We start from the raw sequence: 57,671 nt of genomic DNA on the forward strand, positions 1-57,671 counted from the left end.
GTAGACTCAGTGCCGGACCAGGGAAGCATCTTTTCCATTCAACTTCCTCTTACGTTGTCCATCATCTCTGTCATGCTTGTGGAAGTACAGAAAGAAAAGTATGCCATTCCTCTTTCCTCCATCATTGAAACTGCAATTGTGAAAAAAGAAGAGATTCTGCATGCTCATAATAAAAAAGTCATCGACTTTAGAGGAAAAGTCGTTCCTCTCATCTTTTTGAAAGACGTATTGAATGTCCCGGAAACGTTAGAGGAGGATGACTACTACTCTGTCGTTATGGTAAGGAAAGGCGAAAAAATGGCTGCCCTCGTCGTTAATTCTTTCATTGGCCAGCAGGAAGTTGTCTTGAAATCTCTGGGCGACTATTTATCCGGTGCATTCGCTCTTTCCGGAGCAACCATTCTGGGAGATGGCCAAGTCGCATTAATCCTAGATAGTAATGCATTAATCAAATAAAGGGGAGGCAGTAAAATGACGAAAGAAAACAGCCATTTGAAAGTGATCGTGTTTCAAATCAATGATGAAGAATATACCGTACCGGTGGAACTTGTCGGTTCTATTGAGCGGATGATGCCGATTACGCGCGTCCCGGGGACGAAACCATTTGTAAAAGGCGTGTTAAATCTAAGAGGTGTGGTTACTCCTGTCATCGACCTGAGAGAAAGGTTCGGGATCGAAGAAGTAGAGGAAACCGAAGCGACAAGAATTATAACTGTGAAAATCAATGAAATGAATGTCGGTCTCATTGTGGATGCGGCAAATGATGTGCTGGACCTGGCGGAAGAAAGCATCGAACCCCCACCTGAAGTCATCGGTACAGTGGAAGCCGACTATATACAAGGAGTAGCTAAAATGGACAGACGTTTGTTCATATTATTAGATTTAGAAAAAGTCCTTTCTAAAGAGGATGTACATGAATTGAATAATCTCTATGTCTGATTCCGAGGCGATCAATGAAGCATTTGGCCCCATCCAGTTGGATGTTTTGAAAGAGATCGGAAATATAGGTTCAGGTCATGCAGCCACCTCATTATCCAAACTGCTCGATAAGAAAATAGAAATGCATGTACCGGGTGTTGAAATCGTGGACTATAACCAAGTGATGGACCTTGCTGGAGGCGCTGATAAAGAAGTGATCGGCATTCTCCAACGAATGGAAGGGGAAGCTCCTGGAACGATGTTTTTTATTATGAGTCCTTCGCAAGCTCACCATTTTGTTGAGCTGATGACTCACTCCTCCGGGAAGATGGAAGAAGATCCTGCCTTTGCCTTTTCAGCTCTGCAGGAGCTTGGGAATATTTTAACAGGCGCTTATTTGACAGCCCTTTGTGATTTGACACACCTGGATCTGCAATCATCCGTTCCTTCGGTTTCGCAGGACATGGCTGGCGCGTTATTGAGTGTGGGGTTATTGGAACTATCACAGGTCAGTGATCAAGCGATTGTCATTCAGACATCATTAACAGATGGTGATGGAGGAGAAAATGAAGTGATGGAAGGGCATTTTTTCCTCTTTCCAGATCCACCTTCTTACAAAAAAATTTTTTCTTCCTTAGGAGTCCAGGAAGATGATTAAGGAAGGAATGATCATGAAAATAGGGATCGGAGATTTGGGGGTTGTCCACTCCCCTAATGTGATCAAGACCACCGGGCTCGGCTCATGCGTCGGAATAGTCCTTTATGATGAATGGAAGAAAATGGCGGGTATGGCTCATATTATGTTACCGGATGCTTCAATGGCGAAAAAACAGGGGCTGAAAAGAGCAAAGTATGCCGATACAGCGATAGAAGACCTGCTCGAAGGACTTAGAGAGGCTGGGGCTTCCCGTCATTGTCTGAAAGCGAAAATGGCAGGCGGCGCACAAATGTTTCAATTTGCATCAACCAACGACATGATGCGGATTGGACCAAGAAATGTAGAAGCGGTAAAGGAGAATCTGCAAACATACAAAATCCCGATTTTGGGGGAGGATGTAGGCGGAAGAAATGGTCGTACGATCGAATTCGATCCTGCCACGGGCGTTCTTAATGTCAGGACCGTGAATCAGGGGGAGCGTGTGATTTAATGAAAGGATCTCTTCTTTGGAATTTATCAGCGGCTGTTTTCGGTTTTTTTCTTGTATTTTTCATCAGTGTCCAAGTGACGACACTGGAAACAGCTGTACTCCGGGGAGCTGTAGTATTCTTCATTTTTTTCGGTCTATCCTATGCGTTTCGTGGAGTTGTCAGTTTTATAACAAGACCTGAAGGGAAGCTTCACGTAAAAGGAACCTCAAGCATGAGCCAAAATCAGAAGCAGTCAAACTCCTTTGAAGGTATCAGCGCTGAGGAAACATCGAAAATGGTTCGAGAACTATTGAATGAAAATGGATGAGCTTTTTAGAATTGGAAGGAAATCAAAAGAACGGGGAGGATTGTAATGGCCAGCTGTTTATCTCCTCAAGAACAACAGTGGTGGGATCTATGGGCAAACGAACAGGATAGTGAAGCCGCCAATCAACTGGTGCAGCAATATGATTACTTGGTCAGCTACCATGTGCAACGGATATCTGCTCATTTGCCTAAAAGTGTCAGTAAAGATGATGTGAGAAGTTTAGGGATGCTGGGCCTTTATGACGCCCTGAAAAAATTTGACCGCACAAGGGACTTGAAATTCGATACGTACGCTTCTTTCCGGATCAGGGGGTCGATCATGGATGGCTTGCGAAAGGAAGATTGGCTCCCCAGGTCTGTGAGGGACAGGTCTAAGAAAATTGAACAGATGACGGAAAGACTGGAACAGCAATTACAACGTCCGGTTACAGCCGGTGAAATTGCAGAAGCTCTTCATATAACACCAGAGGAAGTCGAAGAGACCGTGAAAGACTCTTTGTTTGCCAATGTATTATCAATGGAAGAAAAGCCGAACGACGGGAAAGAGGACCATAAGGAGGGGATCGGGTATTCCATTCCTGACGACCATACAACCACTCCATCCGAATCCGTCATTAAGAACGAGAATTATCAGGAGTTGGCCAGGGAGATTGAACGTTTGAATGAGAAAGAGCAACTGGTGATCAGCCTGTTTTATCACGAAGAGCTGACTCTGACTGAAATCGGACAGGTCCTGGAATTAACGACATCAAGAATCTCTCAAATCCACGCAAAAGCGATTTATAAGTTAAAAAGTGCCCTGCAGGAAATCGTCAGCCAATGAGAAGCCTGAACGGATTATTGAATAATAATGAGGGAAAGAAATGACTGTATACTTATTAATTTTAAGCTTTATCATAGATGGAATCATTATTTTTGGAATAACCATCATGATGAAGAAAATCCGCAGAACGGAAGAAATCGAATTAAGACAGGAGCAGGTGGCTGCTGAAATTGAAGACCTGTTCACTTCTTATCTCTATGAGCTTAAAGAAGAGAACAAGCGGTGGGAAAGAATGGTTATGGAAGGAAGTCCAGAAGAGCGGGGACAGTATAAGGAAAGGGGGAACCCTTTCGAGAGGAATTCAGCAGTTGAATCTCACTCGGAGCAGGATACCACCCCCGCCTATTCCCCGCCCATCATGGAGGATGAAGAAAGCTATGAACCCTCCTTTCAATCACATGTGCTGAAATGGAAAGAAAAAGGGTATAGCATAGAAGAAATCGCGAAAAAAACCGACAAAGGGAAGACAGAGATCGAATTACTACTTAAATTCCATCAAAAACATGAGAAAAAAACTTGAATGGACACGTGTGTTATGATATATTTACTGACGGTGTCAATACGCACGCCTTTGGATTTTCAAGTGAGGTTGCTCTTCTAAAAGAGTTCACTAGAGAAGATGAAAAGGGCGGAGGATACTAAAAAAACCAAACAGGAGGAACTATCATGTCTGTAATTTCTATGAAACAGCTACTTGAAGCTGGTGTTCACTTTGGACACCAAACCCGCCGCTGGAACCCGAAAATGAAGAAGTATATCTTCACGGAGCGTAACGGGATCTACATCATCGACCTGCAAAAAACTGTGAAGAAGGTTGATGAAGCATTTAACTACGTGAAAGAGGTCGCTGCTGACGGCGGTAACATCCTTTTCGTAGGTACAAAAAAACAAGCTCAGGATACAGTCCGTGACGAAGCAACTCGTTGTGGCATGTATTACATCAACCAACGTTGGTTGGGTGGTACCCTGACAAACTTTGAAACCATCCGCAAGCGTATCAACCGTCTTAAAGACATTGAGCGCATGGAAGAAGACGGTACATTCGATGTACTTCCTAAAAAAGAAGTCGTCGATATGCTGAAAGAAAAAGATCGTCTTGTTAAATTCCTAGGCGGTATTAAAGAAATGAAGAGCCTTCCGGACGCAATGTTCGTTATCGATCCTCGTAAAGAGCGTATCGCTATCGCTGAAGCTCACAAACTGAATATTCCAGTTGTAGGTATCGTTGATACAAACTGTGACCCAGACGAAATCGATTACGTCATCCCAGCGAACGATGACGCAATCCGTGCCGTTAAATTGTTGACTTCCAAGATGGCTGACGCTGTCCTTGAAGCTAAACAAGGGGAAGAAACAGAAACAACGGAAGAAACTGAAGCTGCAGTAGAAGCTGCTCAAGAGTAAAAAGGGTCAAAAGGTGATAAGGGGGTATACCTTTATCACCTTTTTTAAAGAAATCCGCAAACACTCTTGCTTCCAAGGGATGTAAGAGTGATACTTATATGCAATCAATAAGGAGGCTTTACAATGGCAGTAAACGCTAAAATGGTAAAAGAACTTCGTGAAAAAACAGGTGCTGGAATGATGGATTGTAAAAAAGCACTTACTGAAACAGATGGTGACATGGACAAAGCAATGGAATGGTTGCGCGAGAAAGGAATTTCCAAGGCAGCTAAAAAAGCTGATCGTATCGCTGCAGAAGGTTCTGCTGCAATCGAAGTATCCGGTAACACAGCTGTACTTTTCGAAGTGAACTGTGAAACGGACTTCGTTACAAAGAACGATCAATTTAAAGAACTGCTTAAAGATCTTGGACAGCACCTGCTATCTCAGAAGCCTGCAACCGTAGAGGAAGCACTCGAGCAGAAGCTTCACGGCGATGGTGAAGTTCTTAGCAGCTATATTACAGAGCGCGTAGCGAAAATCGGCGAGAAGATTTCTCTTCGTCGTTTCGTCATCAAAGAAAAGACAGATAACGATGCATTCGGTGCTTACCTTCACATGGGTGGGAACATTGGTGTATTGACTGTTCTTGAAGGTTCTACGGACGAAGCAGCTGCTAAAGATGTAGCGATGCACGTAGCGGCTGTAAACCCTCGTTATGTATCCCGTGATGAAATCCCTCAAGAGGAAGCTGAAAAAGAGCGTGAAATGCTTAAAACTCAAGCGATGAACGAAGGTAAGCCTGAAAACATCGTTGAGAAAATGGTAGAAGGACGCTTGAACAAGTTCTTCGAAGAAATCTGCCTGCTTGATCAAAGCTTCGTAAAAGATCCTGACCAGAAGGTGAAGCAGTTCGTTGCTTCAGCCGGCGGCCAGATTACTGGATTCGACCGCTTCGAAGTTGGAGAAGGTATGGAAAAACGCGAAGAAAACTTCGCTGATGAAGTTATGAATCAAGTTAAAAAATAATGACTATGAAACATAGGGGACACTGCCAGTGTTCCCTATTTTCAAACAGGCTACATATTTGCCGGTTTATGAGTCAGATCATGTAGAGGAATAAGCAAACACGGGAGGTTACTATGACTACTGCTCGCTATCGTCGTATCGTATTAAAACTAAGTGGAGAGGCTTTGAGTGGAGATGCCGGATTCGGATTGGAACCGAGCATCATCAAATCCGTCTCTCGTCAGGTCAAAGAAGTGGCCGAACTCGGTGTAGAAGTCGCTGTTGTCGTCGGAGGCGGGAACATTTGGCGCGGAAAAGTAGGCGCCGAGATGGGAATGGATCGTGCAAACGCTGATTACATGGGGATGCTTGCCACGGTCATGAATTCACTGGCCCTTCAGGATAGTCTGGAAAACTTAGGGATTCCGACCCGTGTCCAAACATCCATAGAAATGAGGCAAGTGGCAGAGCCTTACATCCGCAGAAAGGCGATTCGTCACCTGGAGAAGAAACGTGTGGTCATTTTTGCTGCAGGGACGGGTAACCCATATTTCTCCACGGATACTACTGCTGCATTGAGAGCTGCCGAAGTAGAGGCTGATGTCATCCTAATGGCTAAGAACAATGTAGATGGCGTATACACGGATGACCCTAAAGTAAATGAGGATGCTGTGAAATATGATCAGCTGTCTTACATGGACGTTCTGAATGAGGGTCTTGGTGTAATGGATTCTACTGCTTCTTCATTATGTATGGACAACGATATCGATTTACTGGTATTCTCGATAACAGAAGACGGAAACATTAAAAAAGCCGTAATGGGCGAAAATATTGGAACAATTGTGAGGGGGAAATAATCATGTCTGAAGCTGTGATTAATGAAACAAAACAACAAATGGAACAAGCGACTCAAGCATTCTCGCGTCAGCTGGCAACCGTTCGCGCCGGCCGCGCAAACCCAACGATCCTGGATAATGTGTATGTTGATTATTATGGTGCAGCTACTCCGCTTAACCAATTAGCACAAGTGTCTGCTCCTGAACCACGCCTTCTTGTCATCACGCCATATGATAAGAGTGCCATTGCAGAAATCGAAAAAGCGATCCAGAAAGCAGATCTTGGTTTGTCTCCGTCCAGTGACGGAAACGTTGTACGAATCAATATTCCAGCGTTGACGGAAGAGCGTCGTAAAGACCTTGCTAAAGTAGTGGGCAAATATTCTGAAGAAGCGAAAGTACAGGTTCGTAACATTCGTAGGGATTCCAACGACCGCCTGAAGAAACTTGAAAAAGATGGCGAGCTTACAGAGGACGACCTTCGCTCTTATCAGGATGACGTTCAAAAGGTCACTGACCAGCATGTCGACAAAATCGATCAGCTGGCTAAAACAAAAGAAGAGGAAATCATGGAAGTGTGATTCTCCAATTCTATATGCCTTAAGGTGAAACAAGCCGCGCTGTAGATGTTTGGCAGCGCGGCTTTTCTTTTGTACACTGTCTTTATAGGCCAACGGCATGAATAAAAGATTTAGTATATAATAAATAGATGGAACAATTGGACTGGAGGATTGAACATGCCTATCAAGTTTCCATTCAAAAAAGAAAAAAAGCAGCCTCTAACCGAACCATTAGGCCTTGAGGAAAGCCACCTTCCAAGACACGTGGCCATCATCATGGACGGAAATGGACGATGGGCGAAGAACAGGGGAATGCCAAGGATTGCTGGACATAAAGAGGGTATGGGCGTTGTGAAAAGAATCGTCCGTTATGCTTCTGATGTCGGCGTCAAGGTCCTTACTCTCTATGCTTTTTCTACGGAAAATTGGAAACGCCCGAAAAACGAGGTAGAGTTCCTAATGAAACTTCCCGTCGATTTTTTAAGTACATATTTGCCTGAATTGATTGAGAGAAATGTACAGGTCCAGACGATTGGTGATTTCAACGTACTCCCGCCTCATACCCAAAAGGCAGTCAGAGAGGCGATTGAAAAAACCAAGCACAATGATGGTCTCATTCTCAACTTTGCACTAAATTATGGCAGTCGGTTTGAGATGGTGCATGCAGTCAAGCAAATTGCTTCCAAAGTACAGGGTGGGGAGATCGACATCACCGATATTGATGAATCCATGTTCTCCAAGGAGCTGTACACGTCCGACTTAATTGAACCCGATCTTCTGATTCGGACGAGTGGTGAACAGAGGTTGAGCAACTTCTTGCTGTGGCAGCTCGCATATGCGGAGTTCTGGTTTACAGAAGTTTATTGGCCTGACTTTGACGAAAGTCATTTTGAAAAAGCTCTGTATGACTTCCAAAATCGTAAACGTCGTTTCGGCGGAGTATAAGGTGTGAAAAAGACTTATGAAACAAAGAACAATTACAGCTATCGTCGCAGCCCTCATATTTATACCAATCGTTATGTTGGGTGGATGGCCTTTTAAAGCATTTGTTTATATCATCGCGAGCATCGCTTTACTCGAGCTTGTTCGAATGAAAAAAATCGCCCGCTACTCTGTAGCGTCGGGGCTTGGTTTGCTCCTCATGTGGGCGCTCATGTTTCCTTATGAAGTTTTTGATGAATCGATTACTTCCGATGACATTATTACCAAGTCGGAGATCACTCTTCTTGCAGTACTTGTGCTTCTCAGTTATACGGTACTCGTGAAAAACCGTTTTACATTTGATGATGCAGGATTTTTGTTACTTTCGGCAATTTATATCGGAATGGGATTCAACTACTTGATGGAGACGCGGGAAGAAGGGCTTGAATATATATTCTTTGCCTTATTTATTGTTTGGGCAACAGATACCGGTGCTTATCTTTTCGGCCGTTCTCTCGGAAAACACAAGCTCTGGCCGCAAATCAGCCCTAAAAAAACGATCGAAGGTTCTGTCGGGGGCATCATTCTTGCTTGTGTTGTAGCTTTGATCTTCCAAATTGTGTATCCTCTGGAGCATTCCATGATCATCGTATTGTTAGTGACAGTTCTCGTATCTATAGCCGGACAAATCGGCGATCTCGTCGAGTCTGCTTTCAAGCGCCATTACGCGGTGAAAGATTCAGGGAAGATTCTTCCTGGACACGGTGGAGTTTTGGATCGTTTTGACAGTTTGATCTTCATCTTACCGATTCTTCATTTGATTAATTTCATTTCTTAAGGGGGCGATCGAATTATGAAGCAAATAACACTGCTAGGGGCAACAGGCTCGATTGGAATTCAGACGCTTGAAGTCCTGCGTCTGCATCCAGATCAGTTTTCACTATACGCCATGGGCTTTGGCCGAAACGTGGAAAAGGCATTGCCGCTCATTCATGAATTCAAGCCGTCCATGATTGTCGTGCAAGACGAAGAAACAAAAAAGAAATTAGAAAAAGATACGGAGCTGCAGATTCTTTGTGGCGGAGAAGGTTTAATCGAAGCCAGTGTAGCCGAACCTGTAGATGTAGTCGTCAACGCTGTCATGGGCAGCATAGGGTTACCTGCGACGCTTAAAGCGATTGAAGCAAAAAAACAAATAGCCATCGCTAATAAAGAGACGCTCGTAACCGCCGGCCACTTAGTGATGGATGCAGCTAAGGAACATGGCGTCAATCTTCTCCCCGTGGATAGTGAACATTCTGCTATTTTCCAAGCGTTGAACGGAGAACAGCGGAAAGACATCAATAAATTGATCATCACTGCATCCGGAGGCAGTTTCCGTGACCAGACAAGAGAAGAGCTTGCCGGGGTCACCGTCGACGACGCATTGAATCATCCGAATTGGAGCATGGGGGCGAAAATTACCATCGATTCCGCTTCCATGATGAATAAAGGGCTGGAGGTTATCGAGGCTCATTGGCTTTTCGATGTACCTTATGACCAGATTCATGTTATTCTTCATAGAGAAAGTGTTATTCATTCCATGGTGGAATATGTAGACCGAAATGTCATCGCTCAATTAGGGACACCTGACATGAAGGTACCTATTCAATATGCGCTCACATATCCGGAGCGGAAAGAGCTTCCGATTACGAAGCATTTAAATTTAGAGGAAATTGCTACATTGAATTTTCAAAAGATGGACATGAAGCGTTTCCCTTGTTTGAGGATGGCTTTTGATGCAGGAAAGTCCGGTGGTTCCATGCCGGCTGTATTGAATGCAGCTAATGAGGAAGCCGTTCAGCAGTTCCTCCAAGGTAAAATTTCTTTCCTGGACATAGAAAAATACATTGAACGGGCTTTGGAAAATCATGACAGGATTCATAACCCGGACTTGTCTACCATAATTTCTATTGATAAGGAAACTAGGGCAAGAGTGCGTTTCCAAATAAATTAACAGCTCTGGATGATTGGATGGAATAGGATGTGCGACCGTCCTGCATTTTGAACGACAACCGCTATTCTCAAGACATCTGAAGGAAAGAAACAGAGCATAAAAAGGAAGGTGCTTCATTTGACTACAGTGGTTGCATTTATTCTGATGTTCGGACTTTTGGTGTTCGTGCATGAGTGGGGGCATCTCATATTTGCTAAACGGGCAGGAATGCTCGCAAGGGAATTTGCGATAGGATTTGGTCCTAAGATTTTTGCATTCACCCGCAATGAAACTCTCTATACCATCCGCCTTCTACCCATAGGAGGTTATGTGAGAGTTGCGGGCGAAGATCCTGAAATCGTAGAATTGAAGGCAGGACACCATATCGGTCTTGAATTCAATGAAGCAGGAAAAGTCAATAAAATCATTGTTAACAATAAAGACAAACATCCATATGCACGTGTCATTGAAGTGGAACGCGCAGACTTGGATCATCGTCTCCTCATTGAAGGTTACGAGCTTGATGAGGATGAGAGACTTTCCTTTGAAGTGGATAACAAAGCGATGTTCGTCATGGATGAAAAAGAGACCCAGATCGCTCCGTATGACCGTCAGTTCGCTTCCAAATCTGTACCACAGCGTGCAATGCAGTTATTTGCCGGACCTATGATGAACTTTGTCCTGGCGATTGTGTTATTTATGATTCTAGGCTTCATTCAAGGGGTACCCTCAAATGAAGCGAAACTCGGAGAAATCCAAGGAAATACACCAGCTTCCGAGGCCGGCCTGATGGCTGGGGATGAAGTTGTAGCTGTTGATGGAGAATCAGTCAGTACTTGGGAAGAATTCACCACGATCATCCGGGATCATCCAGAGGAAGAAGTGACCCTTACCATTAATCGGGAGGGCATGACCCAGCAGCTGGCTGTGACACCTGCTGCTATTGAGAATAATGGGGCGACGATTGGTCAAGTCGGTGTCGCGAGAGCGTTCGAAGAGTCGTTTACTAAAAAGCTGACCTTCGGATTTACACAAACATATGAGTGGTCGGCTTTAATTTTAACGAACCTTGGAAAATTGGTAACCGGCCAATTTTCATTGGATATGCTTTCCGGCCCGGTGGGGATTTATGACGCCACGGATCAAGTTGTCCGCACAGGATTTACGAATTTCGTCATGTGGACTTCGATTCTCAGCATTAACCTTGGCATAGTGAATCTTCTTCCTCTTCCGGCACTTGATGGAGGCCGACTTCTATTCGTAGGTCTAGAAGGTGTAAGAGGAAAACCCATTGACCCGCAAAAAGAAGGGATCGTCCACTTTATTGGGTTCGCCCTGCTTATGTTATTAATGCTTGTTGTGACGTGGAACGATATCCAACGCTTATTCTTGTGATCTTTATAAAGCTGGAAGTCCTGAGGTGATCGGCGTTTCCTTGGCTTCCAGCTTCTTTCGTTGAATGTAGACACCGGAGGGTGCCACACACCCTCCATTTAAACTTCGATAAATTAGAACTGAGGTGCATGTTATGAGACAAAGTCAAATGCTAATACCTACCCTTAAAGAGAACCCGGCAGATGCTGAAATTAAGAGTCATCAGCTCCTTGTCCGTGCGGGTTACATACGCCAGATTGCATCAGGAATCTACAGTTTCCTGCCGATTGGCCGCCGTGTATTGAGTAAAGTTGAAAATATCGTTCGGGAAGAAATGGAAAAAATCGGAGCTCATGAGATGGCCATGCCAGCACTCGAACCGTCGGAACTATGGAAGGAAACGGGGCGTTGGACATCATTCGGTTCTGAGCTCATGCGTTTGAATGACCGTCACAACCGGGAATTCGCCCTTGGCGCTACCCATGAGGAAGTGATCACCAGCCTCGTACGCCATGAGGTGAAAAGTTATAAACAGCTTCCTTTGACTGTTTTTCAGATTCAGAATAAATTCAGGGATGAAGCACGTCCACGGTTCGGTCTTCTGCGTGGACGCGAATTTCTAATGAAGGATGCGTACTCTTTTAATGAGTCGTATGAGAGCCTCGATGAAACCTACGATAAAATGTTTGAAGCTTATTCCAATGTATTCAGACGCTGTGGGTTGAACTTCCGTGCCGTTATCGCTGATTCTGGAGCGATGGGTGGAAAAGACACTCATGAATTCATGGTTTTATCGGAAGTTGGGGAAGATGTCATCGCTTATTCTGATACGTCCCGTTATGCAGCAAACATAGAAATGGCGCCAGTGAAGGCTGCCTATGAGAAATCAACAGAATCTCCAGAGCCTATAGAAAAAGTGGAAACGCCTGGCCAGAAGACGATGAAAGATGTTGCTGATTATTTAGGGCATGAACTAGCGGAAGGTCTTAAATCAATCCTGTTCCAGGTCGATGATCAATTTGTCCTTACACTTACACGCGGCGACCATGAAGTGAATGATGTCAAACTGAAGAATCTATTTGATGCAGATATTGTCGAACTTGCTTCAGAAGAAGATACGAAACGTCTTCTGGGTTCAGGATTCGGCTCCTTAGGTCCAATCGGAGTATCTGAAGATGTTCATGTCGTCGCCGATCACGCCGTTTCGGCAATGGTAAACGTGTCCTGCGGTGCGAATGAGGAAGGCTACCATTACAAGAATGCTACCCCTGGAGAAGATTTTGAGGTCAAAGAATATACGGATCTCCGGTTTATCGAAGAAGGCGATCCTTCCCCGGATGGAGAAGGCATCATCAAATTCGCAAGGGGAATAGAAGTCGGTCATGTCTTTAAGCTTGGGGAATTCTATTCCGAACGCATGAATGCTACTTTCCTTAATGATCAGGGAAAAGCTACGACTATGATCATGGGTTCTTACGGGATCGGGGTTTCACGGACACTTGCTGCAATTGTAGAGCAGTATCATGATGATCGAGGCATTACGTGGCCGAAAAATATCGCTCCGTATCAGGTCCACCTGCTCTCGTTGAACCCTAAAAAGGACGAGCAGAAAGAATTGGCAGATGAGTTGTATGAAATGCTGCTTGATGCAGGTGTAGAAGTTTTATATGATGATCGTAAAGAACGGGCGGGCGTTAAATTTGCGGACAGCGATCTTTTTGGTGTACCTGTGAGAATCACAGTCGGAAAGCGTGGCGGAGAAGGGGTCGTAGAAGTGAAAGAACGTGCCACCGGTGAGCAACAGGACTTGGAAACGAGTCAAGTGTTGGATTTTATAAAGAATTGGTACAAAGCCTAATACCTCATTGGAAAAACATACCCTTGCTGTAGGAAAGAGAGCAAGGGTTTTTCCATGTCAGGTGTGGGTTCAGGAATGAGGAGGAATCCCGATTGAGTGTGAGCAATCAAGAAAAAATGCACTATTTGCTGGAACAAATCCAGTTCCCGCATGAATTGATAGAACCTCACTTTAAAGATAGCAGTATGCAGAAGCTGGTGGTTTACCGTGAACAGAAATTGTGGCATTTTCATTTTCTTATGCCGAAACCGCTGCCGCCCTCTGTTTATGAACTGTTTACAACGAAGTTGACATCCACTTTCCGTCCTATAGCAGATGTGACCTGGACGATCGAAACGACAGGGAAAGACCTTTCTGATGGAGACGTGCTTGAATATTGGCAGAGTTTCATTAAGACGTTAACGAACCTGACCCCAAGCTATAAAGATTTATTGATGGAACAGCAACCTGAAGTTAACGGCAATAAAGTTATGTTAACCTGCCGGAATCTTGCGGAAAGTCATGCCATTCAGAAAAAGTTGGAAGAACCTTTGAAAGGGTTTTGTCTACAGTGCGGACTTCCTTCCCTCATGGTCGCTACCCGGGTGAAAGAAGAGACCGATCAAATCAAACGGTTCCAGGAAGAACGGCAGAAAGAAGACAAAATTCTTGTGCAACAGGCTGTAAAAGAGCAGGAAGAACGATCCAAAGATAAAGATGATTCCAAACCGAAAGGCCCGGTTGAAATAGGCTACAAAATTCAGGATGACATCGTGCCAATGGAACAAATTCAGGAAGAAGAAAAGAAGATTGCGGTTCAAGGATATGTGTTCGATGTGGAAATCAAAGAACTTCGTTCCGGCCGCCATTTGCTGCTTTTGAAAGTGACCGATTATACAGATTCTTTCTCCATCAAAATGTTCTCACGCGGGGATGACCATGCAGAAATGTTCAAGCATATCCAACAAGGGATGTGGATCAAAGCCCGTGGGGGGATCCAAACGGATAATTTCACGAATGAATTGACGATGATGGCTAATGACATTAATGAAGTGAAACCGAAACGAAGAGAAGATGACGCTCCCGAAGGTGAAAAACGGGTGGAGCTGCACGCCCATACGACAATGAGTGCCATGGATGCTCCGGTCTCTCCTTCCAGATTGATTAAACAAGCTGCGGACTGGGGGCATGAAGCGATTGCTATCACGGACCACGCCGTCGTTCAAGCTTATCCTGATGCCCATGCTGCCGGTCAGAAAAATGGTGTGAAAATCATTTATGGAGTGGAAGCGAATCTCGTGGACGATGGAGTTCCCATTGCTTACGAAGAACAGGATCGCGATTTGGAAGATGCGGTCTATGTTGTTTTTGACGTGGAAACGACGGGACTATCAGCTGTCTATGACAAAATCATCGAGCTTGCAGCCGTCAAAATCAAGGGTGGGGAAATCATCGACCGTTTCGAATCTTTTGCTAACCCTCACCAACCTTTATCTCAAACAACGATCGATCTAACCGGTATTACGGATGACATGGTCAAAGATGCACCTGAGATCGAACAAGTGCTGAAAGATTTCCACGAATGGACGGCAGATGACATCCTGGTTGCTCACAATGCAAGTTTCGATATGGGCTTTCTGAATGCCGGGTATCAAAGGATTGAGCTTGGCAAATCTACAAACCCGGTAATCGATACTTTAGAACTTGCCCGTTTTCTTGTGCCTGAATTGAAGAACCATCGATTGAATACGCTTTGTAAAAAATTCGATATTGAATTGACCCAGCACCACCGGGCAATCTATGATGCTGAAGCTACAGGATATCTGCTTTGGAAACTTGTGAAAAGAGCGATGGAAAAAGATATTACCAACCATAAAAATTTGAATGATTATATGGGAGAAGGGAAAGCTTATCAGCGCTCACGCCCGTCGCACTGTACACTCCTTGCTGCCGATAGTACAGGATTGAAAAACATTTATCGTCTTGTCTCTGAATCGCATGTAAATTACTTCTATCGAGTCCCTCGTGTCCCGAGGTCGCTGCTGGCGAAAAATAGGGAAGGGATACTCATTGGCTCCGGATGTGACAAAGGGGAAGTTTTTGAAACGATGATGCAGAAGTCTGAAGAGGAAGCAGAAAAGGTCGCTGAATTCTACGATTATATTGAAATACAGCCTCCTGGTAACTATTATCACTTGCTTGAAAAAGACCTTGTACAGACAGAGGCTCAGATTCTCGATATTCTGAAACGCCTGGTAGCTATGGCGGAACGTATGGGTAAAACGATTGTCGCTACAGGGAATACGCACTACGTCGATCCGCACGAAAAACAGTATCGTCAAATTCTCATCTCATCGCAGAACGGGAACCCGTTGAACAGACAGACTCTGCCTGACGTCCATTTCAAGACAACAAATGAAATGGTTGAACAGCTTTCCTTCCTCGGCAAAGATAAAGCGAAAGAACTCGTCGTGACGAATACACACAAAATCACCGAGCAAATCGGAGAAGTGTCTCCGGTGAAAGATGATCTTTATACGCCTAACATTGAAGGGGCAGACCAGGAAATCCGCGAAATGTCTTATAACAAAGCAAGAAGTATTTATGGAGATCCGATTCCAGATTTAATCGTCAAGCGTTTGGAAAAAGAGCTCGACAGTATCATCGGAAACGGGTTCGCCGTCATCTATCTCATTTCACAAAAGCTCGTAACTAAATCCCTGGAAGATGGTTACCTTGTCGGGTCCCGTGGTTCTGTCGGTTCATCCTTTGTTGCAACGATGACTGATATAACAGAAGTGAACCCTCTGCCGCCTCATTATGTTTGTCCGTCGTGTCAGTATAATGAATTTTTCACAGACGGTTCCGTCGGGAGCGGCTTTGACCTTGAAGAGAAAGCCTGTCCGGAATGCGGGGCGTCTTTGACTAAAGATGGTCAGGATATTCCCTTTGAAACGTTCCTTGGCTTCAAAGGGGATAAAGTTCCCGATATCGATCTGAACTTTTCCGGTGAATATCAGCCGCATGCCCACAACTATACGAAAGAATTATTCGGGGAAGATAGTGTGTTCCGAGCGGGGACTATTGGTACGATTGCCGAAAAAACCGCCTATGGCTATGTGAAGGGTTATGCTGGGGATCATCAGTTGGTTTATAAAAATGCTGAAATTGACCGGCTTGTACAGGGGTGTACGGGCGTCAAGAGGACCAGTGGTCAGCACCCAGGCGGGATTATCGTTGTTCCGGATGATATGGAAATTTACGACTTTTCGCCGATCCAGTTTCCGGCGGATGATACGAAAGCAGAGTGGAAGACGACTCACTTTGATTTCCACTCCATTCATGACAACCTATTGAAGCTGGATATACTCGGACACGATGACCCGACCGTCATCCGTATGTTGCAGGATCTCAGTGGAATCGACCAGAAGGAAATTCCTGTCGATGATCCGGAGGTTATGAAAATTTTCAGTGGTCCTGAAGCACTTGGAGTAACAGCAGATCAAATCATGTGTAAAACCGGGACGCTTGGTGTCCCTGAATTTGGGACAAGGTTCGTAAGGCAGATGCTTGAAGATACTAAACCGAAGACATTTGCAGAACTCGTCATCATTTCTGGGTTGTCACACGGAACGGACGTGTGGCTTGGGAATGCTGAGCAGCTGATCAACGATGGCATCTGTACCTTGCCTGAGGTTATCGGGTGTCGTGACGATATTATGGTGTATCTCATGCATAAAGGTCTCGATCCGTCTTTAGCTTTTAAAATCATGGAATTCGTCCGTAAAGGTCGTGGTCTTGAAGATGAATGGATCGAAGAAATGAAAAAGCACGGCGTACCGGACTGGTATATCGATTCGTGTAAAAAAATCAAGTATATGTTCCCGAAAGCCCACGCAGCCGCCTATGTGTTGATGGCGGTAAGAATTGCTTATTTCAAGGTTCATTATCCAATCTATTTTTATGCCGCCTATTTCACTGTAAGAGCAAGTGATTTTGAATTGGAGACGATGATGAAAGGTTCCGATGCCATCCGTAAACGGATGAAGGAGATCCAGGAAAAAGGCTTTGATGCCACTCCGAAAGAAAAAAGTCTAATGACCGTTTTGGAACTATCCCTCGAAATGTGCGAAAGAGGGTATGGATTCAAGAATGTGGATTTGTACGAATCAAGTGCCACAGACTTCCTAGTGGATGGAAATGAATTGATCCCACCATTCAATGCGGTCGACGGACTAGGAACCAACGCAGCGATCAATATCGTCAATGCAAGAAAAGAGGGCGAATTCTTATCCAAACAGGACTTGAGAGAACGCAGCCGTATTTCCAAAACAGTTCTTGAGTACCTCGATAACTTCGGATGTTTAGAAGGAATGCCAGACGAAAACCAACTCTCTCTCTTCTAAATAAGATCTCAATGAATAGAGATGCTTAATCAAATCACCCTCACTATGGAAATGGAAGTGCTTTTTACAAAACGGATTCCGAGCAGCTTTTTCTGGTATGGGCTGCGGGGGAGATGGTTAGACTCCTGTATATATAGAGGGCTTGCGGACGAAAAGCCCGGGGCGGCACTCCGCAAGCCTTCGGAAAACGAATCCTCTCCCCGGGTCCGAATCCACTTGCAACATGGCTTGGAAGCAGGTGTTAGTCACTGCTTGTTTATCGCTGTTGATTTCTTCCTTTGTTGCATAGATTACGCATGTGTGATATATTTTTTATGGTGAGAAGCGCGATATGAACGGCGAAAGAGTGGGGAAACCCACTCTTTCGTCATATTCTAGCCTCTTGCTTTGCAGAGAAACTTCGAAGCATGAGGGGTTTTGTACCCGCGAGATGAACCGCTATGATCTATGTCATAGCGGTTTCTCATGGTACTTGCAGGAATGGACCCCTGATACTTAATGAAACGAGCGAATACATCCCATACTAATAAGTAATAAACCATTACATTGTGTTCGAAGGAGGGAAGAGCATGAGCAATCATGTTACATCCGTTACAGAACGTCTTGTCCAGCCCATCCTTGAGGAAATGAGCCTTGAGCTTGTGGATATTGAGTACAAGAAAGAAGGTCAGAACTGGTATCTTCGTGTGTTCATCGATAAAGAAGGCGGTGTGGACATTGAAGAATGCGGACAAGTTTCTGAAAAACTAAGTGAAAAATTAGATGAAGAAGATCCGATTGAAATTCCTTATTTTCTTGAAGTGGCATCACCAGGTGCCGAGCGTCCGCTGAAGACAGAAGCAGACTTTGAAAAGTTTGTCGGGGAGTATGTGTATATGAAACTATACGAACCGATTGATGGAGAAAAAGAATTCGAAGGGACCCTGAAGTCCTTCGAGAATTCTACAGCACTTGTGGAGATCCGCATCAAGACCCGGAAAAAACAATTGGAAGTTCCATATCAAAAAATAGCTAAAGCCAACTTAGCTGTCACGTTTAATTAAGGGGGAGAAAAACGTTGAGTAGTGAACTATTTGATGCCATGAATTATTTAGAGAAGGACAAAGGCATCGACAAAAACCTTTTATTGGAAGCTCTTGAGGCAGCATTGATTTCTGCTTATAAGAAAAACTTCAATTCGGCAACAAATGTACGCGTCGATATTAATGAAGAGGAAAGCGCCATGAAAGTACTGGCCCGTAAGGAAATCGTCGAAGAGGTTATGGATCCTCAACAGGAGATTTCATTAGAAGAAGCGAAGGGCCTTGATCCGAACTATGAAGTTGAAGATGTTATCGAAGTTGAAGTGACACCGATGGATTTCGGGCGTATTGCTGCGCAGGCAGCCAAACAAGTGGTGACTCAGCGTGTCCGTGAAGCGGAACGAGGCATCATATACGGGGAGTATGTAGACCGTGAAGAAGATGTTATGACGGGGATCATCCAAAGGAAAGACCCTCGTTTCGTCTACGTGAACCTTGGTAAAATTGAAGCACGTCTTCCAGAAGGGGAGCAAATGCCGACAGAGACGTATGAAGTGCATGACCGACTTAAAGTTTTCGTCACAAAAGTTGAAAACAGCAACAAAGGCCCCCATATCTACGTTTCCCGTACACATCCAGGACTCCTTAAACGTCTTTTTGAGATGGAAGTTCCTGAAATCTACGATGGAACAGTAGAAGTCATGTCAGTCGCCCGCGAAGCGGGAGACCGTTCAAAAATCTCTGTTTATGCAGAAGATCAGGATATCGACCCAGTAGGTTCTTGTGTTGGTCAGAGAGGTCAGCGCGTACAAGCGATTGTGAATGAATTGAAAGGTGAAAAGATTGATATCGTTCAATGGTCGGAAGACCCTGTCGCTTACGTTTCGAATGCCCTCAGCCCTTCCAAGGTCGTAGAGGTACTCGTAGATGAAGAGGATAAGGCGACAACGGTAATTGTCCCTGACTATCAATTGTCACTGGCTATTGGTAAGCGTGGACAGAATGCCCGCCTGGCAGCTAAATTGACGGGATGGAAGATTGATATCAAGAGTGAAAGTGAAGCTCGTGAGCAGGGTCTTCTATCTCAAGAAGCTGATGAAGTTGAAGATGAAGACATTTTTGATGAAGAAATGTCTGAAGATTAAGGAGGGGGAGTCCGATGACCCGTTCCAAAAAACAACCGTTGAGAAAGTGTGTCGTTACACAGGAAATGGTGCCCAAACAGCAGTTGATCCGTGTGGTCCGCAGCAAAGAGGGAGAGGTATCTGTTGACGATACGGGTAAGAAGAATGGGCGTGGAGCCTACCTTATGAAAGACCTTGATGTCATTGAGCAGGCTGAAAAACAGCAGGTGTTGAACCGTCACCTCAAAACGAAGGTAGACGAAGAGATTTACACTGAACTGAAAAATAAAGTGAAGAGCGACGACTCATGAGCGGAAGTTATTTGAACTTACTGGGGCTCGCAGTGAGAGCCGGTAAATGTACGCTCGGTGAAGAACCGATTGTACGTGACATCCAGAAAAAGAGGGCCAAGGTCGTTCTCATTGCCAATGATACAGGGAATCACACAAAGAAGAAGCTGACTGATAAATGCAGTTTCTATGAAATACCTTGCTATGTAGTTGATGATGATCGAGAAACGTTATCAAAAGCTATCGGAAAGGCAGGGAGAGTCGCGATCGCAGTTCTTGACCAAGGATTTGCGAAAAAGTTGCAATCGCTGCTCGATGAATCTATTCGGGGGTGAAGATTTTATGAGTAAAATGCGTGTATATGAATATGCGAAAAAAAATGAACTATCCAGTAAGCAAGTCATTCAAAAGCTACAAAATCTGAATATCGAAGTGAACAACCATATGTCCACTTTGGAAGAGGATGCAGCGAAGAAGTTGGACCAGGCATTCGGCAAAGGCCAAGGCTCCAAAGCCCAAAATCAGGATAAAGCGAAGCCAAAGCCGAAGAACAATTCCAAGAAGCCGGCCAATAAGAAACAAAAGAATAACAATCAGAAAAATCATAGGGCTGCACCGCAACAAGCACCTAAAAAGTCCAAAAAGCAAACACCTGAAAAAATTACGTATTCCGGCAGCCTGACCGTCGGCGAGCTTGCTGAGAAATTGAACAAGGATTCCTCTGAAATTATTAAGAAACTTATGTTCCTTGGCGTAATGGCTACAATCAATCAGGAGCTGGAAACAGAAACGATCGAATTGATCTGTGAAGAGTTCGGCGTTGAGGTTGAAGAAGAAGTGATTATTGATGAAACGGATATCGAGAACATGACCTTCGATGATGCACCGGAAGATCTTACTGAACGTCCTGCAGTAGTTACGATTATGGGGCACGTTGACCATGGTAAAACGACGCTTCTTGACCAGATTCGTAATACGAAAGTGACAGAAGGTGAAGCAGGCGGGATTACTCAGCACATCGGTGCCTACCAAATTGAAGATAAAGGAAAGAAAATCACTTTCCTCGATACACCAGGTCACGCGGCGTTCACGAGCATGCGTTCACGTGGAGCTCAGGTGACAGACATCGCCATCCTCGTTGTTGCAGCTGATGACGGTGTCATGCCTCAAACGAAAGAAGCCATCAGCCATGCTAAAGCAGCGGAAGTACCAATCATCGTAGCTGTCAATAAGATGGATAAAGAAGGAGCGAACCCTGACCGCGTCATGCAGGAATTGATGGAGTATGAATTGATTTCTGAAGAATACGGCGGGGAAACCATTTTCGTTAAACTTTCAGCTGTCAACGGGGAAGGTATAGACGAACTTGTTGAAATGATCGGTCTTGTGTCTGAAATGGAAGAACTGAAAGCGAACCCTGACCGTGTCGCTTATGGTACGGTTATTGAAGCAGAGCTTGACAAAGGACGCGGACCTGTTGCGACATTGCTCGTACAGAACGGAACCCTTAATGTAAGTGATGCTATCGTTGTAGGGAATACATGGGGACGTGTACGCGCCATGGTCAACGATATCGGTCGACGTGTGAAAGAGGCCGGGCCTTCTACTCCAGTTGAAATCACAGGATTGAACAACGTTCCTCAAGCCGGCGATCGTTTCCTTGTCTTTGATGACGAGAAGAAAGCACGCTCTGTCGGTGAAGCACGTGCCCAGAAACAACTTGAAGAGAACCGTGGTTCCACAGCGAAAGTAAGTCTTGATGATCTGTTCGATCAAATCAAGCAGGGAGATGTAAAAGAAATCAACTTGATTGTAAAAGGTGATGTGCAAGGTTCTGTCGAAGCTCTTGCCGGCTCCCTTGAAAAAATCGAAGTGGAAGGCGTCAAAGTTAAAATCATCCACACGGGTGTTGGAGCCATCACGGAATCTGACATCACTCTAGCTTCTGCATCCAATGCGATTGTCATTGGTTTCAATGTCCGCCCAGACGGGAATGCTAGAAAAGCCGCTGAATCAGAGGATGTAGAGATCCGTCTTCATAACATCATCTATAAGGTGATGGAAGAGATCGAGTCCGCAATGAAGGGGATGCTCGATCCAGAATATGAAGAGAAAATCATTGGACAGGTGGAAGTTCGTGAAATTTTCAAAGTATCCAAGATCGGTACGATTGCCGGATCTTACGTGACAGATGGTAAAATCGGCCGTAACTCCGGAATTCGTGTCATCCGCGATGGTGTTGTCATCTATGAAGGAGAAGTAGATGCTCTCAAACGTTATAAAGACGATGCCAAAGAAGTGGCGCAAGGATACGAATGTGGAATTACCATCAAGAACTTTAACGATATTAAAGTGGGCGACATCATTGAACCATTCGAAATGCAGGAAATCGAACGTACATGATCGTAAGCGCAGAAGTGGATTGTATCATCTATGATGCGCAGTCGTTGAAAAACAAACGTGCTGTTTTGAAGCGGATTACTACAAGGCTTAAGAATGAGTTCAATGTAGCGGTAAGTGAACTGGAATTTCAGGACTTATGGCAGAGGACTCGTATCGGCCTCGTCACTATTTCCAGTGATAAGGTAATTGCAGAACAAACAATGCAGCAAGCCATGGATTTCATCGATTCTTTTCCTGAAATTGAACGGACGGAAACCCACTTGGAATGGTTATGATGTCTGGTTAGAAGAGGTGAAAAAATATGAACGATTTAAGAGCGAACCGCGTCGGGGAACAGATGAAAAAAGAGATGAGTGACATCATCAGTAAGAAAATCAAAGACCCGCGCGTAGGTTTCGTCACAGTTACCGAAGTGAAGGTGACCGGCGACCTGCAGCAGGCAAAAGTTTACATTTCTGTACTTGGGGATGATAAACAGAAGCATGATACTCTTGTAGGTCTTGCGAAAGCAAAAGGGTTCATCCGGTCTGAGATCGGACAGAGAATCCGTCTTCGGAAGACTCCTGAGATTATGTTTGAATTTGATGAAGCCATCGAACGCGGAAATCGCATAGAAACGATTCTTCGTGATTTAAATGATACGGAAGAATGAATGAAAAATCCGTGCTGATTCAGCACGGATTTTATATAGGATGTAAAAAGTTTTGAGGTGAGCGATTCATGGACGGAATACTCCCATTGTGGAAACCTAAAGGTTTTACATCCCATGATTGTGTAAGTAAAGCCCGCGGGATGTTGAGAACAAAAAAAGTAGGGCATACAGGAACGCTGGACCCTGATGTGGAAGGTGTCCTGCCCCTTTGTGTGGGGAAGGCGACGAAGATTGTCCCATTTTTGACGGATACAGATAAAGTATATGAAGCTTTCGTTACGATCGGTTATGCTACAGATACAGAAGATGCGACAGGTACGACCGTGGAATCCAAACCTGTAACGGAGCCGATCCCATCAGAAACGATTCAGGATGTACTTGGTTCTTTCGAAGGATACCTCACTCAAACCCCGCCGATGTACTCCGCGGTTAAAGTGGACGGGAAGAGGTTATACGAATACGCGAGGGAAGGGATCGAAGTAGAGAGGCCTTCTCGTGAAGTGCAGATCAAAAGTATCAGCTTGATGGACCTTCAACCCGGACTGGAAGAAGATACATTTACTTTTTCTTTTCGCGTCATCTGCTCGAAAGGCACTTATGTCCGGACACTGTGTGTGGATATAGGGAAAGCCTTAGGCTATCCTGCGCATATGCACTCCCTGATACGTACGATGACAGCGGATATATCAAAAGATGATTGCTATACGTTTGATGACGTACAGCAGGCAGTGGATGAAGAGAAGGGATCAGAGCTACTCCTGCCGTTGGCCAGAGGACTCGTTCATATGGAAGCGTGGGAAGTGGAAGAGGCTCTGGTGGATAAAATTAAACATGGCCAGGTTTTCCAGACGCCGTCTCATCTAAAAGCCGAGCAATTCACGGTTAAGTATGAAGGTGAGGTTTTAGCTGTTTATCAACAGCATCCGGAGAAATCCGGACTGATTAAACCGGTCCGTGTATTCTAATGTTCGGTGTGAAAGGGATTTGGTTCAGGAGGCGAATGAGTTTTTTTGTATAGATTATGGCTTTCTCTTGCATTTCGAGCGAAAAAATTGTACCCTTTAATATGGAACCTTCGCTTGGCGGAACGTAACTCCGACGTCCGCTCGGGGAATGGGAATTTTAAATTTTACCAGGAGGTGTAGCTATAATGGCTATCACACAAGAACGTAAACAAGAACTAATCAATGAGTACAAAACTCATGACAACGACACAGGATCTCCAGAAGTACAAATCGCTGTCCTTACTGAGCAGATCACTACTTTGAACGAGCACCTTCGTTCTCATAAGCAAGACCACCACTCTCGTCGTGGATTGCTTAAAATGGTAGGTAAGCGTCGTAACCTATTGAACTACCTTCGTAATAAGGACATTACACGTTACCGTGAGCTAATCAAGAGCCTTGGCCTGCGTCGCTAATGTATGGGAAAAAGCGGGAGTTATTCCCGCTTTTTCTGTATGTTTACATACAGAAGGGTGTAAACTGACACTAAACCCTTATCATGAAATAAGAAGAGTTATCGAGAGGAGTTAAGTTCTTTATGGCAGAAGAAAAACAAGTGTTTTCCATTGATGTTGCCGGTCGCACGTTTTCAGTAGAAATCGGCGAGTTGGCCAAACAGGCAAATGGTGCAGCACTCATCCATTACGGAGATACGACAGTCCTATCCACAGCTACTGGAAGTAAGGAGCCGAAGGACCTGCCGTTTTTCCCATTAACCGTAAATTATGAGGAGCGTTTATACGCAGTAGGTAAGATTCCAGGAGGTTTCATTAAACGTGAAGGTCGTCCGAGTGACAAAGCTGTCCTTGCTTCCCGTTTGATTGACCGTCCGATCCGCCCGTTGTTCCCGGACGGTTTCCGTAACGATGTTCAAGTCATCAGTTCCGTTATGAGTGTCGATCAGGACTGTTCATCAGAAATGGCAGCGATGCTTGGATCATCTATTTCCCTAAGCATTTCCGATATTCCATTCGGAGGACCGATCGCTGGAGTAATCGTCGGACGTGTGGATGGCGAATTCGTCATCAACCCAACCATTGAACAGCAGGAGAAGAGTGATATTGATCTGACTGTTGCTGGAACAAAAGATGCGATCAATATGGTTGAAGCAGGTGCGGATGAGGTTTCGGAAGAGGACATGCTTGAAGCGATCATGTTCGGACATGAAGAAATCAAGCGGTTGGTTGTCTTCCAGGAAGAGATCATTGAAGCTGTAGGTCGTGAGAAGATGGAAGTGCAGTTGTTCGATCTGGATGCTGAACTGAAAGAAAAAGTCGAAGCAGAAGCAACAGACGCTATTGTTCAAGCGATCAAGACGGAAGAGAAGAAAGCCCGTGAAGAAGCTATTGCCCAAGTAAAAGCTGACGTTGTCGCCTCTTACGAAGAGCAGGAAGCTGATGAAGAGACCATCAAACAAGTAGGCTCCATTTTAGAAGATATGGTGAAAACGGAAGTGCGCCGTCTCATTACGAAAGATAAAATTCGTCCAGATGGCCGTGGGGTTGACGTTATTCGTTCATTGACTTCCCGTGTAGGGTTGCTTCCACGAACACACGGTTCCGGTTTGTTCACGCGTGGTCAGACCCAGGCTCTTAGTGTATGTACTCTCGGAGCTCTTGGAGATGTGCAGATCCTTGATGGTCTTGATCTTGAAGAGTCCAAACGTTTCATGCACCATTACAATTTCCCTAAATTCTCTGTTGGAGAAACAGGACCGATCCGTGGGCCAGGTCGTCGTGAAATCGGACACGGGGCGCTGGGTGAGCGTGCACTTGAAGTCGTTATACCTTCGGAGAAAGAGTTCCCATATACCATCCGTCTTGTATCTGAGGTTCTAGAATCCAATGGTTCAACATCTCAGGCAAGTATTTGTGCAAGTACACTTGCGATGATGGATGCCGGTGTGCCAATCAAAGCACCTGTAGCCGGAATTGCTATGGGACTTGTGAAATCAGGGGATGATTATACGATCCTTACTGATATTCAAGGGATGGAAGATGCTTTAGGAGACATGGACTTCAAAGTAGCAGGAACAGAACAAGGGGTAACTGCACTTCAGATGGACATTAAGATCGATGGCCTTTCCAGAGAGATCCTTGAAGAAGCCCTGTCTCAAGCCAAAAAAGGCCGCATGGAAATTCTTGGACATATGCTGGAGACGATTCCAGAAACACGTGAAGAATTGTCCGCTCATGCTCCTAAGATCATGACGATGAAGATCAATCCGGATAAAATCCGTGATGTGATTGGACCGAGTGGTAAACAGATCAACCAAATCATCGATGATACAGGTGTTAAAATCGATATAGAGCAGGATGGAACGGTATTCATTTCATCTACAGACGCAAGCATGAATGCGAGTGCTCAAAAAATCATTGAAGACATCGTTCGTGAAGTCGAAGTCGGTGAAGTGTATGATGGAAAAGTTAAGCGAATTGAGAAGTTTGGCGCATTTGTTGAGTTATTCAAAGGAAAAGAAGGTCTTGTGCATATTTCTGAAATGGCTGAAGAGCGTATTGGGAAAGTGGAAGACATCGTTTCTCTTGGAGATACCATCAAAGTGAAAGTTAAGGAAATCGATAATCAGGGGAGAATCAACCTTTCCCGCAAAGCGATTCTTCTGGATGAGAAAAAGAAAGAAGAAAACGTGGAACAATCTTAATAGGTGTATGTAAAGAAGAGACACTGGCTTGCCAGTCTCTTTTTTTATGGCTGAATTTAGGCCAGTAAAGCATGAAGACGCTTTTCTTTAAAGAGTTAGCTCTGATAAAGTTTGTTAGAAATATCCACCCTTAAGCATTATCAGAGCCAAAGGTTGTAGGAGAGACTTATCTACATTTAATCCCGCCACTTATGGTCTAGAGGGAGGACATGCCCCATAGGATAAGGGTAGGGGTGAGTGTCTATGAGCTTTCGATTAATCGTTCTATTCTGTGTGAATCTTTGTTTCTTTATCGGATTCGGTTTGGCTTTTTTGATCGTTGATCAAGAAGTGAATATCAATACGACAGATACCCTGTATCAGAAAATCCTATCAGAAAAACAAGCATATGAATGGGAAGCGGAAGATGCAAAAATCGATTCGGTCTGGAAAAAGACGCCTGGAATTGTCGGCCGTAAAGTGGATGTAGAAGCCTCCTATAAAAAAATGAAAAAACAGGGCGGCTACGATCCGGAGTTGTATGTCTATCAAATGCTAAAACCTAAAGTCTCCCTGAACGACCTTCCTGCTTCTCCTATATATAGAGGACATCCGGATAAAGACGCGGTATCGTTGCTGGTGAATGTCTCATGGGGAGAGGAATATATTCCTGAAATGATTGAAGTTTTGAATGATCAACAAGTAAGGGCCACATTTTTCATTGACGGAGCTTTTGCGAATGACTTTACCCATCTCGTTCAAATGATTGAAGAAGAAGGCCATGTCATTGGAAGTCATGGCTACAGACATAAGGATATGGGTCAGATGTCGAAGGAGCAGGCGAAACAAAATCTCGAACAGGCAGATGAGCTTCTTTTCGCTCTTACGAAAGAAAAAGTGAAATACTTCGCCCCTCCATCTGGCAGTTTCAATTCAGCGACCGTCCAGGCTGCAGATGAAATGGATATGGAGACGATTTTATGGACAGTGGATACAATTGATTGGAAAAAACCGACGAGCGATGTGCTGATCACCCGGGTCATGGGAAAAATCCACAAGGGGGCAACCATTCTTATGCATCCTACTCAAGTAACGGTGGACAGCCTTCCCGTCCTCATTGAGAAAATTAAACAAGAAGGGTATAGGCTGGTTACCATTGAGAAGTTATTGAGTGAAGAACGTTAAGAAATGGGGGATGTATAGTGAGGATGAAATCACTCGCTCAAAAAGAGGTCATTGACGTGGAGAATGGAGAGAAATTAGGGATCCTCGGGAAAGCGGATTTGATCATAGACCCTGACTCAGGAATGATTAAGTCGCTTGTGATTATGAATCAAGGCTTCATCGGTTTTGGATCATCGAAAAGGGAAATGCAGATTGATTGGAGCCAGATTGAAACGATCGGAGAGGAAACGATTCTGCTTAGAAAACGTTGAGCACTGCAGGTATACCTGCAGTGTTTTTTCTTTGTGGAACGAAATCACTAACTACGCATTCCGGCATAGGATACAAGGAGATAAGATACTAGATAAAGGAGACATCCGGGATGCTAACAGGATATCATATAGCGGTCATAGGGGGCGATGCCCGGCAGATTGAACTTATTCGAAGATTGAATGAGTGGGATGCCACCGTATACTTGGCTGGTTTCGACCAATTGAATGAAAGCTTTAGAGAAGCCATCGACCTTGATTTCGATAGTGGTCAAGTCGAGAAGCTGGATGCTGTCATCCTTCCAGTTCCAGGGACGGATGCGGATGGAAAGATTGAGGGGATCTTTTCCAATCAATTGATCCATTTGACAGAAGAATGGCTGAAAAGAACGCCCGAACATTGCCAGTTGTTTTCTGGAATCGCGAATGACCATCTTAAAGATCTGGCTAAAAAAACGAATCGAAAGCTCATCCCTTTAATGGACCGGGATGATGTCGCTATTTATAATTCCATACCTACCGTTGAAGGAACATTGATGCTGATCATTCAACATACGGATTTTACCATACATGGTTCAAAGATCATCGTCCTTGGGCTCGGCAGGGTAGGGATGAGTCTTGCACGTACGTTCGACCACCTTGGTGCGAACGTTTCTGTAGGGGTACGTTCTTCAAAAGCAGCAGCGAGGGTGTATGAAATGGGGCTTACACCGATCAATATGAGTGAGATTGAAAAAGAAGATATGTCGTGTGATATCTTGCTCAATACAGTTCCGCATATGGTTGTAGATGCATCTGTCATTAAACAATTACCCTCACATGCGATGATTTTGGATCTTGCATCCAAACCAGGGGGCACAGATTTCCGTTATGCAGATAAGAGGGGGATTAAAGCTCTGCTGGCTCCTGGGCTTCCAGGAATCGTAGCTCCCAAAACTGCCGGAAGAATCATTGCTGATGTCGTTTCACGCCTCGTTCAAGAAGGTTCACGAAAGGAGAACAATTGATGTCTAATATAAAAGGCAAGGTAATTGGATTCGGGTTGACCGGATCACATTGTACGTATCATGAAGTTTTCCCTGTTATGCAGGAGCTTGTCGATTTCGGAGCCACTGTGATTCCTATTTTGTCCTATACGGTTCAAAATACAAATACGCGTTTCGGAGATGCTTCAGACCATTTGAAAAAAATCAAAGAGATTACGGGGGAAGAGCCGATATTGACCATCCCTGATGCGGAGCCTCTAGGGCCTAAACGTCCATTGGATTGCATGCTGATTGCACCTCTCACCGGAAACTCTACAAGCAAATTTGCAAATGCTCTAACTGATTCCCCTGTTTTGATGGCAGCTAAAGCGACATTAAGAAATGAAAGTCCTGTTGTAATCGCGGTTTCGACAAATGATGCCCTTGGATTAAATGGTGTGAACATCATGCGGCTGATGGCAACAAAAAACATATACTTTGTTCCTCTTGGGCAGGACCATCCTTTTAAAAAGCCAAATTCACTCGTAGCGGATATGACTCTGATTCCGGAAACGATTGAAGCGGCCCTTGAAGGAAAACAGCGCCAGCCTGTTTTAATTGAAAGGTATCCAAATTAATTCATTTTTTTCATACCAGGTGTTCTTGTAAATATGATAAAATAACAAAAATAGTGACATGTCTTACTATTCTTACAAATGATACAGAAGAAAGGATGCCGAATATGAGTGAGCAAAAAAAATATAATGTAGCGGTCGTGGGGGCCACTGGAGCCGTCGGACAGAAAATGTTAGAGACCTTGAAAGATCGGAATTTTCCTGTAAACACATTGAAGCTGCTTTCTTCAAGCCGTTCTGCAGGTTCAAAAATGATGTTTAATGGAGAAGAGTATACGCTCGAAGAAGCCGTCCCAGAAAGTTTCGAAGGCGTAGATATCGCTCTGTTTTCCGCTGGAGGTTCTGTATCGAAAAAACTGGCGCCTGAAGCTGTCAAACGTGGGGCTGTCGTTATCGATAACACGAGTGCCTACCGGATGACGGATGGAGTCCCTCTGGTCGTACCAGAAGTAAATGAAGAGGACATAAAAGAACATAAAGGCATCATCGCTAATCCTAACTGCTCGACGATCCAAATGGTAGCGGCATTAGAACCGATCCGCAAGACGCTTGGCATGAATCGTGTCATTGTCTCTACGTATCAGGCTGTATCAGGAGCAGGAAATGAAGCTGCAGAAGAGCTTAGAGAACAGTCACAGGCATTTTTGAACGGGGAAGAGATGAACGCAGACATACTTCCTGTCAAAGGGGATCAAAAACATTATCCTATCGCATTCAATGCTTTGCCACAAATTGATGTGTTCCAGGAAAATGGCTACACATTCGAAGAAATGAAGATGATCAATGAAACGAAAAAAATCATGCACGCGCCTGATTTATCCGTTGCAGCCACTTGCGTGCGCTTGCCTTTCTTCACATCCCATGCAGAAAGTGTATATATTGAAGTAGAGAAAGCCGGTGTAACGGTGGATGAAGTGAAGAAGTTAATGGTAGAAGCACCTGGAATCGTTCTCGAAGACGATCCTGCTACGCAAACATATCCGACACCTTTGAGTGCAGCGGAGAAAAGAGATGTGTTTGTCGGAAGAATCCGTAAAGATCCTGATTATGAGAAAGGCTTCCACATTTGGGTGGTTTCGGATAACCTGCTGAAAGGTGCAGCGTGGAATTCAGTGCAGATAGCAGAACGTCTCATTGCGAATGAATGGCTGTAAACTTTTTTTGAGTTGAGGTGGCCAAATGAAGCTACTTGTACAAAAATTCGGTGGTACATCCGTCCGGGATCAGGAAAGTAGATCCCGGGCCATCCACCATGTCAAAAATGGTTTGAATGAAGGCTATAAAGTGGTTGTGACTGTGTCGGCAATGGGGAGAAAAGGAAGTCCCTATGCGACCGACACCCTCCTTGGACTTATCGATTTTCCTAAAACGAATGTGTCAGCTCGAGAACAGGATTTGATGATGTCCTGCGGGGAGACGATTTCCTCCATTGTTTTTGCTCATGAGTTGAACAAAGCTGGGGTTCGAGCGGTTTCGCTGACAGGAGCTCAGGCTGGAATCACCACGAATGAAGATTTTACAAAAGCTAAAATCACTCAAGTAAATCCATCAAGAATATTAGAGGAATTGCAAACATCCGATGTTGTTGTCGTGGCCGGGTTCCAAGGGAAGACTTTACGTGGGGAGACTACTACAATCGGACGCGGGGGTAGTGATACGACAGCTGCTGCTTTAGGAGCAGCCCTGCAATCTCATTATATCGATATCTTTACGGACGTAGAAGGGATTATGACCGCTGACCCGAGACTTGTGCAGGAAGCACGGCCGTTAAATACCATCACGTATAATGAAATCTGCAATCTTGCCTATCAGGGAGCAAAAGTCATTCATCCCAGAGCTGTGGAAATTGCAATGTATGCTAAAGTTCCCATCCGTGTGAGATCCACGTATTCAGACCTTCCCGGAACACTGGTGACTGGTACGAAAGAGGATAGAACCGGTCGGGATATCACCGAGCGCACAGTCACAGGCATTGCTCATATGGATGGCCTTACACAAATAAAAGTACAATCCAAAGAAGATCCTTCTAAACTCCAATCCGATGTCTTCAAATCAATGGCCTCCGCCAACATATCTGTTGACTTCATCAATATATCTCCAAGCGGTGTCCTGTACACCATCAACCACATCTATACTGAAAAAGCCATAAAAATTTTAGAAGCCCTTGGTTACGAACCGGAAGTGAGAGAAGGCTGTGCAAAAGTTTCTACAGTAGGGGCCGGGATCACGGGGATCCCTGGTGTGACTGCTGAAATCGTTCAAACATTGACCGATCGAGGAATTCAAATTCTGCAATCTGCTGATTCTCATACGACCATCTGGGTACTGGTCAAAGAAAGGGACCTTATTAAAGCAGTGAACGCTCTCCATAAAACTTTCCGATTGAATAAAGCACCTGAGAAAGGGGAACAACTCACATGAAATTCGGGAAGGTTTTGACGGCTATGGTGACTCCTTTCGACCGCCATGGTGAAATTGATTTTGATAAGACGACAGAGCTGATTGAGCATCTGTTGACAAACGGTACGGACGGTCTAGTCATTGCAGGAACAACTGGAGAATCACCGACGCTTACAGCGGATGAAAAAGTTGCTCTATGGAAACATGCTGTTAAAATATCGGCAGGACGCGTTCCTGTTATCGCAGGGACGGGAAGCAATAGTACGGAGTCTTCTATAAAGTTGTCTAAAAGAGCTGAAGCCGTCGGTGTTGACGCAGTCATGCTTGTGACACCTTACTATAACAAACCAAACCAGGAGGGCATTTATCAGCATTTCAAGACTGTGGCTGAGGCTGTAAGACTGCCGGTAATGATCTATAACGTCCCCGGCCGGTCGGTGGTAAGAATTGAACCGGAAACAATAGCCGCGCTTTCCAAAATTGACAATATCGTATCCTTAAAGGAAGCGACCGGTGATTTGGAAGGCATAGCCAAGATCAAGACGCTTACCGATGGGGAGTTTTCCATATACAGTGGGGATGATCATTTGACACTGCCTGCTTACGCGGTCGGAGCAGATGGTATTGTGTCCGTTTCTTCCCATGTGGCGGGTAACCAGATGCAAAAGATGTTAGCTCTTTTTGAAGATGGCCAGTGGAAAGAGGCTGCGGAACTTCATCGAACATTGTTGCCGATTTTTAACGGAATGTTCTCAGCTCCTTCCCCTGCTCCTGTGAAAGCGGCCCTTCATATAATAGGAATTGATACCGGTGGAGTGAGGCTGCCGTTAATCCCATTGACAAAAACGGAAGAACAGGAAATTGCCTTGCTCATGAAGCATCCGACTTGAGGAAAAACCAGGGATTTCCCTGGTTTTTTTGTTGAGGTTACGCAAGCGATCGTTTTTCATCCGGATGCCACGGGTGTTTAAAGTATGTTTCAAATGGATTGTGTCATACTACGGAAAAGAGCGAAAGGAGATCGATCCATGAAAGACGATTCCAAAGAAAAAGATCAATCCAAATCGCAATCCTCTCTCGTTGACAAGATTCAGCAGCTCGGGCAAAGCAATGTCCCTCAACCTGCTGATTCCAATATTCATGTCCTGCCAATTATCGGCCAGGTGGAAGGTCATGTTCAGTTACCTTCGCAGAATAAGACGACAAAATATGAACATTTGATCCCGCAGCTGATTGCCATCGAACAAAACCCGAAAATTGAGGGTTTAGTTGTACTTTTGAATACGGTTGGCGGGGATGTGGAAGCAGGTCTTGCTATATCCGAAATGATATCTTCCCTTTCCAAACCTACGGTGTCGATCGTTCTTGGTGGCGGCCATTCCATCGGTGTTCCGATTGCGGTATCTGCTGATTATTCATTTATCGTAGAAACAGCGACCATGACCATTCATCCGATACGGATGACGGGGCTCGTCATCGGTGTTCCGCAGACTTTCGAGTATATGGACAAAATGCAGGATCGAGTGATCAGTTTTGTAACCAGGCATTCAAACGTTGCGGAAGATAAGTTCAAAGAGCTTATGTTCGATAAAGGAAACTTGACCCGTGATATCGGAACGAACGTCGTCGGTCAACAAGCTGTGGATCACGGCTTAATTGATGCGGTCGGTGGCGTAAAAGAAGCGATGTCTAAATTGAATGAACTGATCGAACAAAGTAGAGAACCTGGAAAGCAGGTAGTCCAATGACGCTTCTATACACCCCTTTGAGCGAACACGATATTTTCCCTTCGGAAGAGGAGATGGCCGTCGTTTACCATGAACATAACCATTGCCCATTAATGTGCCGCAAATCACTGGATGGAAAAAAACAAGTCATGCAGGTTCTGTCCACGGACCCTTCCCACTACATGGATCCTGAGCTCCAACCAGGTACATGGTTGGACTCGTAACATCAATGTAGGCTGTGGTATAATAAAGAGAAACGAGTGATTGGATGCCGGTGTTGTATTTCTTCATGATTGTTGAAGGAACCATCGGCATTTTCTCTTTTAAGTTTTGAAGTGGGGAGGAAAAACCATGGCTGGAAAAAGAAAAAAGAAGAAAAAGCAATCGAACATGAAGAGCCACCTGAAATTTGAACTATTAGGTCTGTTCTTCCTCTTCATTGCAGTGATCGGTAGTGGAGCGTCGGCTATCAGTGATGGAGCAGTCCCAGGAGGATTGGAGAGATTCTGGCAGTTCCTGTTCGGCGTTTGGTATTTTATCGCCTCCGTGTTTTTCTCCATTGTAGGGATCTATTTGATGGTAAAACGAAAGTGGCCTGCTTTTTTACATAAACGTCTGCTTGGTGTCTACACCATCCTTACAGCATTGCTCTTGTTTACCCACCTTGAAACCTTGTCTGCAGAGCTCGGTACAGGGGAAGGTTCCATCTTTGCCATGACCTGGGACAGGATTACCGGAATGATGAGAGGGGAACTACCGTTCTATAGCATTGGCGGCGGCCTTACAGGGGCAGTTCTTCTGTCGATTACTTATTATCTTTTTGCTAAAGCGGGAGCGGCGATATTATCGTTCTTCCTGTTTATTATCGGAATTCTGTTCGTCAGCGAAAAATCCATCGGTGAACTGTTTGCTAAGCTTGGAAGCAAAGTGAAAGAAATGGGAACAGAGCAGTTGCAGAGGATGAAGGATCAAAAAGGTCAAAAAGCGCAAAAGAAAAATCAGCCGTTACAGGAACCTGATGAAGATTCCGTGGTTTATGAATTGAGCGAGGAAAGGGAACAGCAGGAAGAAAGCGGAGACCATGAGCCGATCATACAGGATTTCACGGATACCGCTTATGCATCCACACCTAAGAATCAGTCGGCAGAAGAAGAACCGGCCGAGCAGCAGGATGCGGATGAGGTGAATATAGAGAAATCCATGCCAACCGCTGAACTTGAGAATATGGATTATCAATTGCCCGGTTTCGAACTGTTGGATGAACCGACTTCCACACCACAAAGTCAAGGGCGCTCGCATATCCAGGCTACCGTTAGAAAGCTTGAGAAGACTTTTCAAAGCTTCGGTGTAAAAGCGAAAGTAACCAAAGTCCATGTCGGTCCTTCGGTTACGAAATATGAAGTGTATCCGGATGTAGGCGTCAAAGTGAGTAAAATCGTAAACTTGAACGATGATCTCGCTTTAGCACTCGCTGCAAAAGATATCCGGATTGAGGCGCCGATTCCTGGAAAATCAGCCGTTGGTATTGAAGTGCCGAACCAGGAAGTGTCCATGGTGTCACTTAGAGAAGTATTGGAAACAGGCAAATCAAACCCTGATTCGAAATTGAGTTTCGCACTTGGCCGAGATATATCAGGGGAAGCGGTCATGTCTGAGCTGAATAAAATGCCTCACCTGCTTGTTGCAGGGGCTACCGGAAGCGGTAAAAGTGTTTGCATAAACGGGATCATTACAAGTATTCTGATGAGAGCAAAACCGCATGAAGTGAAAATGATGATGATCGACCCGAAAAAAGTTGAGCTGAATGTCTATAACGGGATTCCTCATCTTCTGGCACCGGTTGTCACTGATCCTAAGAAAGCTTCAAGAGCTTTGAAAAAGGTCGTTTCAGAGATGGAGCGCAGATATGACCTGTTTTCAGATACGGGAACGAGAAACATTGAGAGTTATAATGAATACATCAAAAAGTACAATATGGAAAATGAAGAAGAGCAGCCGCAGCTCCCTTACATCGTTGTCCTCGTCGATGAACTTGCGGACCTGATGATGGTGGCGTCAAATGAGGTGGAAGATGCGATTACTCGTCTTGCTCAAATGGCACGTGCCGCGGGCATCCACTTGATTATCGCCACTCAGCGTCCATCAGTGGATGTTATTACAGGGGTGATCAAAGCGAACATTCCATCACGAATAGCATTCAGCGTATCGTCTCAAACCGATTCACGGACCATTCTGGACTCGGGCGGGGCAGAGAAACTGCTTGGACGAGGGGATATGCTCTTCACACCGGTTGGCTCCAACAAGCCGACGAGGGTGCAGGGCGCATTCTTATCGGATGATGAGGTGGAAAGAATCGTAGGCTTCTGTGTGGAACAGCAGAAAGCACAATATCAAGAAGAAATGATTCCTGAAGAAGAAAGTGAAGTGAAACAGGAAGTCGATGATGATCTATATCCTGAAGCGGTCCAAATGGTCATTGAAATGCAGAGTGCCAGCGTTTCGATGATCCAAAGACGTTTCCGAGTTGGCTACACGCGTGCTGCCCGTCTGATCGATGCCATGGAAGACAATGGGGTCGTCGGGCCATATGAAGGCAGTAAGCCACGTGCCGTACTTGTTTCGCACCAGGAAGAAGAACAGCATACCTCTTAATGGAAGGACGTGCATAAAGTAAATAGTAAATAAGTCCACCTGATAGGTGGGCTTTTTTTATGACCTGCTCAAGAAGGAGAAGAATATTTGGACTAGGAAGGTAAAGAGAACCGGATATTTCATAGGTAATTAGACGGATGCACTTTCCCCTTTTTGAAGGATTCTGTACATTGAGATGAAAAATGAAGCAAAATTCATAAAAATGTCCTAATTCTATTTATTTATCGGTCGAATAGTGTTATATTATTGTCAAAATGTGATGTGTCGAACGTCAGAGGTCCGATCTCTTGGTCGTTCGTTCAATAGACTTGGGGTGAAAGTAATGTCCATTAGACAAGACACTCGACATCTATATCTACAGGTGATCGAGCAGATTAAACGTGATATTGAAAACGGTATCTTTTTAGAAAAGCAAAAACTACCATCTGAATTCCAACTCTCAAAATCCCTTGGTGTTTCAAGGGCTACATTGAGGGAAGCGTTAAGGATTCTAGAAGAGGAAGGTGTTGTGACAAGACGGCATGGAGTAGGAACATTCGTGAACCCTAAACCATTGTTTACTTCCGGCATCGAAGAACTGGACAGTGTCACAGGCATGATCGCAAAATCAGGCATGACCCCAGGGTCTCAATATTTATCAGCAGAGCTTATGGAAACGACAGAAGAAGACAGGAAACGTTTTTCACCACTGGAAGTACATAACATTGCCAAGGTCGAACGTGTTCGAACAGCAGATGAGCAGCCAGTGGTCTATTGCACGGATAAGATTCCTGAGGGTCTACTTCCGATCGATCAAATAAGAGAAGCAGACTCTCTATTCAATGTTCTGGAACGCTATACCGGAAAAAAAATCGGTTACGCTGTTACACACATTGAACCGATCGGATTTCATGAAAGAATATCGCCAATATTGAACTGCGAACCGGACCAGGCTCTTCTACTATTAAGGCAGATGCACTATTCGCAGGACGATGTACCAATGCTTTTGTCTTCCAACTATTTCAGGGCTGACAAGTTCAGTTTCCATGTTTTAAGAAAAAGAGTGTAAGCGGTTACAAAATACTCCGGAATTATTTAGGGAGGTGAGGCCGGTAATAGAAATGAGCGAGGTTCTATATGTTGAACAACGTCAGATTTAACAAATTATAGGGGGTAATGGTTTTGTTGAAAAGTCGTTTTCTTATGGTTCTAGTATTTCTATTAACTTTCGGTGTATTTTTGGCAGCTTGCGGATATTCGGATGGAGAAGAAGAAACGAACGGAAACAGCAATGACGATTCTGGCAGTGAAGATAGTGCTAGTGAGGAAAGCAGTGATTTCTCTGTAGCAATGGTTACAGACGTCGGTGGAGTAGATGATAAGTCTTTCAACCAATCTGCGTGGGAAGGTCTACAGGCGTTCGGTGAAGAGAATGGGATGGAAAAAGGCGAAAGCTTTGATTATGCCCAATCGGAAAGTGATGCCGACTATGCAACGAACCTTAACCGTCTAGTTCGTCAAGATTATGACCTGATTTATGGAATTGGCTATTTACTGCAACCGGCAATCGCTGAAGTGGCTGAACAGTATCCGGAAACGAACTTTGCTCTTGTGGATTCCGTCCAGGAAGGGGATAACGTGGCAAGTATCGTCTTTAAGGAACACCAGGGATCTTTCCTTGCAGGTGTTGCTGCAGCTAACAAGACAAACACGGATAAAGTCGGTTTCATCGGTGGTGTTGATGGGAGCCTGATCAACAAATTTGAAGCAGGATTTGTTGCAGGTGTTAAATCTGTCAATCCTGATATTGAAGTAGAAATTGATTATGCAGAAAGCTTTAACGATTCCCAAAAAGGACAAGCGATCGCATCCAACATGTATTCCCAGGATGTTGATGTCATCTACCATGCTTCTGGTGGTACAGGGAATGGTGTATTTGCACAAGCGAAAGACATTAAGAACAGCAACCCTGATGAAAGTGTATGGGTCATCGGTGTAGACCGTGACCAGCATGAAGAAGGTCAGATTGGTGATTCTAACGTAACCTTAACTTCTATGGTCAAACGTGTGGATATTGCCGTTCAGGATGTTGCCAACAAAGCGATGAACGGAGAATTCCCAGGAGGGGAAGTTCTTGAATTTGGACTTGCTGATGATGCAATCAGCATCGCACGTACCAATGAAGAAGCGATGACAGATGAAATTGTATCAGCTGTTGAAGAGTGGAAACAGAAAATCGTTGACGGCGAAGTCGAAGTGCCGAGCACTCGCGAAGATCTGCAGACATTCTTGGATTCTATGTAATATTCATTTGGGAAGGGCTGGTGAGAGCCGGCCTTTTCTTCTGTAAAAAGAAAGTCATCAAATGAAAAGATTGTTCCGGCCCTTTTCCTTTGGTGATTTTTAAGGTGAACGGGGGAGGGAGAGAGACGAATGGATTACGTAATAGAAATGTTGAACATTAGAAAAGAGTTTCCGGGGATCGTAGCGAATGACAATATCAACCTTCAGGTGAAAAAAGGAGAGATCCACGCTCTTCTTGGAGAGAATGGAGCAGGGAAGTCTACATTAATGAACGTCCTGTTTGGCCTCTATCAGCCGGAAAGAGGAGAAATCAGGGTTCGCGGGGAGAAGGTCAATATCACAGATCCGAATGTAGCCAATGCCCAGGGAATAGGGATGGTCCACCAGCACTTCATGCTCGTGGATACATTTACCGTTACTGAAAATATCGTATTAGGTAGTGAACCGAAAAAAGCAGGAACCGTAAACTTAAAACATGCGGAGGGGCAAGTCAGAGAGCTCTCGGAGAGATATGGTCTCAATGTGGATCCGAAAGCGAAAATAAGGGACATTTCCGTTGGTATGCAGCAACGGGTTGAAATTTTGAAAACGCTCTATAGAGGGGCGGATATCCTCATATTTGATGAACCTACCGCTGTTCTAACCCCTCAGGAGATTAAAGAGTTGATCGACATTATGCAAAATCTTGTCAAAGAAGGCAAGTCGATCATTCTTATCACCCATAAACTTAAGGAAATTATGGAAGTTTGTGATCGTTGTACCGTCATAAGGAAAGGGCAGGGAATCGGGACGGTGGATGTTTCAGAAACCAACCCTACTGAACTAGCCTCCTTAATGGTAGGTCGTGACGTAAACTTTTCTACAGAAAAAACAAAAGCTGAACCGAAGGAAGCCTACCTTACTGTAAAGGATCTCCGGGTGAAGGATGTCCGCGGAATAGAGATGGTAAAAGGACTTAACCTTGAAGTGAGAGCCGGTGAAATTGTCGGTATTGCTGGTGTGGACGGGAATGGGCAATCAGAACTGATCGAAGCGATCACAGGATTAAGAAAAAGTGATGCTGGGGCTATCCGGTTGCATGAGAAGGACATTACAAACCTGACACCTAGAAAAGTCACCCAGTCAGGAGTTTCCCATATCCCTCAAGATCGCCATAAATTCGGGCTTGTTCTGGATTTTCCGATAGGGGAGAATATGGTTTTGCAGAGCTATCACCAGCAGCCTTATTCAAACAAAGGTGTCATGAATTTCAAAAACATTTATAAAAAAGCGAAAGCCTTAATCTCAGAATATGATGTCCGAACTCCTGATGCCTATACTTCAGCACGAGCGTTATCAGGGGGGAACCAGCAAAAGGCAATTATAGGTCGTGAAGTGGACCGGTCTCCTGATTTGATCATCGCTGCTCAGCCCACACGAGGGCTCGATGTAGGGGCGATTGAATTCATTCATAAAAAATTGATTGAAGAAAGGGACAAAGGAAGAGCCATACTCCTTCTTTCTTTTGAACTGGATGAAATCATGAATCTTAGCGATCGAATCGCTGTCATGTTTGACGGCAAGATTATAGCGGATGTCCTGCCGGAAGAAACGGACGAGCAGAAGCTTGGATTGCTCATGGCTGGTAATTCAACAGAGAAGGCAGGTGGGCAATGATGTTTTCCAATCGTCTATTCAATATTCTTGTACCGGTCATATCAGTCGTGCTTGGTTTGATCTCAGGAGCCATCATCATGCTGATTTTTGGTTACAATCCTATTGCCGGTTTTGCTGCTTTATGGAATGGGGCATTTGGCGATGCGTACTTCTTCGGTGAAACTATAAGACAGGTAACGCCATATATTCTTTCAGGGCTCGCGGTTGCCTTCGCTTTAAGATCCGGTCTTTTGAATATCGGAGTAGAAGGTCAGGTCTTCATGGGCTGGATCGCATCGGTATGGATTGGAATTTCCTTCGATCTTCCGATGGCTGTTCATCTGCCGCTTGCCATATTAGCAGCAGCAGCTGCTGGGGCACTCTGGGGATTCATTCCCGGCCTATTAAAAGCTAAATTGGGTGTCCACGAAGTTATTGTTACGATCATGATGAACTATATTGCTCTGTATTTGAGCAACTCTATCGTACGTAACCTCTTGAGTGATGGGGCTGACAGGACGGAAGAAGTGGCAGAAACAGCTTCCCTCCAGTCGACATGGCTTGCTGAGATGACGTTTTATTCCCGGATTCACTATGGATTCGTCGTGGCTATACTCATGGCGTTCATCATGTGGTTCATCATCAACCGTACGACTATGGGTTTTGAGCTGCGGTCAGTCGGTTTTAACCAGCATGCTTCAAAGTATGCAGGAATGAATGTGAGCAAAAATATCATCTTAGCCATGGTCGTCTCAGGTGCATTTGCCGGTCTTGCGGGCGCTATGGAAGGTCTCGGCACGTTCGGGTTCATGTCGATCAAAGCTGGCTTTACGAATATCGGTTTCGATGGAATTGCTGTCGCTCTGCTGGGTGCCAACACCGCCTTCGGAGTAGTTCTTGCCGCTTTCTTATTTGGCGTGTTGAAAATTGGTGCACTGAATATGCCGACAGCTGCTGGTGTCCCTACAGAACTTGTAGAAATTATCATTGCATTAATTATTTTCTTCGTAGCTTCGAGCTACATGATCCGTTGGGTCATCCTTCGGTTTAAAAAGGAGGGGAAATAAATGGAGATATTTGAACTGATCAGCCGAATTCTCGGCGCATCCGTCGTGTTCGCGACCCCTCTGATTTTTACCGCTTTGGGAGGAGTTTTCAGTGAACGTTCCGGTGTAATCAATATTGGCCTAGAAGGTTTGATGATTATGGGAGCATTCGTTGCAATCGTATCAAACCTGGCTTTTCACAGCGTATTCGGACCTGCCACCCCTGTCATCTCTCTGATCACGGCTATGGTCGTTTCAGCTGTATTCGCACTTGTCCACGCCGTAGCTTCCATCACATTCAGGGCGGACCAGGTCGTAAGTGGTGTGGCTATAAACTTCCTGGCTTTAGGGATTGGTCTTTTCCTTACTAAACAGTGGTATGATAAAGGTCAGACGGACTTTATTGAGAGCCCGATGTACTCGTCCAATGTGCCTCTCCTTAACAAAATCCCACTCATCGGGGACATGTTTTTCACGGGTTGGTATTGGACGTCCTACTTAGCAATCGCTCTTGCTTTTCTCGTCTGGTTCGTTATTTATAAAACACCGTTCGGTCTACGTCTCCGGTCAGTTGGCGAACATCCGATGGCAGCAGATACGAATGGAATCAATGTATATAAGATGAGGTACATTGGAGTTATGCTTTCAGGTGCATTAGGTGGCCTTGGGGGAGCTGTATACGCTTTGACTGTCACTCACAACTTTTCTCACGGGACAATTGTCGGCCAGGGCTTCATTGCCCTAGCTGCCGTCATCTTCGGAAAGTGGCACCCGCTCGGTGCGCTCGGGGCTGCTATCTTTTTCGGCTTCGCCCAGAGTTTAAGTATTGTCTCATCTGACATTGCCTTTTTGGAAAATGTCCCATCAGTCTTTATGCTTATTGCTCCTTATGTCCTGACAATCCTTGCCCTGGCAGGATTCATAGGACGTGCTGAAGCGCCTAAGTCATTAGGGGAAGCCTACGTAAAAGGCAGTCGATGATTAGATTTAAGCCCGGTACGGATGTGCCGGGCTAAATTTTTTTACTTTTTCCCACATATACCTTAGCATAGGACTTAGTTCGAATGGATGAATATGGACATATAGGTCTATAATAGAAGAGACTGATAAGGAGGATGAATATGAAAATTACCGAAGAAACGTTACTCGAAAAAGAAGGGTATCGTCTACATATTTTACCAAGTAAAAAATACAAAACCATTACAATTGTGGCTAAGTTTAAAGCGCCGTTGAAAAGAGACGGCATTACAGAGCGTGCTCTCCTTCCACATGTACTCCAGAAGGCTACGAATAAGCATCCCAATGTGCGGTCCCTGCAGTCTGCCTTCGAGAATCTGTACGGAACAGCGTTGTCTAGTGATGGGTCGAAGAAAGGGGAAAACCATGTCATCAGTTTTCGCATGGAAGTGGTCAACGAAGCTTATCTGAACGATCAGGAGCCGATTCTTGAAGAGGCTGTGCAGTTGTTCCATGACGTGTTGTTTGATCCGAAAACCGAGGGCGAAGGGTTTGATTCTTCCATCGTCTCCAGGGAAAAGCAAACACTTGAACAAAAGATCACAAGCATTAAGGACGATAAAATGAGCTATGCGAACATGAGGCTCATGGATCATATGTGCAAAGATGAGCCTTACGCTCTGCATGTACACGGGTATTTGGAAGATCTTTCCGAAATTACTGCCGAGACACTTTATAGTTATTACAAGGAAATGATTATGAAAGATATGCTCGATGTATATGTGATTGGAGATATGGAACAAAAAGAGGTGGAAGAGCTTACCGATCGATATTTTTCCAGAAAAGGAAGTACGAATGAAGATGAAGATCAAATCGCGGTCACTAAAGATGTCACTGAGGCCAATGAAGTTATCGAAAAAGAAGATGTGAATCAGGGTAAACTCCACCTCGGTTACCGGACATATACCAAGTTTGGGGATGATGATTACTATGCTCTGCAGATCTTCAATGGTATATTCGGAGGTTTTCCGAGCTCTAAATTGTTCATGAATGTTCGGGAGAAACACAGCCTTGCTTATTATGCCGCCTCAAGGTTTGAAAGTCATAAAGGACTTCTTTTAGTCTTCAGCGGAGTGGATCCTAAAGATTTCGATCAGGCAAAATCCATTATCTTAGAACAGATGGAGGCCATGAAAAAAGGGGAATTCACCGAAGAGCAAGTGGAAGAGTCGAAAGAACAGGTCATCCACCAGCTGCAGGAAACGATGGACAATGCGAATGGGATGATCGAAGTTCTTTATCATCAAATGTTATCCGGGGCTGAAATGCCTGCCAATGAGTTGATCGATAACATCCGCAAAGTCACGAAGGACCAGGTTGTCCAGATGGCTCAGAAAATAGAATTGGATACGATTTACTTTTTGACGAGTAAAGAGGGAGGGGAATCCTAATGGAAGAACTAGTATACGATCAACTGAACGAGACCGTTTACCAAGAAACGATGGATAATGGTTTGAAGGTATTCCTTCTTTCCAAACCCGAAATGGCTAAAACTTTTGGAATTTTCACGACCAACTATGGATCCATTGATCAAACATTCACACCCATTGGCAAAAGCCAGAAGGTGACGGTACCTGAAGGGATCGCTCATTTTCTTGAACATAAGCTTTTTGAAAAAGAAGATCGTGATGTTTTTCAGGACTTTACGAAGCTCGGAGCTTCTGCCAATGCATTCACGTCTTTCACAAAAACCGCTTACCTATTTTCAGCTACTAGTCAGATCGATAAGAATGTCAAAACGCTGCTTGACTTTGTTCAGGACCCATACTTCTCCGAGGAATCTGTAGAGAAAGAGAAAGGCATCATTGCTCAGGAGATCCGTATGTATGATGATCAGCCGGATTGGCGGTCATTTTTTGGAACCATTCAAAGCCTTTATCATAATCATCCGGTGAAGGTGGATATTGCAGGCACGGTTGACAGTATCCAGGAGATTACGAAGGACGACCTTTATACATGTTACGAAACGTTCTACCATCCTTCGAACATGGTCTTATTTGTTGCAGGAAACATTGACCCGCAGACGATGATGAATTTGGTCAGGGAGAATCAGGCCGGGAAGGAATTTCCGGAAGCACCTGAAATCAACAGGTCCTACCCAGAAGAACCGGCAGGCGTTGCTAAGAAAGAGCACTCCATCACTATGCCTGTGACGACTGCGAAGGCAATGGTTGGTGTGAAGGAAAACGTTCAGGATTTATCCGGTAAAGATTTAGTGAGAGGAGAACTGTTGTCAGGTATGATCCTTGATTTTTACTTCTCAAGGAGCGGTGTTTTTTATGAAGAACTTTATAAAAACGACCTGATTGATGACAGTTTCCAGTTTGAAACAGAACTGGATCGTCAATTTGGCTTTACGATTCTTGGCGGAGATTCAAGGAAACCGGATGAAATGGCTGCCCGTATTAAAGAAATGCTCCATGAATTGAAGGATCAGCGGATTTCCGAGGAAGATTTCACAAGGATGAAGCGGAAGAAAATCGGTCAGTTTATGAGAGCTATGAATTCCCTGGAATTTATAGCCAATCAGTTCACCCACTACCACACGCTCGGAACAGATTTATTTGAAGTGCTGCCACTCATCGAATCGTTGACCGCTGACGATGCGGAAGAATACCTGCAGCACTGGCTGAAAGAAGATAACATTACCGTATTCCAGATTAAACCTCAGCAGAATGACTAAAGAATGTCTAATTATAGGTGCAAGTGGAGGGATTGGAGAGGCCGTTGTGAGGAAAATGACCGAAGATGGTTTTTCCGTCGGTCTTCATTATAATAGAAGTAAAGCTGTTATCCGTGCCTTGGAAAAGGAAATCCCACCGACCCAATTCTCAGGTTCCTTTCAGGCCGACCTCTCCTCTTTAGCAGGCATACAATCGTTTTTAGAGCAGATCGGGAAGGATTGGGATTCGGTTATTTTTGCAGGGGGTCATATGTATAGTGGCTTGTTCCAGGATATGACTTTTGAGGACATGGATGCTTTACATCATGCCCATGTCCAATCTTTATGGATGATCACTCACAAACTTCTTCCCGGGATGATTCAAAGGAAAGCCGGAAACCTTGTGGTAATCAGCTCTATTTTTGGTTTGGAAGGAGCGAGTATGGAAGTTGTATACAGCTCCGTTAAAGGTGCTCAAAACAGCTTTGTCAAAGGCCTCGCCAAAGAAGTCGCTCCCAGTGGAATCAGAGTCAACAGCATTGCTCCCGGATTGATAGCGACTAAAATGAATGACAAGCTTGATCATACGGAATTTGCTTCATTAGAAGATGATATTCCGCTTGGAAGAGCCGGCACACCAGAAGAGGTTGCAGAGACAGTAAGTTTCTTACTAAGCGATGCTTCAAGCTACATCACAGGACAAGTGATTCAAGTGGATGGTGGCTGGTATTAAATCAGCTGAATAAGATCAGTGTTTCCTTCTCATACTAAGCATGAAAAAAAATAGAGGAGGTTATATCATGTCTGTTCTCGATAATTTCGATTCTTGGAAAGATTTCTTAGGAGATCGTCTTCATCAGGCTAAGGGCCAAGGCATGCAGGAGCACGCCGTTTCTGATTTAGCTTATGAAATCGGTGGTTACCTGGCAAATTCAGTGGATGCGAAAAACGACCAGGAAGCTGTTTTACGTGATCTTTGGAACGTTGCTGATGAAAAAGAGCAGCACGCCATCGCTAATATGATGGTGAAACTTGTACAAAACGAAGGAAATCAGGCTTAACCTCGTCAAAAATCCGCACAGATGTCTGTGCGGATTTTTTATCTGGGAGGGTGGAGCATTTTCAATTTTTGTATGTTTATGTAGGATCGAACCTTTCCTATTTAGGAAAAATCCTTTATGATAGATAGAGAGTGAAAAATTCCATAAATCACTCGACTTTGACAAATAACGACAATTTTTCAGAGGAGTTGTATTATGGAAAAGAAAGAATGGTATTTAGAATATGAAATTCAATATAACCGCCCAGGACTGCTTGGGGACATCTCCTCACTGTTAGGGATGATGGCGATCAATATCGTCACCATCAATGGAGTGGAAAATTCACATCGTGGGATGCTGCTGTTATGTAAAGATGAAGAGCAGATCACACGCCTGAGATCGATTTTGAATACAATGGATACAATCAAAGTGACAAAGCTTCGCCGTCCGAAATTACGGGACCGGCTGGCTGTAAGGCATGGCCGATATATACATAGTGATGTAGATGATCGTAAAACATTCAGGTTCAACAGGGAAGATCTGGGTCTGCTTGTCGATTTCATGGCCGAATTATTCATGAAAGGTGGACACAAATTGATCGGGATCCGGGGGATGCCGCGCGTCGGTAAAACAGAGTCTGTCGTAGCAGCGAGTGTATGTGCCAATAAGCGCTGGTTGTTTGTTTCAAGCACTTTACTTAAACAGACGGTCCGCAATCAATTGATTGATGAAGAATACAGTGAAGACAATCTTTATATCATTGATGGAATCGTTTCTGCAAAGCGGGCCAATGAGCAGCACTGGCAGCTCGTTCGGGAAATTATGAGGCTCCCTGCAACGAAAGTGATCGAACATCCGGATATATTTGTTCAGGAAACAGAATACACGATGGATGATTTTGATTACATTATTGAACTTCGAAATAACGAAGATGAAGAAATTACTTATGAACCTGTGGAAAAACAAGAAATGTCAATGAATGAAGGTTTTTCCATGTTCGATTTTTAGAAATTGGATGGTGTTAACATGGAGATTGGAGAAAGACTGAAGGAAGCCCGGGAATCGAAGGGTTTGTCTTTAGAATCATTGCAGGAAACGACCAAAATACAAAAACGTTACCTCCAGGCAATCGAAAAGAATGAATTTCAAGTGCTGCCGGGTAAATTCTACACCCGTGCGTTCATCAGGGAATATGCATCGGCTGTCGGACTTAATCCTGAAGAGGTGATGGAAGAGCACAAAAGTGAACTTCCGACCTTTGATGATGAGAGTACGGTTCAGTACAGCCGGGTGCAGCGGACGAAAAAGGAAGTTTCTCAAAAAAGCAGCCGTTCTTCACGGGTACTGCCAACAATTTTGACGGTTGGCTTGATCGTCGGCCTGATTTTAGTGGTCTGGCTGGTGTTGCAGAATATGAGTGGATCCGATGATGGAAATGCTGATCCGAATAATGATTCCAACAATGAAATCAGTGTCCCGGAAACTTCTCAAGATGAAGAATCAGACGGAGAAGAAGCTCAGACTGATGAAGACAAAAGTGATGAAACGCAAGAGACCTCATCTGATGAAGAATCTGCCAATGAAGAGAAAGCAGAAAACCCTGAAGAGGATACCGGAAAAACAGAGGTTCAACTTACCCAAGAAGGGACCGGATCGTTCCCTGAGCATGTGTATGAAATTAGTGGCGTGACGGAGCGTTCGGTGACGATTGAATTGACCGGGAGAGCCTATATGGAAGTGAAAGCTCCTAAAAATGGTGAAGATTTAGTAACGGCGAAAGAGTATGCGCCCGCTGATTCTCCCCTTACACTTGATCTTGGCGATAAAACTGAACTGTACGTGAAGACTGGGAATGCACCAGGAACAGTCGTTAAAATAGGCGGAGAAGAAATTCCTTTCCCTAAACCGGGAGTGTCTACTCAGAAATTATTGTTGCAGATCAACTAGGAAATTAAATATAATCATGAACAGGCTGCTCCGGCGAATCATAGAAAGTGTGCAAAGCGCATTTCTTGGACGGGCAGCCTTTCATTTATTGATATGACTGTTAGGAGAGTGGCCAAATGAATTTACCGAATAAAATTACATTATCAAGAATTTTTCTAATCCCCATTTTCATCTTCCTCATGAGCTATCCATTTGAGTGGGGAGTATTTCAAATGGAAGACCGTGAACTTCCGGTCTCACACTTAGCTGGGGCTGTATTGTTTATCATTGCTTCTACAACAGACTGGATCGATGGCTACATTGCTAGAAAGTATAACTTAGTGACGAACTTGGGTAAATTTTTAGACCCTCTTGCTGATAAACTGCTGGTCAGTGCGGCGTTGATTCTACTTGTTGAAATTGGTCTCGCTCCAGCGTGGATCGTCATATTAATTATCAGCCGTGAATTCGCAGTAACCGGTCTTCGTTTAGTGGCAGCCGGGGAAGGCAGCGTACTCGCAGCTAGCCAGATGGGCAAGTTGAAAACTTGGATCCAAATCATTGCTATTTCTCTTCTTCTTTTACACAACTGGCCTTTTGCATTTATCGGATTTCCGTTAGGTATGATAGCGCTATACTTGGCACTGATCATCACTGTGTATTCAGGGTATGATTATTTCAAGAAAAATTGGCATGTGATGAGAGATTCGAAATGAGGACAGAAGTTATAGCTGTCGGAACTGAATTGCTTTTAGGACAAATTGCCAATACGAATGCGCAATGGATTTCCAGCCGCCTTGCCGGGCTTGGAATTTCTGTTTATCATCATACGGTTGTCGGCGATAACCTCCAAAGGGTGAGAGACTCCTTTGCAGCGGCTCAAAAGAGATCTGATCTTGTCATCGTTACAGGTGGGCTCGGCCCTACAGAGGACGACTTAACCCGTGATGCCGGTGGAATGATCTTACAACAGCAGTTAGTGGAACATAGCGAATCGATGGATAAAATTAAAGCGTATTATCAACGGAATCAAAAACCGATGGCAGAAAACAACCGAAAGCAGGCCCTAGTGTTCGAACAGTCCACGGTCTTTTCTAATCCTGAAGGGATGGCACCTGGACAAATGGTCAATCATGAAGGGACATTGTGGGTCTTCCTCCCCGGTGTGCCGAGGGAAATGAAGTATATTACACAACATGATGTCATCCCTTATCTTAAGAAAAATTATCATTTAGAGTCAGAGATCGTCTCGGAAATGATGCGTTTCATAGGAATTGGGGAGTCTGATTTAGAGACCGAACTCCAGTCTTTCATAAGTACCCAGACGAATCCGACCATTGCCCCTCTCGCATCAGAAGGAGAAGTGGGTTTAAGGTTGACAGCGACAGGGGAAACAACGGAAGAAGCTAAAGCGAAAATTCTTCACTTGAAAACATCCATCTTGGAGCATGTCGGAAAGTACTACTATGGCAGTGACTCGATTACAATTGAAGAAAAAGTGCGAGATCTCTTAAAGGAAAGAGGGTATACCATCGGTTCTGCAGAAAGCTTCACTGGTGGTAAGTTCTTGGAACGGCTCATCGCTCTTCCAGGAGCGTCTTCTGTTTGTGAGGGCGGGCTTACCGTCTACACTCCTGAGATGAAAGAGAAGATTCTCGAGGTTCCTAAGTTTCTGATAAAAAAATACGGAACCATCAGCCCTGAGTGTGCAGAAATGATGGCTTTAAATGCACAGGCTATTTTAAATGTTGACATTGCAGTAAGCTTCACAGGGGTCGCTGGACCAGATGATAGCGAAGGCCATAAACCAGGTACAGTGTTTATCGGACTGCAGGTGGGTGAACGCAAACCCGAAGTGCAGAAATTCCATTTTCAAGGTGGACGGGACCAAATTAGGGAGCGATCCGTAAAGAAAGCCTTTGAAATTATTTTCCACAAACTAAAAAAATAACTTCTATTATTAAAAGAGGTGCGATTTTTAAGATTTCAACAGAAGAAATAGAAAAATCGCACCTTTTATGCACATTAAAAAAATGGGAACATTTATTCGCTTTTTAGTTGGCAAACGACCAAAAACAAGTTATGATAAGGATAGAAATTTTGAAAGGCGGTATAGAATGAGCGATCGTAAACAAGCATTAGATATGGCATTGCGTCAAATAGAGAAACAATTCGGAAAAGGTTCAATCATGAAGATGGGGGAAGGCGCAGAGCAGAAAATAAACACGGTTCCTAGTGGCTCTCTAGCTCTTGACGTTGCTTTGGGAGTAGGCGGCTACCCAAGAGGTAGAATTGTAGAAATTTATGGACCGGAATCTTCAGGTAAAACCACAGTCGCCCTTCATGCGATTGCTGAAGCTCAAAGAAAAGGCGGCCAGGCAGCTTTCATTGATGCAGAGCATGCGTTGGACCCTGTTTATGCAAGAGCGCTGGGTGTAGATATTGAAGAACTTCTACTTTCCCAGCCTGATACAGGCGAACAGGCATTGGAAATCGCTGAAGCACTTGTGCGTAGTGGAGCAGTAGATATGGTCGTCATTGACTCTGTAGCTGCTCTTGTTCCAAAAGCTGAGATTGAAGGGGAGATGGGAGACTCTCACGTTGGACTCCAGGCTCGTTTGATGTCTCAGGCGTTGCGTAAACTATCAGGCGCAATCAATAAGTCGAAGACAACAGCGATCTTCATTAACCAGATTCGTGAAAAAGTGGGGGTTATGTTTGGTAATCCTGAAACAACTCCTGGTGGCCGCGCGCTGAAATTCTATTCTTCCGTTCGGCTGGAAGTTCGCCGTGCAGAGACATTGAAGCAGGGAAATGAAATGGTCGGTAACAAAACCCGCCTGAAAGTAGTCAAAAACAAAGTGGCACCTCCGTTCAGGCAGGCTGAAGTCGATATTATGTACGGAGAAGGAATTTCCCGTGAAGGAGAACTCCTTGATATCGGTACAGATCTTGACCTTATACAGAAGAGCGGATCGTGGTACTCCTATAATGATGACAGACTTGGTCAGGGTAGGGAAAATGCAAAGCAATACCTTAAAGAAAATGTAGAAGTTTATGAAGAAGTGAAGAAACTTATTCGCGACCATTACGGGATGGAAGCTGATGAAGAAAATTCAGACGCAGCTGCTAAAGAAGGTCAGGAAACATTGGACGTTTAATCCAAATAGTGAAGACAACAAAATCGAGTATGAAACAAACGTTTCATACTCGATTTTTTTACGAATGATTAGTTTTGGTAGAGATTAGCAGTCTATTTGAAGGGATTAAAAGACTGACATTTTGGAATATTTGAATATGTTAGCAGATACATAGGGCGTTTCCTTGACATTCCTTGCAGTCAAGCATAAAATGAATGTGTATCATTTTCATCTTTATACCCTTATCTTAAACAAATGAAACTGAAAATGAAACGTTTGTAATTGCCGACAAACGGACCAAGTTCATAGCAAGAGGAGGTGAAATTATGGATATAATATCCTCGCTCATCTTCATTTTGCTTGCCCTTATCATCGGTTCTGTTGTTGGTTATCTTATTCGGAAATCGATTGCGGAAGCGAAAATTTCCAGCGCTGAGGACCTTGCGAAACAGATTGTGGAAGAAGGTCATCGCAATGCAGAATCAGCGAAAAAGGAAGCTCTTCTTGAAGCGAAAGAAGAGAACCAGAAGTTTCGCCAGGAAGCGGAGAATGAAATCCGCGAACGCCGCATGGAACTGCAGAAAACTGAAAATCGTTTAACTCAGAAAGAAGAGAATCTTGATCGTAAGAGTGGAACGCTTGACCAACGTGATCTTTCACTCGAAAAGAAAGAAGGGACTCTTGCCGAGAGACAACAACAAATTGAAGAAATGGAAAGCAAAGTGAAAGCTATGCTTCAAGAACAGCAAACAGAGCTTGAACATATTTCGAGCTTAACATCAGACCAGGCGAAGCAGATGATTTTAGAACGCGTCGAACAAGAGGTTTCGCACGAATCAGCTCTCATGATCAAAGAAGCTGAAAACCGTGCGAAGGAAGAAGCTGATAAAAAGGCTAAAAGCATCCTTTCCCTTGCCCTGCAGCGTTGTGCAGCCGACCACGTGGCTGAGACGACTGTTTCCGTCGTCAACCTTCCAAATGATGAGATGAAAGGCCGTATCATTGGACGTGAAGGCCGTAACATCCGTACGTTGGAAACGTTGACTGGGATAGACTTAATCATTGATGATACACCGGAAGCTGTCATCCTTTCAGGCTTTGATCCAATCCGACGGGAGACAGCAAGAATGGCCCTTGAAAAACTGGTTCAGGATGGTCGTATTCACCCGGCTCGTATTGAAGAGATGGTGGACAAGTCTAGAAGAGAAGTTGATGACTATATCCGCGAAGTTGGGGAGCAGACGACTTTTGAGGTTGGCGTACATGGATTGCACCCGGATCTGATTAAGATTCTGGGTCGTCTGAAGTACCGTACAAGTTATGGACAAAATGTCTTGAAACACTCCATGGAAGTCGCTTATCTTTCCGGTCTGCTAGCTGCTGAACTAGGTGAAGACGAAACCCTGGCCCGTCGTGCCGGACTACTTCATGACATCGGTAAAGCCATTGATCATGAAGTAGAGGGAAGTCACGTAGAAATAGGTAAAGAGCTTGCGATGAAATACAAGGAAAATGAAACAGTTATTAATGCTGTTGCTTCACACCATGGTGATGAAGAGCCGACTTCTATCATTTCCGTTTTAGTCGCAGCTGCTGATGCCCTTTCTGCCGCACGTCCTGGAGCTAGAAGTGAAACCTTAGAAAATTACATCAAACGTCTTGAAAAACTGGAAGAGATTTCAGAGTCTTACGATGGCGTAGAGAAATCATTCGCAATCCAAGCTGGACGTGAAGTCCGCATCATGGTTCGTCCTGATGAAATTGATGATCTTGAAGCAACAAGATTAGCACGAGATATCCGAAATCGAATCGAGGGAGAACTCGATTATCCAGGTCATATTAAAGTTACTGTTATTCGCGAAACACGTTCGGTGGAGTATGCGAAATAAAATGAATGAAGCGGCCTTCCCGGCCGCTTCATTTCTGTTTTACCGGGAATAATATAGAAACATTTGCTAAAGGATGGTTGAATTATATGAGAATTTTATTTATTGGTGATGTTGTTGGTTCACCTGGGCGTGAAATGGTCGATGAGTATCTGCCAAAGCTCAAACAGAAGTATCAACCAGCGGTGACCATTGTCAACGGTGAAAATGCAGCATCAGGAAAAGGAATTACAGAGAAGATCTATCGGCGTTTCCTTGAAAAAGGGGCGCAGGCGGTTACGCTTGGGAATCATGCCTGGGACAAAAAAGAAATCTTCGAATTTATTGATGATGCCAAATACTTAATCCGTCCGGCAAACTTCCCCGAGGGCACACCTGGAAAAGGAATCACTTATGTGAAAACACCAAAAGGGGAAGTCGCAGTCATCAATTTACAAGGGCGTACATTCTTATCCCCGAATGATGATCCTTTCAGGAAAGTCGATGAGTTAATTGAAGAAGCCAAAAAGCGCACGTCTGTGATCTTCCTCGATTTTCATGCGGAAGCAACCAGCGAAAAACAAGCGATGGGCTGGTACGTAGATGGTAGAGTGAGTGTAAACGTCGGGACCCACACGCATATTCAGACAGCTGATGAAAGGATTCTTCCTGGAGGGACTGGGTATATTTCCGATGTGGGCATGACAGGTCCTTATGATGGCATTCTCGGAATGGAAAGGGAAGCGGTCTTGAAGCGTTTCCTTACAAACTTACCTGTACGTTTTGAAGTTCCAAAAAAGGGAAGAGCACAATTAAGTGCTTTCTTGGTGGATGTAGATGACAAAACAGGAAAATCAAAGAAAGTCCAACGTATATTGATCAACGATGACCATCCATTCTTTGAGTGATTATTTGAATTTTGCGACAAATTCATTCATAATGAAAAGGTAATATCCTACATCTCCAAGAATATAGTAGTTATGGAACAACTATAGTGATTGAAGGAGGAGCTAGTAATGGAAGTCTTAAAAGTATCAGCCAAATCCGTACCTAATTCAGTAGCAGGAGCCTTGGCAAACGTAGTAAGAGAGCGTGGGACGGCCGAAATTCAAGCAATCGGAGCCGGGGCCTTGAACCAAGCAGTGAAAGCTGTAGCGATAGCGAGAGGTTTTGTAGCCCCAAGCGGCATGGACTTGATTTGCATTCCGGCATTTACCGATATACTCATTGACGAGGAGGAGCGGACAGCGATCAAATTGATCGTCGAACCTCGTTAAATGGAGGAATAGAGAACAGTGAAAATGTCTGGATGTATGATTCTGCTAGCACATACCTAATCCTTATGGATGAAAGCAAATAGAATGGAAGGTAAAAAGCGTACCCGGGTTTGGGTGCGCTTTTTTATGGTGGTGAAACATGGTAAAGGCGGGTGGATAAATTTGTTAGATAGGCACAACTTCTGTTTTATGAACTCCACGGGCTCCGTAAACCTATAGGGTGAGGCCATATTCATTTACATGATCATCTGTTCTTTTCCAGTGGACATAGTTATTTGCGTTTTTTGTAATACATGTTACTATTATGAATATAAAAGGTTTGATACCGAATGAATGAGGTTGGGAGTGTTCACTGTGAATGGAACGATGAAAGCTATCGTCAAACATCACAGAGGTCCCGGGGCGCAAATGCAGGAAGTTGCGATTCCGGAGATCCGTGATGACGAAGTATTGATCCGTGTAAAAGCGACATCTATTTGTGGGACGGATGTCCACATATATAATTGGGATGAGTGGTCTGAAAGCCGGGTTAAGCCCCCTTACGTTTTCGGACATGAATTCTCTGGAGAAATCGTCGAGGTCGGAAGCAAAGTGCATAAATTTCAAACGGGTGATTACGTCAGTGCGGAAACCCACTTAGTATGTGGGCATTGCCCACAATGTCTAACGGGTAAATTTCATATTTGTGAAAACACTAAAATCATTGGTGTGGATACACAGGGGTGTTTCGCTGAGTATGTGGCTTTACCAGCCGATAATCTTTGGAGAAACCCTGATGAAATGCCAACAGATATCGCCTCTATCCAGGAACCGATGGGGAATGCGGTACATACGGTTCTCAATGGAGACGTTGCTGGGAAGTCAGTAGCTATCATCGGCTGTGGTCCTATTGGTTTAATGGCTGTTGGAGTAGCTAAAGCCGCTGGTGCTTCACAAGTTCTTGCTTTTGATTTGAATCCCTATCGGCTTGAGTTAGCTGAAAAAATGGGAGCGACTACCATCATCCATTCGGGTGAAATCGATCCTGTGGAGAAAGCTCGGGAATTGACAGAAGGGCATGGAGTAGATGTCGTTTGTGAGATGAGCGGGCACCCTGTGGCGATGGACCAAGGGTTTAAGATGATTACCAATGGCGGTCGTGTCTCCATTCTAAGTCTGCCTACAAAACGTGTAAGTCTGGATGTTACAAATGATATCGTGTTCAAAGGCGTAGAGGTCCAGGGAATCACCGGAAGAAAAATGTATGAAACCTGGCAGCAAGTCTCCCGTCTCCTTCAATCAGGGCAAGTGGATGTCGCTCCTCTGATCACCCACCATTTGAAGCTGGAGGAATTTGAGCAGGGCTTTGACTTGATGAATCAAGGACAATGTGGAAAAGTAGTTTTACACCCATAAAAGGTAAGGAGGATGTTTTATGAAAGGTTTTGAATACTTACAAAGAGAATTGGATGAAATGCAGGAACAAGGGACATTCCGTACGTTGATCCCGTTGGAGTCTGCCCAGGGATCGAAGGTGACCATCAAAGGGAAAGAAGTGATCCAGCTTTCTTCCAATAACTATTTAGGCCTCACTTCTCATCCGAAAATGAAAAAAGCGGCTGAATCAGCAAATGAGGAATATGGAGTAGGGACCGGTTCTGTCCGTACAATTGCTGGAACGTTGACAATGCACGAAGAATTTGAAAAGAAATTAGCTGAATTTAAGCATACAGAAGCGGCCCTCGTCTTCCAGTCCGGCTTCACGACGAACCAAGGGGTTTTGTCGTCCATTCTAGGGAAAGAAGATGTTGTGATTTCTGACGAGCTGAACCACGCATCCATCATTGATGGGATTCGTTTGACGAAAGCGGACCGCAAAATTTATAAACACGTGGATATGGAGTCATTGGAATCTGCTTTGAAAGAAAGTAGCGATTACCGTACACGCCTTGTCGTGACGGATGGTGTATTTTCCATGGATGGAAACATCGCTCCTTTACCGGAGATCGTCGAACTGGCTGAGAAATACAATGCGTTGATCATGGTTGATGATGCACACGCAAGTGGTGTTCTCGGAGATAATGGTCGTGGAACTGTAAACCATTTCAATTTAGATGGACGCGTACACATCCAAGTCGGTACATTAAGTAAGGCCATCGGTGTTCTTGGCGGCTATGTTGCAAGTACGAAAACGCTTAGGGATTATCTGATTCATAAAGGACGTCCGTTCTTGTTCAGTACGTCTCACCCACCTGCAGTTACGGCAGCGAATGATGCAGCGATCGATGTGTTACTTGAAGAGCCGGAACTCATTGAAAAGCTTTGGGACAATACGAAGTTCTTCAAGGATGGTCTGAATGCCCTTGGTTTTGATACCGGCATCAGTGAAACACCGGTCACACCGGTTATGGTAGGAGATGATGCTCTTACGCATAAATTATCAGATGAACTGTTTGAGGAAGGGGTCTTTGCCCAAGGAATCGTCTTCCCCACTGTCCAACGAGGAAAAGGAAGAGTGCGTACCATCGTCACGGCGGAGCATTCCAAAGAAGAATTACAGGAAGCTCTTGATGCTTTTGAGCGTGCCGGCAAAAAATTAGGTATCATCTAACCTATTGTAAAACCAGCTATCGTTTGAATAGCTGGTTTTTTCATGACATCTTTTTGATGAACCTCTTTAAATAAGAAATGGCAAGTCATTCCTTATTTAAAGAGTCATGGGAGAAGGGTGTCTGTAGGGAAATGTAGCTGGGGCACTGATGGAAAAATGGTGGAATTCATGTTTACGCTTAATTTATCATGTGAAACTTGATATAATGGTAAAGTTAGAATGTTCGGATTGAAAGGAGATCATTATGAACGAACAGCAGCGTAGAGAAGTGAACCAAATTCGTCAGCCTTCCGAAGGTGATGATCAGGCGTCACAAGAAAATCTCAATCGATTAAAACAAAAAACAAGTGAAGATTTTGTCAAATATTTTGAAACCACCTATCAACCCCCGAATATGCGGGATGCACAGCGGAGAAAGCGGAAAGAGACAGATGTGCATTATGACTTTGAAATTCCGGAAGATATGGATCAGGCAGGAAGAGGAAAAAAATATATGATCCGTACATACGGCTGCCAAATGAATGAACATGATACTGAAGTAATGGCTGGAATTTTTGAAGAAATGGGTTACGAAGCTACTAAAGATACAAAAGAAGCGGATATCATTCTTTTGAATACTTGTGCGATCCGTGAGAATGCAGAAAATAAAGTATTCGGGGAAATCGGACATTTGAAGCCTCTTAAGATGGAGAATCCGAATTTGATCATCGGTATTTGCGGATGTATGTCCCAGGAAGAATCTGTGG

At 44.4% G+C, this 57,671-nt stretch carries 57 protein-coding genes (2 of these 57 cut by a window edge); all 57 read left to right on the forward strand.

The window, feature by feature from the left end:
* On the forward strand, nt 1-456 hold the 3' portion of the coding sequence (locus tag ACXADE_RS09385) for a chemotaxis protein CheW (protein ID WP_474980215.1). It extends 1,551 nt beyond the left edge of the window; the window shows 456 of its 2,007 coding nt (coding positions 1,552-2,007); its start codon lies beyond the left edge, outside the window; it ends in the stop codon at nt 454-456.
* A 15-nt stretch (nt 457-471) separates the two neighbouring features.
* Nucleotides 472-939 carry a chemotaxis protein CheW gene (locus tag ACXADE_RS09390; protein WP_474980216.1) on the forward strand — a complete coding sequence of 156 codons (468 nt, stop codon included), beginning with the start codon at nt 472-474 and terminating at the stop codon, nt 937-939.
* A complete protein-coding gene (locus ACXADE_RS09395; protein ID WP_474980217.1) occupies nt 932-1,576 on the forward strand; it encodes a chemotaxis protein CheC in 645 nt (214 codons plus the stop codon). Before ACXADE_RS09390 ends, ACXADE_RS09395 begins: the two co-directional genes overlap by 8 nt.
* Nucleotides 1,569-2,066: a chemotaxis protein CheD gene (locus tag ACXADE_RS09400; RefSeq protein WP_474980218.1), complete on the forward strand. Its 498-nt coding sequence runs from the start codon at nt 1,569-1,571 to the stop codon at nt 2,064-2,066. Before ACXADE_RS09395 ends, ACXADE_RS09400 begins: the two co-directional genes overlap by 8 nt.
* On the forward strand, nt 2,066-2,374 hold the full coding sequence (locus ACXADE_RS09405) for a hypothetical protein (RefSeq protein ID WP_474980219.1): 309 nt from the start codon (nt 2,066-2,068) through the stop codon (nt 2,372-2,374). Before ACXADE_RS09400 ends, ACXADE_RS09405 begins: the two co-directional genes overlap by 1 nt.
* 45 nt (nt 2,375-2,419) lie before the next feature.
* Nucleotides 2,420-3,196, forward strand: coding sequence for a FliA/WhiG family RNA polymerase sigma factor (locus ACXADE_RS09410; protein ID WP_474980220.1), 777 nt, complete (start codon nt 2,420-2,422; stop codon nt 3,194-3,196).
* Between the two features lie 40 nt (nt 3,197-3,236).
* Nucleotides 3,237-3,716 carry a hypothetical protein gene (locus tag ACXADE_RS09415; protein WP_474980221.1) on the forward strand — a complete coding sequence of 160 codons (480 nt, stop codon included), beginning with the start codon at nt 3,237-3,239 and terminating at the stop codon, nt 3,714-3,716.
* Nucleotides 3,717-3,862: 146 nt separating this feature from the next.
* Nucleotides 3,863-4,600: a 30S ribosomal protein S2 gene (gene rpsB, locus ACXADE_RS09420; protein WP_074734064.1), complete on the forward strand. Its 738-nt coding sequence runs from the start codon at nt 3,863-3,865 to the stop codon at nt 4,598-4,600.
* Nucleotides 4,601-4,723: 123 nt separating this feature from the next.
* A complete protein-coding gene (gene tsf / locus ACXADE_RS09425) occupies nt 4,724-5,608 on the forward strand; it encodes a translation elongation factor Ts (RefSeq protein ID WP_474980222.1) in 885 nt (294 codons plus the stop codon).
* 113 nt (nt 5,609-5,721) lie between these two features.
* Nucleotides 5,722-6,444 carry a UMP kinase gene (gene pyrH, locus ACXADE_RS09430; RefSeq protein WP_474980223.1) on the forward strand — a complete coding sequence of 241 codons (723 nt, stop codon included), beginning with the start codon at nt 5,722-5,724 and terminating at the stop codon, nt 6,442-6,444.
* Nucleotides 6,445-6,446: 2 nt separating this feature from the next.
* Complete coding sequence (frr, locus tag ACXADE_RS09435) at nt 6,447-7,004, forward strand: ribosome recycling factor (protein ID WP_474980224.1); 558 nt, start codon at nt 6,447-6,449, stop codon at nt 7,002-7,004.
* 156 nt (nt 7,005-7,160) lie between these two features.
* Complete coding sequence (locus tag ACXADE_RS09440; RefSeq protein WP_474980225.1) at nt 7,161-7,928, forward strand: isoprenyl transferase; 768 nt, start codon at nt 7,161-7,163, stop codon at nt 7,926-7,928.
* 16 nt (nt 7,929-7,944) lie between these two features.
* Complete coding sequence (locus ACXADE_RS09445; protein WP_474980226.1) at nt 7,945-8,742, forward strand: phosphatidate cytidylyltransferase; 798 nt, start codon at nt 7,945-7,947, stop codon at nt 8,740-8,742.
* A gap of 15 nt (nt 8,743-8,757) precedes the next feature.
* Nucleotides 8,758-9,900 carry a 1-deoxy-D-xylulose-5-phosphate reductoisomerase gene (gene dxr, locus ACXADE_RS09450; protein WP_474980227.1) on the forward strand — a complete coding sequence of 381 codons (1,143 nt, stop codon included), beginning with the start codon at nt 8,758-8,760 and terminating at the stop codon, nt 9,898-9,900.
* Between the two features lie 117 nt (nt 9,901-10,017).
* On the forward strand, nt 10,018-11,274 hold the full coding sequence (gene rseP, locus ACXADE_RS09455) for an RIP metalloprotease RseP (protein WP_474980228.1): 1,257 nt from the start codon (nt 10,018-10,020) through the stop codon (nt 11,272-11,274).
* Between the two features lie 133 nt (nt 11,275-11,407).
* Nucleotides 11,408-13,111, forward strand: a complete 1,704-nt coding sequence (locus ACXADE_RS09460) for a proline--tRNA ligase (RefSeq protein WP_474980229.1) — start codon at nt 11,408-11,410, stop codon at nt 13,109-13,111.
* Nucleotides 13,112-13,203: 92 nt separating this feature from the next.
* Nucleotides 13,204-17,496 carry a PolC-type DNA polymerase III gene (locus tag ACXADE_RS09465; RefSeq protein ID WP_474980230.1) on the forward strand — a complete coding sequence of 1,431 codons (4,293 nt, stop codon included), beginning with the start codon at nt 13,204-13,206 and terminating at the stop codon, nt 17,494-17,496.
* A gap of 569 nt (nt 17,497-18,065) precedes the next feature.
* Nucleotides 18,066-18,539 (forward strand): ribosome maturation factor RimP, encoded by a 474-nt coding sequence (rimP, locus tag ACXADE_RS09470; RefSeq protein ID WP_474980231.1) that lies wholly within the window; start codon nt 18,066-18,068, stop codon nt 18,537-18,539.
* Nucleotides 18,540-18,553: 14 nt separating this feature from the next.
* Nucleotides 18,554-19,663: a transcription termination factor NusA gene (gene nusA, locus ACXADE_RS09475; RefSeq protein WP_474980232.1), complete on the forward strand. Its 1,110-nt coding sequence runs from the start codon at nt 18,554-18,556 to the stop codon at nt 19,661-19,663.
* A 14-nt stretch (nt 19,664-19,677) separates the two neighbouring features.
* On the forward strand, nt 19,678-19,953 hold the full coding sequence (rnpM, locus tag ACXADE_RS09480; protein WP_474980233.1) for an RNase P modulator RnpM: 276 nt from the start codon (nt 19,678-19,680) through the stop codon (nt 19,951-19,953).
* The gene (locus ACXADE_RS09485) at nt 19,950-20,267 is read left to right on the forward strand and encodes a L7Ae/L30e/S12e/Gadd45 family ribosomal protein (RefSeq protein ID WP_474980234.1); all 318 of its coding nucleotides are present in this window, start codon (nt 19,950-19,952) and stop codon (nt 20,265-20,267) included. The genes rnpM and ACXADE_RS09485 overlap by 4 nt, the downstream gene beginning before the upstream one ends.
* A 7-nt stretch (nt 20,268-20,274) precedes the next feature.
* Nucleotides 20,275-22,335: a translation initiation factor IF-2 gene (gene infB / locus ACXADE_RS09490; RefSeq protein WP_474980235.1), complete on the forward strand. Its 2,061-nt coding sequence runs from the start codon at nt 20,275-20,277 to the stop codon at nt 22,333-22,335.
* Nucleotides 22,332-22,610, forward strand: coding sequence for a DUF503 domain-containing protein (locus ACXADE_RS09495; protein WP_474980236.1), 279 nt, complete (start codon nt 22,332-22,334; stop codon nt 22,608-22,610). The genes infB and ACXADE_RS09495 overlap by 4 nt, the downstream gene beginning before the upstream one ends.
* A gap of 26 nt (nt 22,611-22,636) precedes the next feature.
* Entirely contained in the window at nt 22,637-22,987 is a 351-nt protein-coding gene (rbfA, locus tag ACXADE_RS09500) for a 30S ribosome-binding factor RbfA (protein WP_075037583.1), read from the forward strand.
* A gap of 68 nt (nt 22,988-23,055) precedes the next feature.
* A complete protein-coding gene (gene truB / locus ACXADE_RS09505) occupies nt 23,056-23,952 on the forward strand; it encodes a tRNA pseudouridine(55) synthase TruB (protein WP_474980237.1) in 897 nt (298 codons plus the stop codon).
* A gap of 185 nt (nt 23,953-24,137) precedes the next feature.
* Nucleotides 24,138-24,407 carry a 30S ribosomal protein S15 gene (gene rpsO / locus ACXADE_RS09510; RefSeq protein ID WP_474980238.1) on the forward strand — a complete coding sequence of 90 codons (270 nt, stop codon included), beginning with the start codon at nt 24,138-24,140 and terminating at the stop codon, nt 24,405-24,407.
* A gap of 122 nt (nt 24,408-24,529) precedes the next feature.
* On the forward strand, nt 24,530-26,653 hold the full coding sequence (gene pnp, locus ACXADE_RS09515; protein ID WP_474980239.1) for a polyribonucleotide nucleotidyltransferase: 2,124 nt from the start codon (nt 24,530-24,532) through the stop codon (nt 26,651-26,653).
* A 243-nt stretch (nt 26,654-26,896) separates the two neighbouring features.
* A complete protein-coding gene (locus ACXADE_RS09520) occupies nt 26,897-27,817 on the forward strand; it encodes a polysaccharide deacetylase family protein (RefSeq protein ID WP_474980240.1) in 921 nt (306 codons plus the stop codon).
* 23 nt (nt 27,818-27,840) lie between these two features.
* Complete coding sequence (locus ACXADE_RS09525) at nt 27,841-28,068, forward strand: YlmC/YmxH family sporulation protein (protein WP_474982217.1); 228 nt, start codon at nt 27,841-27,843, stop codon at nt 28,066-28,068.
* A gap of 110 nt (nt 28,069-28,178) precedes the next feature.
* Nucleotides 28,179-29,072, forward strand: coding sequence for a dipicolinic acid synthetase subunit A (gene dpaA, locus ACXADE_RS09530; RefSeq protein WP_474980241.1), 894 nt, complete (start codon nt 28,179-28,181; stop codon nt 29,070-29,072).
* The gene (locus ACXADE_RS09535; protein ID WP_474980242.1) at nt 29,072-29,668 is read left to right on the forward strand and encodes a dipicolinate synthase subunit B; all 597 of its coding nucleotides are present in this window, start codon (nt 29,072-29,074) and stop codon (nt 29,666-29,668) included. The genes dpaA and ACXADE_RS09535 overlap by 1 nt, the downstream gene beginning before the upstream one ends.
* Nucleotides 29,669-29,772: 104 nt before the next feature.
* On the forward strand, nt 29,773-30,819 hold the full coding sequence (gene asd, locus ACXADE_RS09540; protein ID WP_474980243.1) for an aspartate-semialdehyde dehydrogenase: 1,047 nt from the start codon (nt 29,773-29,775) through the stop codon (nt 30,817-30,819).
* A 25-nt stretch (nt 30,820-30,844) separates the two neighbouring features.
* Nucleotides 30,845-32,086, forward strand: coding sequence for an aspartate kinase (gene dapG, locus ACXADE_RS09545; protein WP_474980244.1), 1,242 nt, complete (start codon nt 30,845-30,847; stop codon nt 32,084-32,086).
* Complete coding sequence (gene dapA / locus ACXADE_RS09550; protein WP_474980245.1) at nt 32,083-32,955, forward strand: 4-hydroxy-tetrahydrodipicolinate synthase; 873 nt, start codon at nt 32,083-32,085, stop codon at nt 32,953-32,955. The genes dapG and dapA overlap by 4 nt, the downstream gene beginning before the upstream one ends.
* Nucleotides 32,956-33,093: 138 nt before the next feature.
* Complete coding sequence (locus ACXADE_RS09555; RefSeq protein ID WP_474980246.1) at nt 33,094-33,813, forward strand: ClpP family protease; 720 nt, start codon at nt 33,094-33,096, stop codon at nt 33,811-33,813.
* Complete coding sequence (locus ACXADE_RS09560; RefSeq protein ID WP_474980247.1) at nt 33,810-34,016, forward strand: YlzJ-like family protein; 207 nt, start codon at nt 33,810-33,812, stop codon at nt 34,014-34,016. The genes ACXADE_RS09555 and ACXADE_RS09560 overlap by 4 nt, the downstream gene beginning before the upstream one ends.
* Before the next feature lie 127 nt (nt 34,017-34,143).
* Nucleotides 34,144-36,444 (forward strand): FtsK/SpoIIIE family DNA translocase, encoded by a 2,301-nt coding sequence (locus ACXADE_RS09565; RefSeq protein ID WP_474980248.1) that lies wholly within the window; start codon nt 34,144-34,146, stop codon nt 36,442-36,444.
* Between the two features lie 322 nt (nt 36,445-36,766).
* On the forward strand, nt 36,767-37,492 hold the full coding sequence (locus ACXADE_RS09570) for a GntR family transcriptional regulator (protein ID WP_474980249.1): 726 nt from the start codon (nt 36,767-36,769) through the stop codon (nt 37,490-37,492).
* A gap of 107 nt (nt 37,493-37,599) precedes the next feature.
* On the forward strand, nt 37,600-38,727 hold the full coding sequence (locus ACXADE_RS09575; RefSeq protein ID WP_474980250.1) for a BMP family lipoprotein: 1,128 nt from the start codon (nt 37,600-37,602) through the stop codon (nt 38,725-38,727).
* A gap of 129 nt (nt 38,728-38,856) precedes the next feature.
* The gene (locus ACXADE_RS09580) at nt 38,857-40,383 is read left to right on the forward strand and encodes an ABC transporter ATP-binding protein (protein WP_474980251.1); all 1,527 of its coding nucleotides are present in this window, start codon (nt 38,857-38,859) and stop codon (nt 40,381-40,383) included.
* Complete coding sequence (locus ACXADE_RS09585; protein ID WP_474980252.1) at nt 40,383-41,429, forward strand: ABC transporter permease; 1,047 nt, start codon at nt 40,383-40,385, stop codon at nt 41,427-41,429. Before ACXADE_RS09580 ends, ACXADE_RS09585 begins: the two co-directional genes overlap by 1 nt.
* The gene (locus ACXADE_RS09590; protein ID WP_474980253.1) at nt 41,430-42,389 is read left to right on the forward strand and encodes an ABC transporter permease; all 960 of its coding nucleotides are present in this window, start codon (nt 41,430-41,432) and stop codon (nt 42,387-42,389) included.
* 140 nt (nt 42,390-42,529) lie between these two features.
* Nucleotides 42,530-43,816 carry an EF-P 5-aminopentanol modification-associated protein YfmF gene (gene yfmF / locus ACXADE_RS09595; RefSeq protein ID WP_474980254.1) on the forward strand — a complete coding sequence of 429 codons (1,287 nt, stop codon included), beginning with the start codon at nt 42,530-42,532 and terminating at the stop codon, nt 43,814-43,816.
* Nucleotides 43,816-45,108, forward strand: a complete 1,293-nt coding sequence (yfmH, locus tag ACXADE_RS09600; protein WP_474980255.1) for an EF-P 5-aminopentanol modification-associated protein YfmH — start codon at nt 43,816-43,818, stop codon at nt 45,106-45,108. The genes yfmF and yfmH overlap by 1 nt, the downstream gene beginning before the upstream one ends.
* Nucleotides 45,101-45,820 (forward strand): elongation factor P 5-aminopentanone reductase, encoded by a 720-nt coding sequence (gene ymfI / locus ACXADE_RS09605; RefSeq protein WP_474980256.1) that lies wholly within the window; start codon nt 45,101-45,103, stop codon nt 45,818-45,820. Before yfmH ends, ymfI begins: the two co-directional genes overlap by 8 nt.
* 67 nt (nt 45,821-45,887) lie before the next feature.
* Nucleotides 45,888-46,148, forward strand: a complete 261-nt coding sequence (locus ACXADE_RS09610) for a DUF3243 family protein (protein WP_474980257.1) — start codon at nt 45,888-45,890, stop codon at nt 46,146-46,148.
* A 195-nt stretch (nt 46,149-46,343) separates the two neighbouring features.
* Nucleotides 46,344-47,135 carry a DUF3388 domain-containing protein gene (locus tag ACXADE_RS09615; RefSeq protein WP_474980258.1) on the forward strand — a complete coding sequence of 264 codons (792 nt, stop codon included), beginning with the start codon at nt 46,344-46,346 and terminating at the stop codon, nt 47,133-47,135.
* Between the two features lie 18 nt (nt 47,136-47,153).
* A complete protein-coding gene (locus ACXADE_RS09620; protein WP_474980259.1) occupies nt 47,154-48,074 on the forward strand; it encodes a helix-turn-helix domain-containing protein in 921 nt (306 codons plus the stop codon).
* 116 nt (nt 48,075-48,190) lie between these two features.
* Entirely contained in the window at nt 48,191-48,769 is a 579-nt protein-coding gene (gene pgsA / locus ACXADE_RS09625; RefSeq protein WP_474980260.1) for a CDP-diacylglycerol--glycerol-3-phosphate 3-phosphatidyltransferase, read from the forward strand.
* Nucleotides 48,766-50,004 carry a competence/damage-inducible protein A gene (locus ACXADE_RS09630; protein WP_474980261.1) on the forward strand — a complete coding sequence of 413 codons (1,239 nt, stop codon included), beginning with the start codon at nt 48,766-48,768 and terminating at the stop codon, nt 50,002-50,004. Before pgsA ends, ACXADE_RS09630 begins: the two co-directional genes overlap by 4 nt.
* A gap of 166 nt (nt 50,005-50,170) precedes the next feature.
* Complete coding sequence (recA, locus tag ACXADE_RS09635; RefSeq protein ID WP_474980262.1) at nt 50,171-51,214, forward strand: recombinase RecA; 1,044 nt, start codon at nt 50,171-50,173, stop codon at nt 51,212-51,214.
* 305 nt (nt 51,215-51,519) lie between these two features.
* Nucleotides 51,520-53,082 (forward strand): ribonuclease Y, encoded by a 1,563-nt coding sequence (rny, locus tag ACXADE_RS09640; RefSeq protein ID WP_474980263.1) that lies wholly within the window; start codon nt 51,520-51,522, stop codon nt 53,080-53,082.
* 86 nt (nt 53,083-53,168) lie between these two features.
* Entirely contained in the window at nt 53,169-53,966 is a 798-nt protein-coding gene (locus ACXADE_RS09645) for a TIGR00282 family metallophosphoesterase (RefSeq protein WP_474980264.1), read from the forward strand.
* Nucleotides 53,967-54,074: 108 nt separating this feature from the next.
* Nucleotides 54,075-54,335: a stage V sporulation protein S gene (locus ACXADE_RS09650; RefSeq protein ID WP_474980265.1), complete on the forward strand. Its 261-nt coding sequence runs from the start codon at nt 54,075-54,077 to the stop codon at nt 54,333-54,335.
* Nucleotides 54,336-54,689: 354 nt separating this feature from the next.
* A complete protein-coding gene (tdh, locus tag ACXADE_RS09655) occupies nt 54,690-55,730 on the forward strand; it encodes an L-threonine 3-dehydrogenase (RefSeq protein WP_474980266.1) in 1,041 nt (346 codons plus the stop codon).
* Between the two features lie 19 nt (nt 55,731-55,749).
* On the forward strand, nt 55,750-56,925 hold the full coding sequence (locus tag ACXADE_RS09660; protein ID WP_474980267.1) for a glycine C-acetyltransferase: 1,176 nt from the start codon (nt 55,750-55,752) through the stop codon (nt 56,923-56,925).
* 244 nt (nt 56,926-57,169) lie between these two features.
* Nucleotides 57,170-57,671, forward strand: the 5' portion of a protein-coding gene (gene miaB / locus ACXADE_RS09665; protein WP_474980268.1) for a tRNA (N6-isopentenyl adenosine(37)-C2)-methylthiotransferase MiaB. Its footprint extends 1,070 nt past the window's final position; only the first 502 of its 1,572 coding nucleotides appear in the window; the start codon lies at nt 57,170-57,172; its stop codon lies beyond the right edge, outside the window.

The sequence above is a fragment of the Halobacillus sp. ABR2_026 genome, assembly GCF_056158545.1.

Coding starts and splice junctions, on each gene's coding strand:
- ACXADE_RS09390 (WP_474980216.1), top strand. CDS start 472: ATGACGAAAGAAAACAGCCATTTGAAAGTGATCGTGTTTCAAATCAAT.
- ACXADE_RS09395 (WP_474980217.1), top strand. CDS start 932: ATGTCTGATTCCGAGGCGATCAATGAAGCATTTGGCCCCATCCAGTTG.
- ACXADE_RS09400 (WP_474980218.1), top strand. CDS start 1,569: ATGATTAAGGAAGGAATGATCATGAAAATAGGGATCGGAGATTTGGGG.
- ACXADE_RS09405 (WP_474980219.1), top strand. CDS start 2,066: ATGAAAGGATCTCTTCTTTGGAATTTATCAGCGGCTGTTTTCGGTTTT.
- ACXADE_RS09410 (WP_474980220.1), top strand. CDS start 2,420: ATGGCCAGCTGTTTATCTCCTCAAGAACAACAGTGGTGGGATCTATGG.
- ACXADE_RS09415 (WP_474980221.1), top strand. CDS start 3,237: ATGACTGTATACTTATTAATTTTAAGCTTTATCATAGATGGAATCATT.
- rpsB (WP_074734064.1), top strand. CDS start 3,863: ATGTCTGTAATTTCTATGAAACAGCTACTTGAAGCTGGTGTTCACTTT.
- tsf (WP_474980222.1), top strand. CDS start 4,724: ATGGCAGTAAACGCTAAAATGGTAAAAGAACTTCGTGAAAAAACAGGT.
- pyrH (WP_474980223.1), top strand. CDS start 5,722: ATGACTACTGCTCGCTATCGTCGTATCGTATTAAAACTAAGTGGAGAG.
- frr (WP_474980224.1), top strand. CDS start 6,447: ATGTCTGAAGCTGTGATTAATGAAACAAAACAACAAATGGAACAAGCG.
- ACXADE_RS09440 (WP_474980225.1), top strand. CDS start 7,161: ATGCCTATCAAGTTTCCATTCAAAAAAGAAAAAAAGCAGCCTCTAACC.
- ACXADE_RS09445 (WP_474980226.1), top strand. CDS start 7,945: ATGAAACAAAGAACAATTACAGCTATCGTCGCAGCCCTCATATTTATA.
- dxr (WP_474980227.1), top strand. CDS start 8,758: ATGAAGCAAATAACACTGCTAGGGGCAACAGGCTCGATTGGAATTCAG.
- ACXADE_RS09460 (WP_474980229.1), top strand. CDS start 11,408: ATGAGACAAAGTCAAATGCTAATACCTACCCTTAAAGAGAACCCGGCA.
- rimP (WP_474980231.1), top strand. CDS start 18,066: ATGAGCAATCATGTTACATCCGTTACAGAACGTCTTGTCCAGCCCATC.
- rnpM (WP_474980233.1), top strand. CDS start 19,678: ATGACCCGTTCCAAAAAACAACCGTTGAGAAAGTGTGTCGTTACACAG.
- ACXADE_RS09485 (WP_474980234.1), top strand. CDS start 19,950: ATGAGCGGAAGTTATTTGAACTTACTGGGGCTCGCAGTGAGAGCCGGT.
- infB (WP_474980235.1), top strand. CDS start 20,275: ATGAGTAAAATGCGTGTATATGAATATGCGAAAAAAAATGAACTATCC.
- ACXADE_RS09495 (WP_474980236.1), top strand. CDS start 22,332: ATGATCGTAAGCGCAGAAGTGGATTGTATCATCTATGATGCGCAGTCG.
- rbfA (WP_075037583.1), top strand. CDS start 22,637: ATGAACGATTTAAGAGCGAACCGCGTCGGGGAACAGATGAAAAAAGAG.
- truB (WP_474980237.1), top strand. CDS start 23,056: ATGGACGGAATACTCCCATTGTGGAAACCTAAAGGTTTTACATCCCAT.
- rpsO (WP_474980238.1), top strand. CDS start 24,138: ATGGCTATCACACAAGAACGTAAACAAGAACTAATCAATGAGTACAAA.
- pnp (WP_474980239.1), top strand. CDS start 24,530: ATGGCAGAAGAAAAACAAGTGTTTTCCATTGATGTTGCCGGTCGCACG.
- ACXADE_RS09520 (WP_474980240.1), top strand. CDS start 26,897: ATGAGCTTTCGATTAATCGTTCTATTCTGTGTGAATCTTTGTTTCTTT.
- ACXADE_RS09525 (WP_474982217.1), top strand. CDS start 27,841: ATGAAATCACTCGCTCAAAAAGAGGTCATTGACGTGGAGAATGGAGAG.
- dpaA (WP_474980241.1), top strand. CDS start 28,179: ATGCTAACAGGATATCATATAGCGGTCATAGGGGGCGATGCCCGGCAG.
- ACXADE_RS09535 (WP_474980242.1), top strand. CDS start 29,072: ATGTCTAATATAAAAGGCAAGGTAATTGGATTCGGGTTGACCGGATCA.
- asd (WP_474980243.1), top strand. CDS start 29,773: ATGAGTGAGCAAAAAAAATATAATGTAGCGGTCGTGGGGGCCACTGGA.
- dapG (WP_474980244.1), top strand. CDS start 30,845: ATGAAGCTACTTGTACAAAAATTCGGTGGTACATCCGTCCGGGATCAG.
- dapA (WP_474980245.1), top strand. CDS start 32,083: ATGAAATTCGGGAAGGTTTTGACGGCTATGGTGACTCCTTTCGACCGC.
- ACXADE_RS09555 (WP_474980246.1), top strand. CDS start 33,094: ATGAAAGACGATTCCAAAGAAAAAGATCAATCCAAATCGCAATCCTCT.
- ACXADE_RS09560 (WP_474980247.1), top strand. CDS start 33,810: ATGACGCTTCTATACACCCCTTTGAGCGAACACGATATTTTCCCTTCG.
- ACXADE_RS09565 (WP_474980248.1), top strand. CDS start 34,144: ATGGCTGGAAAAAGAAAAAAGAAGAAAAAGCAATCGAACATGAAGAGC.
- ACXADE_RS09570 (WP_474980249.1), top strand. CDS start 36,767: ATGTCCATTAGACAAGACACTCGACATCTATATCTACAGGTGATCGAG.
- ACXADE_RS09575 (WP_474980250.1), top strand. CDS start 37,600: ATGGTTTTGTTGAAAAGTCGTTTTCTTATGGTTCTAGTATTTCTATTA.
- ACXADE_RS09580 (WP_474980251.1), top strand. CDS start 38,857: ATGGATTACGTAATAGAAATGTTGAACATTAGAAAAGAGTTTCCGGGG.
- ACXADE_RS09585 (WP_474980252.1), top strand. CDS start 40,383: ATGTTTTCCAATCGTCTATTCAATATTCTTGTACCGGTCATATCAGTC.
- ACXADE_RS09590 (WP_474980253.1), top strand. CDS start 41,430: ATGGAGATATTTGAACTGATCAGCCGAATTCTCGGCGCATCCGTCGTG.
- yfmF (WP_474980254.1), top strand. CDS start 42,530: ATGAAAATTACCGAAGAAACGTTACTCGAAAAAGAAGGGTATCGTCTA.
- yfmH (WP_474980255.1), top strand. CDS start 43,816: ATGGAAGAACTAGTATACGATCAACTGAACGAGACCGTTTACCAAGAA.
- ymfI (WP_474980256.1), top strand. CDS start 45,101: ATGACTAAAGAATGTCTAATTATAGGTGCAAGTGGAGGGATTGGAGAG.
- ACXADE_RS09610 (WP_474980257.1), top strand. CDS start 45,888: ATGTCTGTTCTCGATAATTTCGATTCTTGGAAAGATTTCTTAGGAGAT.
- ACXADE_RS09615 (WP_474980258.1), top strand. CDS start 46,344: ATGGAAAAGAAAGAATGGTATTTAGAATATGAAATTCAATATAACCGC.
- ACXADE_RS09620 (WP_474980259.1), top strand. CDS start 47,154: ATGGAGATTGGAGAAAGACTGAAGGAAGCCCGGGAATCGAAGGGTTTG.
- pgsA (WP_474980260.1), top strand. CDS start 48,191: ATGAATTTACCGAATAAAATTACATTATCAAGAATTTTTCTAATCCCC.
- ACXADE_RS09630 (WP_474980261.1), top strand. CDS start 48,766: ATGAGGACAGAAGTTATAGCTGTCGGAACTGAATTGCTTTTAGGACAA.
- recA (WP_474980262.1), top strand. CDS start 50,171: ATGAGCGATCGTAAACAAGCATTAGATATGGCATTGCGTCAAATAGAG.
- rny (WP_474980263.1), top strand. CDS start 51,520: ATGGATATAATATCCTCGCTCATCTTCATTTTGCTTGCCCTTATCATC.
- ACXADE_RS09645 (WP_474980264.1), top strand. CDS start 53,169: ATGAGAATTTTATTTATTGGTGATGTTGTTGGTTCACCTGGGCGTGAA.
- ACXADE_RS09650 (WP_474980265.1), top strand. CDS start 54,075: ATGGAAGTCTTAAAAGTATCAGCCAAATCCGTACCTAATTCAGTAGCA.
- ACXADE_RS09660 (WP_474980267.1), top strand. CDS start 55,750: ATGAAAGGTTTTGAATACTTACAAAGAGAATTGGATGAAATGCAGGAA.